General features: G+C 72.4%; 56 protein-coding genes and 1 riboswitch (2 of these 57 only partly in view). Of the genes, 23 read left to right on the top strand and 33 right to left on the bottom strand.

Annotated features, from left to right (window positions below):
• Positions 1-279, top strand: the 3' end of a protein-coding gene (locus EDF24_RS08765) for a TrkH family potassium uptake protein (RefSeq protein WP_123655516.1). It extends 1,155 nt beyond the left edge of the window; only the last 279 of its 1,434 coding nucleotides appear in the window; its start codon lies off the left edge, out of view; the stop codon is at positions 277-279.
• Complete coding sequence (locus EDF24_RS08760) at positions 272-967, top strand: TrkA family potassium uptake protein (RefSeq protein ID WP_185017394.1); 696 nt, start codon at positions 272-274, stop codon at positions 965-967. The genes EDF24_RS08765 and EDF24_RS08760 overlap by 8 nt, the downstream gene beginning before the upstream one ends.
• Positions 968-1,033: 66 nt before the next feature.
• Here the strand turns inward: EDF24_RS08760 and proC are convergent, their stop codons facing one another.
• Complete coding sequence (gene proC, locus EDF24_RS08755; RefSeq protein ID WP_123702278.1) at positions 1,034-1,864, bottom strand: pyrroline-5-carboxylate reductase; 831 nt, start codon at positions 1,862-1,864, stop codon at positions 1,034-1,036.
• Positions 1,865-1,928: 64 nt separating this feature from the next.
• On the opposite strand from proC, the gene EDF24_RS08750 reads away from it, so the two are divergent.
• Entirely contained in the window at positions 1,929-2,885 is a 957-nt protein-coding gene (locus tag EDF24_RS08750; RefSeq protein ID WP_123655518.1) for a cation diffusion facilitator family transporter, read from the top strand.
• A gap of 31 nt (positions 2,886-2,916) precedes the next feature.
• On the opposite strand, the gene EDF24_RS08745 is transcribed toward EDF24_RS08750, so the two are convergent.
• On the bottom strand, positions 2,917-3,348 hold the full coding sequence (locus EDF24_RS08745; protein WP_123702642.1) for a nucleoside deaminase: 432 nt from the start codon (positions 3,346-3,348) through the stop codon (positions 2,917-2,919).
• A 120-nt stretch (positions 3,349-3,468) separates the two neighbouring features.
• On the opposite strand from EDF24_RS08745, the gene upp reads away from it, so the two are divergent.
• From upp to EDF24_RS08720, 5 genes are all read left to right on the top strand, one after another.
• The gene (upp, locus tag EDF24_RS08740) at positions 3,469-4,104 is read left to right on the top strand and encodes a uracil phosphoribosyltransferase (RefSeq protein WP_123655519.1); all 636 of its coding nucleotides are present in this window, start codon (positions 3,469-3,471) and stop codon (positions 4,102-4,104) included.
• A gap of 445 nt (positions 4,105-4,549) precedes the next feature.
• A complete protein-coding gene (locus EDF24_RS08735) occupies positions 4,550-5,332 on the top strand; it encodes a winged helix-turn-helix domain-containing protein (protein WP_123655520.1) in 783 nt (260 codons plus the stop codon).
• A 290-nt stretch (positions 5,333-5,622) separates the two neighbouring features.
• Complete coding sequence (locus EDF24_RS08730; RefSeq protein WP_123702276.1) at positions 5,623-6,162, top strand: MarR family winged helix-turn-helix transcriptional regulator; 540 nt, start codon at positions 5,623-5,625, stop codon at positions 6,160-6,162.
• Complete coding sequence (locus tag EDF24_RS08725) at positions 6,159-7,508, top strand: deoxyribodipyrimidine photo-lyase (protein WP_123702274.1); 1,350 nt, start codon at positions 6,159-6,161, stop codon at positions 7,506-7,508. The genes EDF24_RS08730 and EDF24_RS08725 overlap by 4 nt, the downstream gene beginning before the upstream one ends.
• A complete protein-coding gene (locus tag EDF24_RS08720; protein WP_123702272.1) occupies positions 7,505-8,944 on the top strand; it encodes a serine hydrolase in 1,440 nt (479 codons plus the stop codon). Before EDF24_RS08725 ends, EDF24_RS08720 begins: the two co-directional genes overlap by 4 nt.
• Before the next feature lie 71 nt (positions 8,945-9,015).
• Here the strand turns inward: EDF24_RS08720 and EDF24_RS08715 are convergent, their stop codons facing one another.
• Positions 9,016-9,990, bottom strand: coding sequence for a carbohydrate kinase family protein (locus EDF24_RS08715; RefSeq protein WP_185021615.1), 975 nt, complete (start codon positions 9,988-9,990; stop codon positions 9,016-9,018).
• Between the two features lie 162 nt (positions 9,991-10,152).
• Here EDF24_RS08715 and EDF24_RS08710 point away from each other — a divergent pair, with 162 nt between their 5' ends.
• Positions 10,153-10,728: a TetR/AcrR family transcriptional regulator gene (locus EDF24_RS08710; protein ID WP_123702268.1), complete on the top strand. Its 576-nt coding sequence runs from the start codon at positions 10,153-10,155 to the stop codon at positions 10,726-10,728.
• Positions 10,729-10,854: 126 nt separating this feature from the next.
• On the opposite strand, the gene EDF24_RS08705 is transcribed toward EDF24_RS08710, so the two are convergent.
• The 5 genes from EDF24_RS08705 to EDF24_RS08685 form a co-directional block, all read right to left on the bottom strand.
• Positions 10,855-11,469 (bottom strand): superoxide dismutase, encoded by a 615-nt coding sequence (locus EDF24_RS08705; RefSeq protein WP_123655526.1) that lies wholly within the window; start codon positions 11,467-11,469, stop codon positions 10,855-10,857.
• A gap of 45 nt (positions 11,470-11,514) precedes the next feature.
• Positions 11,515-12,024 carry a flavin reductase family protein gene (locus tag EDF24_RS08700; RefSeq protein ID WP_123702266.1) on the bottom strand — a complete coding sequence of 170 codons (510 nt, stop codon included), beginning with the start codon at positions 12,022-12,024 and terminating at the stop codon, positions 11,515-11,517.
• A 180-nt stretch (positions 12,025-12,204) separates the two neighbouring features.
• Positions 12,205-13,728, bottom strand: a complete 1,524-nt coding sequence (locus tag EDF24_RS08695; protein ID WP_123655528.1) for an MFS transporter — start codon at positions 13,726-13,728, stop codon at positions 12,205-12,207.
• A 191-nt stretch (positions 13,729-13,919) separates the two neighbouring features.
• A complete protein-coding gene (locus tag EDF24_RS08690) occupies positions 13,920-14,990 on the bottom strand; it encodes a LacI family DNA-binding transcriptional regulator (RefSeq protein ID WP_123702264.1) in 1,071 nt (356 codons plus the stop codon).
• The gene (locus EDF24_RS08685) at positions 14,969-17,011 is read right to left on the bottom strand and encodes an aldo/keto reductase (RefSeq protein WP_123702640.1); all 2,043 of its coding nucleotides are present in this window, start codon (positions 17,009-17,011) and stop codon (positions 14,969-14,971) included. Before EDF24_RS08685 ends, EDF24_RS08690 begins: the two co-directional genes overlap by 22 nt.
• A 183-nt stretch (positions 17,012-17,194) precedes the next feature.
• Here EDF24_RS08685 and EDF24_RS08680 point away from each other — a divergent pair, with 183 nt between their 5' ends.
• The 5 genes from EDF24_RS08680 (at position 17,195) to EDF24_RS19145 (ending at position 21,293) form a co-directional block, all read left to right on the top strand.
• Positions 17,195-18,496 carry an extracellular solute-binding protein gene (locus tag EDF24_RS08680; RefSeq protein ID WP_243698240.1) on the top strand — a complete coding sequence of 434 codons (1,302 nt, stop codon included), beginning with the start codon at positions 17,195-17,197 and terminating at the stop codon, positions 18,494-18,496.
• Complete coding sequence (locus EDF24_RS08675; protein ID WP_123655534.1) at positions 18,493-19,536, top strand: carbohydrate ABC transporter permease; 1,044 nt, start codon at positions 18,493-18,495, stop codon at positions 19,534-19,536. Before EDF24_RS08680 ends, EDF24_RS08675 begins: the two co-directional genes overlap by 4 nt.
• Positions 19,533-20,450, top strand: coding sequence for a carbohydrate ABC transporter permease (locus EDF24_RS08670; RefSeq protein WP_260233394.1), 918 nt, complete (start codon positions 19,533-19,535; stop codon positions 20,448-20,450). The genes EDF24_RS08675 and EDF24_RS08670 overlap by 4 nt, the downstream gene beginning before the upstream one ends.
• A 56-nt stretch (positions 20,451-20,506) precedes the next feature.
• A complete protein-coding gene (locus EDF24_RS08665) occupies positions 20,507-21,055 on the top strand; it encodes a TetR/AcrR family transcriptional regulator (protein ID WP_123655535.1) in 549 nt (182 codons plus the stop codon).
• A gap of 67 nt (positions 21,056-21,122) precedes the next feature.
• Positions 21,123-21,293 carry a hypothetical protein gene (locus tag EDF24_RS19145; protein ID WP_165931383.1) on the top strand — a complete coding sequence of 57 codons (171 nt, stop codon included), beginning with the start codon at positions 21,123-21,125 and terminating at the stop codon, positions 21,291-21,293.
• A 264-nt stretch (positions 21,294-21,557) separates the two neighbouring features.
• On the opposite strand, the gene ribH is transcribed toward EDF24_RS19145, so the two are convergent.
• From ribH to EDF24_RS08625, 7 genes are all read right to left on the bottom strand, one after another.
• A complete protein-coding gene (ribH, locus tag EDF24_RS08660; protein WP_123655536.1) occupies positions 21,558-22,046 on the bottom strand; it encodes a 6,7-dimethyl-8-ribityllumazine synthase in 489 nt (162 codons plus the stop codon).
• On the bottom strand, positions 22,043-22,777 hold the full coding sequence (gene ribB, locus EDF24_RS08655; RefSeq protein ID WP_123655537.1) for a 3,4-dihydroxy-2-butanone-4-phosphate synthase: 735 nt from the start codon (positions 22,775-22,777) through the stop codon (positions 22,043-22,045). The genes ribH and ribB overlap by 4 nt, the downstream gene beginning before the upstream one ends.
• The gene (locus EDF24_RS08650; protein WP_123655538.1) at positions 22,777-23,427 is read right to left on the bottom strand and encodes a riboflavin synthase; all 651 of its coding nucleotides are present in this window, start codon (positions 23,425-23,427) and stop codon (positions 22,777-22,779) included. The genes ribB and EDF24_RS08650 overlap by 1 nt, the downstream gene beginning before the upstream one ends.
• A gap of 109 nt (positions 23,428-23,536) precedes the next feature.
• Positions 23,537-23,671: riboswitch (FMN riboswitch) on the bottom strand.
• A 57-nt stretch (positions 23,672-23,728) separates the two neighbouring features.
• Complete coding sequence (locus EDF24_RS08645) at positions 23,729-26,236, bottom strand: bifunctional lysylphosphatidylglycerol flippase/synthetase MprF (RefSeq protein ID WP_123702262.1); 2,508 nt, start codon at positions 26,234-26,236, stop codon at positions 23,729-23,731.
• A gap of 20 nt (positions 26,237-26,256) precedes the next feature.
• Entirely contained in the window at positions 26,257-27,690 is a 1,434-nt protein-coding gene (locus EDF24_RS08640) for an esterase family protein (RefSeq protein WP_123702260.1), read from the bottom strand.
• Between the two features lie 156 nt (positions 27,691-27,846).
• Complete coding sequence (locus EDF24_RS19515) at positions 27,847-29,895, bottom strand: hypothetical protein (RefSeq protein WP_185021614.1); 2,049 nt, start codon at positions 29,893-29,895, stop codon at positions 27,847-27,849.
• A gap of 83 nt (positions 29,896-29,978) precedes the next feature.
• The gene (locus tag EDF24_RS08625) at positions 29,979-31,364 is read right to left on the bottom strand and encodes a hypothetical protein (RefSeq protein ID WP_123702258.1); all 1,386 of its coding nucleotides are present in this window, start codon (positions 31,362-31,364) and stop codon (positions 29,979-29,981) included.
• Positions 31,365-31,473: 109 nt separating this feature from the next.
• On the opposite strand from EDF24_RS08625, the gene EDF24_RS08620 reads away from it, so the two are divergent.
• Entirely contained in the window at positions 31,474-31,905 is a 432-nt protein-coding gene (locus tag EDF24_RS08620) for a GNAT family N-acetyltransferase (RefSeq protein ID WP_123702256.1), read from the top strand.
• Between the two features lie 320 nt (positions 31,906-32,225).
• Here EDF24_RS08620 and EDF24_RS08615 read toward each other — a convergent pair whose 3' ends face one another.
• The 3 genes from EDF24_RS08615 to EDF24_RS08600 form a co-directional block, all read right to left on the bottom strand.
• On the bottom strand, positions 32,226-32,753 hold the full coding sequence (locus EDF24_RS08615) for an Lrp/AsnC family transcriptional regulator (RefSeq protein ID WP_123655543.1): 528 nt from the start codon (positions 32,751-32,753) through the stop codon (positions 32,226-32,228).
• Positions 32,754-32,988: 235 nt separating this feature from the next.
• Positions 32,989-33,495, bottom strand: a complete 507-nt coding sequence (locus tag EDF24_RS08605) for a hypothetical protein (protein WP_123655544.1) — start codon at positions 33,493-33,495, stop codon at positions 32,989-32,991.
• Positions 33,496-33,537: 42 nt separating this feature from the next.
• Positions 33,538-33,927, bottom strand: coding sequence for a DUF5997 family protein (locus EDF24_RS08600; RefSeq protein WP_123702254.1), 390 nt, complete (start codon positions 33,925-33,927; stop codon positions 33,538-33,540).
• 33 nt (positions 33,928-33,960) lie between these two features.
• Here EDF24_RS08600 and EDF24_RS08595 point away from each other — a divergent pair, with 33 nt between their 5' ends.
• Complete coding sequence (locus EDF24_RS08595) at positions 33,961-34,776, top strand: LysR family transcriptional regulator substrate-binding protein (RefSeq protein WP_185021613.1); 816 nt, start codon at positions 33,961-33,963, stop codon at positions 34,774-34,776.
• Complete coding sequence (locus EDF24_RS08590) at positions 34,773-35,243, top strand: GNAT family N-acetyltransferase (RefSeq protein WP_123702250.1); 471 nt, start codon at positions 34,773-34,775, stop codon at positions 35,241-35,243. The genes EDF24_RS08595 and EDF24_RS08590 overlap by 4 nt, the downstream gene beginning before the upstream one ends.
• A gap of 33 nt (positions 35,244-35,276) precedes the next feature.
• On the opposite strand, the gene EDF24_RS08585 is transcribed toward EDF24_RS08590, so the two are convergent.
• The 7 genes from EDF24_RS08585 to EDF24_RS08555 form a co-directional block, all read right to left on the bottom strand.
• Positions 35,277-36,107, bottom strand: a complete 831-nt coding sequence (locus tag EDF24_RS08585) for a DJ-1/PfpI family protein (RefSeq protein WP_185021612.1) — start codon at positions 36,105-36,107, stop codon at positions 35,277-35,279.
• A gap of 32 nt (positions 36,108-36,139) precedes the next feature.
• Positions 36,140-36,730, bottom strand: a complete 591-nt coding sequence (locus EDF24_RS08580) for a DNA-3-methyladenine glycosylase I (protein WP_123702248.1) — start codon at positions 36,728-36,730, stop codon at positions 36,140-36,142.
• A gap of 175 nt (positions 36,731-36,905) precedes the next feature.
• Entirely contained in the window at positions 36,906-39,080 is a 2,175-nt protein-coding gene (locus EDF24_RS08575) for a copper-translocating P-type ATPase (protein ID WP_395867678.1), read from the bottom strand.
• 47 nt (positions 39,081-39,127) lie between these two features.
• Complete coding sequence (locus tag EDF24_RS08570; protein WP_260233393.1) at positions 39,128-40,171, bottom strand: CPBP family intramembrane glutamic endopeptidase; 1,044 nt, start codon at positions 40,169-40,171, stop codon at positions 39,128-39,130.
• Between the two features lie 25 nt (positions 40,172-40,196).
• Positions 40,197-40,613 (bottom strand): VOC family protein, encoded by a 417-nt coding sequence (locus tag EDF24_RS08565; protein WP_123655549.1) that lies wholly within the window; start codon positions 40,611-40,613, stop codon positions 40,197-40,199.
• Between the two features lie 150 nt (positions 40,614-40,763).
• Positions 40,764-41,093 carry a hypothetical protein gene (locus EDF24_RS08560; protein ID WP_221181362.1) on the bottom strand — a complete coding sequence of 110 codons (330 nt, stop codon included), beginning with the start codon at positions 41,091-41,093 and terminating at the stop codon, positions 40,764-40,766.
• A 30-nt stretch (positions 41,094-41,123) separates the two neighbouring features.
• Complete coding sequence (locus EDF24_RS08555; protein ID WP_123702246.1) at positions 41,124-42,794, bottom strand: sodium:solute symporter family protein; 1,671 nt, start codon at positions 42,792-42,794, stop codon at positions 41,124-41,126.
• Positions 42,795-42,983: 189 nt separating this feature from the next.
• On the opposite strand from EDF24_RS08555, the gene aroQ reads away from it, so the two are divergent.
• Both aroQ and EDF24_RS08545 read left to right on the top strand, forming a co-directional pair.
• A complete protein-coding gene (gene aroQ, locus EDF24_RS08550) occupies positions 42,984-43,427 on the top strand; it encodes a type II 3-dehydroquinate dehydratase (RefSeq protein WP_123655551.1) in 444 nt (147 codons plus the stop codon).
• Positions 43,428-43,506: 79 nt separating this feature from the next.
• Complete coding sequence (locus tag EDF24_RS08545; protein ID WP_260233392.1) at positions 43,507-44,559, top strand: Gfo/Idh/MocA family protein; 1,053 nt, start codon at positions 43,507-43,509, stop codon at positions 44,557-44,559.
• Positions 44,560-44,583: 24 nt separating this feature from the next.
• Here EDF24_RS08545 and EDF24_RS08540 read toward each other — a convergent pair whose 3' ends face one another.
• Entirely contained in the window at positions 44,584-45,180 is a 597-nt protein-coding gene (locus EDF24_RS08540) for an NAD(P)H-dependent oxidoreductase (protein WP_123655552.1), read from the bottom strand.
• Positions 45,181-45,266: 86 nt separating this feature from the next.
• Between EDF24_RS08540 and EDF24_RS08535 the strand changes: the two genes are divergently transcribed.
• Positions 45,267-45,758, top strand: a complete 492-nt coding sequence (locus EDF24_RS08535) for an MSMEG_6728 family protein (protein ID WP_123702242.1) — start codon at positions 45,267-45,269, stop codon at positions 45,756-45,758.
• On the opposite strand, the gene EDF24_RS08530 is transcribed toward EDF24_RS08535, so the two are convergent.
• The 7 genes from EDF24_RS08530 to EDF24_RS08500 all read right to left on the bottom strand — a co-directional run bounded on the left by EDF24_RS08530 (position 45,718) and on the right by EDF24_RS08500 (position 52,339).
• Positions 45,718-46,008 (bottom strand): hypothetical protein, encoded by a 291-nt coding sequence (locus EDF24_RS08530; protein WP_260233391.1) that lies wholly within the window; start codon positions 46,006-46,008, stop codon positions 45,718-45,720. The two genes, EDF24_RS08535 and EDF24_RS08530, sit on opposite strands and share 41 nt — an antisense overlap.
• Before the next feature lie 260 nt (positions 46,009-46,268).
• Complete coding sequence (locus tag EDF24_RS08525) at positions 46,269-46,523, bottom strand: hypothetical protein (protein ID WP_123655554.1); 255 nt, start codon at positions 46,521-46,523, stop codon at positions 46,269-46,271.
• 103 nt (positions 46,524-46,626) lie between these two features.
• Positions 46,627-47,802, bottom strand: a complete 1,176-nt coding sequence (locus tag EDF24_RS08520; protein WP_123702240.1) for a cysteine desulfurase family protein — start codon at positions 47,800-47,802, stop codon at positions 46,627-46,629.
• 3 nt (positions 47,803-47,805) lie between these two features.
• The gene (nadC, locus tag EDF24_RS08515; RefSeq protein WP_123702238.1) at positions 47,806-48,723 is read right to left on the bottom strand and encodes a carboxylating nicotinate-nucleotide diphosphorylase; all 918 of its coding nucleotides are present in this window, start codon (positions 48,721-48,723) and stop codon (positions 47,806-47,808) included.
• Positions 48,720-50,360 carry an L-aspartate oxidase gene (locus EDF24_RS08510; RefSeq protein WP_123702236.1) on the bottom strand — a complete coding sequence of 547 codons (1,641 nt, stop codon included), beginning with the start codon at positions 50,358-50,360 and terminating at the stop codon, positions 48,720-48,722. The genes nadC and EDF24_RS08510 overlap by 4 nt, the downstream gene beginning before the upstream one ends.
• A gap of 2 nt (positions 50,361-50,362) precedes the next feature.
• A complete protein-coding gene (gene nadA / locus EDF24_RS08505; protein ID WP_123702234.1) occupies positions 50,363-51,634 on the bottom strand; it encodes a quinolinate synthase NadA in 1,272 nt (423 codons plus the stop codon).
• Between the two features lie 9 nt (positions 51,635-51,643).
• Positions 51,644-52,339: an NrtR DNA-binding winged helix domain-containing protein gene (locus tag EDF24_RS08500; RefSeq protein ID WP_123655559.1), complete on the bottom strand. Its 696-nt coding sequence runs from the start codon at positions 52,337-52,339 to the stop codon at positions 51,644-51,646.
• Between the two features lie 147 nt (positions 52,340-52,486).
• On the opposite strand from EDF24_RS08500, the gene EDF24_RS08495 reads away from it, so the two are divergent.
• The 3 genes from EDF24_RS08495 to EDF24_RS08485 form a co-directional block, all read left to right on the top strand.
• Entirely contained in the window at positions 52,487-52,768 is a 282-nt protein-coding gene (locus EDF24_RS08495) for an acylphosphatase (protein WP_123655560.1), read from the top strand.
• Between the two features lie 98 nt (positions 52,769-52,866).
• Entirely contained in the window at positions 52,867-54,420 is a 1,554-nt protein-coding gene (locus EDF24_RS08490) for an MDR family MFS transporter (protein ID WP_123702232.1), read from the top strand.
• Between the two features lie 534 nt (positions 54,421-54,954).
• Positions 54,955-54,995, top strand: partial view of a D-arabinono-1,4-lactone oxidase gene (locus EDF24_RS08485; RefSeq protein ID WP_123702230.1) — the start only. It continues 1,195 nt past the right edge of the window; 41 of the gene's 1,236 nt are visible here — the first part of the coding sequence; its start codon is at positions 54,955-54,957; the stop codon falls past the right edge of the window.

Here is a 54,995-nt window from a genome sequence, read left to right as displayed (position 1 = left end):
GTCCTCTGGGGCGCCACGATCGTCGCGGTCGCCACGATCGTCCTGCTGCAGATCACCCACGAGTCGCTCGACCGGGTGCTGTTCGAGGTGATCTCCGCCTTCGCCACGTGCGGCCTGTCCTCCGGCATCTCCGGGGAGCTGCCGGAGTCCGGCAAGTACGTCCTCGCCGCGACGATGTTCCTGGGTCGTGTCGGTACAGTGACCATCGCCGCAGCCCTGGCCGCCAGCCAGAGCCGGCAACTGTTCCGCCGTCCCGAGGAGAGGCCGATCGTTGGCTGACCGAACCCGCCCGCAGCACCCGTTCGGTGCCGTCAGCCACGACGCCCCGGTGCTCGTCATCGGCCTCGGCCGCTTCGGCGCCGCCACCGCCGGGCAGCTCGAGCGCCAGGACCGCGAGGTGCTCGTCGTCGACACGGACGCCGGCCTGGTCCAGAAGTGGTCCGACCGGGTCACGCACGCGGTGCAGGCCGATGCCACCGACATCGACGCGCTCAGGCAGATCGGCGCGCAGGACTTCCCGATCGCCGTGGTCGGCACCGGCAGCGACCTCGAGTCGAGCGTGCTCATCACCGCGAACCTCGTCGACCTCGGCATCCCGCAGATCTGGGCGAAGGCGATCAGCCGCTCGCACGGCACGATCCTGTCCCGGATCGGCGCGAACCACGTGGTCTACCCGGAGCGCGAGGCCGGTGAGCGCACGGCGCACCTGGTCTCCGGCCGGATGCTCGACTTCATCGAGTTCGACGACGACTTCGCGGTCGTCAAGATGTTCCCGCCACGGGCGGTCCGCGGCAAGGACCTCGGCACAACCGCGATCCGGACCCGCTTCGGCCTCACCGTGCTCGGCATCAAGCCCCCGGGCGAGGCCTTCGTCCCGGCCACGCCGGACAGCGTGATCGGTGAGCACGACGTGATCATCGTGTCCGGCTCGACGACGGCGCTGGAGCGCTTCGCCGCTCTGGAGTAGACCACAGGCCGCCGGGAGGCCCGGTGCCGGCTGGCACCGGGCCTCCCGTCCGGTCTGTGGTCTGGTCTAGAGCTTCGACAACTCCTCGGCACGCGCGATCGCCGCGTCGGCGGCACGCCGCAGGGTGTCGGCCAGGTCCGCCTCCTGCAGGACCGCGACCGCGCGCTCGGTCGTGCCCTTCGGGCTGGTCACGGCCTTCCGGAGGTCCGCCGGCTCCTTGCCGGAACGCTCGAGCAGCTCGACCGCACCCCGCACGGTGCCCTGCACCATCGTCTCGGCCTGCTCGTGGGTGAAGCCGAGCGCCTCGGCCGCGCGCTGCCACTCCTCCACGAAGAGGAAGACGTACGCCGGACCGGAGCCGGACACCGCGGAGAGGGCGTCGAGCTTGTCCTCGGGGACCTCGATCACTGCGCCGGACACGTCGAACAGGCTGGACGCGAGCGCGACCGCCTCGGTGTCCGCCGAGGCGCCGCCGCTGATGCCGGTGACGCCGTGGCCGACGCCGATCGGGGTGTTCGGCAGGGCTCGGACGACGCGGACGGAGTCCGGCACGCGGGCTTCCATCGCGGCCGTGGTGACCCCGACGGCGACGCTGACGACGACGGTGCCCGGTGCGAGGTCGCCGGCGATCTCGTCGAGGACGTCACCGATCGCGAACGGCTTCACCCCGAGCACGACGATGCCGGCACCACGGACCGCAGCGCGGTTCGCATCCGGTTCGGTGTCGCTCGCGTGGGCGTCGAGTCCGCGCTCGCGATGGGCGGCGGCGGACGATTCGGACTTCGTCGTGATGACCACGGTGTCGGGTGCCAGACCGGCGGCGAGGAGGCCGTCGAGGACCGCGCCGGACATGGATCCGACGCCGACGAGGGCGGTGCGGGGCAGTTCGATCGTCATGGCCCGACCCTACCGAGGGACCTGCCCGTAGGATCGGGCAGCAGATCAGGAGACAGGGGTCACAGTGAGCGCTTCCGGAGGCAACCGGGCCATCCTCGCCGCACTCGGCGCGAACGTCGGCATCGCGATCGTGAAGTTCATCGCCGCCGCGATCAGCGGCTCGGCATCGATGCTCGCGGAGGGTGTGCACTCCCTCGCGGACTCGGCGAACCAGCTCCTGCTGCTCCTCGGTGGACGGCGCGCCCGACGTGCCGCCGACGAGGAACACCCGTTCGGCTACGGGCGTGAGCGCTACGTGTACGCCTTCGTCGTCTCCATCGTGCTGTTCTCCGTCGGTGGCGTGTTCTCCCTGTACGAGGGCATCGAGAAGTTCGCGCACCCGCACCCCCTCGAGAACTGGTGGCTGCCGCTGCTCGTGCTCGTCATCGCGATCGGGCTCGAGGGCTTCTCACTCCGCACCGCACTGAAGGAAGCGGCACCGCACAAGGGCTCGCTGTCGTGGGTGCAGTACGTGCGCCGCGCCAAGGCCCCCGAGCTGCCCGTCGTCATGCTCGAGGACACCGCGGCGCTGACCGGCCTGGTCTTCGCGTTCTTCGGGGTCGGCCTCACCGCGCTGACCGGGAACGGGGTGTTCGACGCGATCGGCACCGTGCTCATCGCGGTGCTGCTCATCGCGGTCGCGCTGGTCCTCGGCATCGAGACCAAGAGCCTGCTCGTCGGGGAGGGCGCGACGGCGGCGGACGTGACGAAGATCAAGGCGGCCGTGCTCGACGGTCCCGAGGTCGAGTCGATCATCCACATCAAGACCCTCTACCTCGGCCCGGAAGAGCTGATGGTCGGCGTGAAGGTCGCCGTCGACGGGGACCGACGACTCGGCGACGTCGCCGCCGGGATCGACACCGTCGAGCAGCGCGTGCGTGCCGCCGTGCCGATCGCCCGGGTCATCTACGTCGAGCCGGACGTGCTCCGCACCGGACCGCGTCCGCCGACCGAGGCGATCGTGATCCGCGCGGCCGACTAGCGCCGTCCGGCGGAGCAGCAGGGAGCGGCGACTAGCGCCGTTCCGCGAAGAAGTCGTCGAGCAGGGCGGCGCACTCCGCCTCGAGCACACCCGCGACCACCTCGGACCGGTGCGGCAGACGACGGTCCCTGGCGATGTCGTAGACGCTGCCGGAGGCTCCCGCCTTCGGGTCCCACGCGCCGAACACGATCCGCGGGACCCGTGCGGCGAGGATCGCCCCCGCGCACATCGGGCACGGCTCGAGCGTGACGACGAGGGTGTGCCGGTCGAGGTGCCAGTCCCCCGTCGCGGCGGCCGCGGCACGGAGGGCGAGCACCTCGGCGTGCGCCGTGGGGTCCTGCGTGGCCTCGCGCTCGTTCCGGCCGGTGGCGACCACGCGGCCCTGTGCGTCGAGGACGACGGCCCCGACCGGCACGTCCCCGGTCGCGAGGCACGCCCGGGCCTCCTCGAGCGCCAGTGCCATCGCGGACACGTACGGACGCCCGGCCGGGTGCGTCGAGCGTGTTGCGTCCACGGGTCCTCCGGTCTGGTCGGGTACCGCCCGCGAGCGCTGGTGGGCACGCGGCACGGTACGCTCGACCCTATGCGAGTCCACGTCGCCGACCACCCGCTCATCACCCACAAGCTCTCGGTGCTCCGCGACCGGACCACACCCTCCCCCACGTTCCGGGCACTGACCGAGGAACTCGTCACGCTCCTCGCGTACGAAGCCACCCGGAACGTCCGGGTCACGGCGACCCCGATCTCCACGCCGGTCGCGCAGACCATGGGCGTCTCGATCGCGAAGCCGCGCCCGCTCGTCGTCCCGATCCTCCGCGCCGGCCTCGGCATGCTCGAGGGCATGGTCAAGCTCGTCCCCACGGCGGAAGTCGGGTTCCTCGGCATGGCGCGCAACGAGGAGACCCTCGAGCCGCAGACCTACGCGGAGCGCCTGCCGGACGACCTCTCGAACCGCCAGTGCTTCGTGCTCGACCCGATGCTCGCGACCGGGGGCACCCTCGCCGCCGCCATCGACTTCCTGTTCGACCGCGGCGCCGAGGACGTCACCTGCGTGTGCATCCTCGGGGCGCCCGAGGGCCTCAAGGCCGTCGAGGAAGCCGTGGGCGACCGCGACGTCACGATCGTGCTCGGCGCCCTCGACGAGCGCCTCGACGAGAACGGCTACATCGTGCCGGGCCTCGGCGACGCCGGCGACCGTCTGTACGGACTGGCCGAATAACACTCCTCCGCCCTCGACCGTCCGGGCGGACGGTTGACAGCGACTTGGTATACCGCGGATACTCGTCGTCATGACTGCAACCGTGTCCCGCGTCCTCTCCGAGGCGTGCTCCCTCTCGGGGGCAGTGGGGACCGCCGGCACGATGATGCCGGCGATGGCCGTCATGCGTTGTCGAATGTGTGCCTGATCGGCACCCGTTCCAGCCGGATCCCCCGCGACACCACCCCCGTCGCGAGCGCGTGATCCCCGGGTGACGACCACCGACGACGCGCACGTCACGTCACGAGGTCGTTCCCCGCACCCCCGGGTCAGCCCCGGTCCTCCCCAGCAGGACCGCAGGGCACATCGGCGCACCGCCGATGCGACGTCACCGTACCCGGGCCGACGCATTCGACACCGGCCGCACTGCGAGAGCAGCCGCGACCACATCGCCCGGAGAACCACCATGTCGCTCACCATCGCCCAGCCCCGCACCAGCCTCCGCACCGCTGCTCCCGCCCCGATCGACCTCGGCGCAGTCACCCCGATCCGGCCCCGCCGCGACGCGGCACCGTCGCGGGCCGTGCAGCCCGAGCGCACCGAGATCCCGACGAGCCCGGTCGTCGCACCGCAGCGGAACCGCGCACTGCCGGAAGGCACCGAGGCCCGCGGCTTCGCCCTCTACGTCGGCATCGACGAGGAGAAGGCCGCAGCGGCCGGCACGACCCTCGCCGCGGTGGTCGAGCAGCTGAAGGCGCTCACCGCGCAGCTCGTCCCCGCCGCCGAGACCTACGCCGCGGTCGCCGTGGCCGCCGAGGGCTCCGGTGGCCGTGACGTCGACGTCGTCCGGCTCGCGCTGCAGGACCGCTCCGCCGTCGCCGCACGCAAGCAGGCCGAGAAGCCCGAGCCCGAGGAGACCGGCGTCGTCATCGACATCTCCCGGAAGCGTGTGACGCTCGACGGTGAAGCCGCTCCCCTGACGTACAAGGAGTTCGAGCTCCTGCAGTTCCTCGTCCTCCGCGAGGGCCGCACGGTCGACCGCACCGCCATCATCGACGGTCTCTGGTCCGACGGTGAGGACGAGACCCCGAACGAGCGCACCATCGACGTGCACGTCCGCCGTCTGCGCTCCAAGCTCGGTGCGTTCGAGGAGATCGTCCGCACGGTCCGCGGGGTCGGCTACCGCTTCGACCGGCACGCGGACGTCGCCGTCCGCTACGCGTCGACCCCGTCGCCCGACCTGTTCTGAGCACCACAGGCCGCGCATACCGGCCTCTTGGTGAACTCGCAGCGAACGTCGGCGGTTCCGGCTAGCGCCCGTTATCCGTTCGTTATACAGTCGGTGGTGCAGACGGTGTTTGCTGTGGCACCGGCTGCGGAATGTGATTGCAGGACACTCTTGGTGCAAGGGAGAGGGCCGGTCGCTCGTTGAGCGGCCGGCCCTCGTCCGTGTCCGGGGTCCGGCAGGCGCGTTGCTCGGTCCGAGTGTCCGACGCCCTCGGTAGGGTGGAAGACCACCGGACCAGAGGGAGCTCCACCGTGAACGACGAGGCGCGCGGCACCGACGGTGCCCGGACCGACGCCCACCGCAGCGAGAAAGCGGTCGCAGTCGGTGCCTGGGAAGCCCTGTTCCGGGCACAGGTCACGGTGATGCGGAACCTCAACACCGAGTTCCCGGGCGGCGAGATCTCGTTCAACGAGTACGACGTCTGCTTCAACCTCTCCACGCAGCCCGGGCGGCGCTGCCGGATGCGTGACCTCACCGGCCACCTCCTGCTCACCCAGCCGAGCGTCAGCCGTCTGGTCGACCGACTGGCCGCACGCGGCATCGTCGAGAAACAGCCGGACCCGACCGACGCCCGCGGCGTGATCGTCGCGCTCACCGCGCACGGGTTCGACGTCTACCGCGCCGTCGCCGTCCAGCACGCCGCGAGCATCGCCGCGCAGGTCAGCGCCGGACTGAGCGACAGCGAGCTCCGGACCCTGACCGAGCTCTGCACGAAGCTCCGTGTCGCCGCTGCCGACGTCCCCCCGGTGCGCCGCACCGTCGCCGTCCAGACCGACCCGGCGCCCGTGTGACCGGCGCCCTCGTCTGGCTCCGCGACGACCTCCGGCTCGCGGACAACCCGGCACTCCGCGCGGGGATCGACCACGGCGGCGACCTCACGGTGGTCTACGTCCTCGACGACGACAGCGACGGCATCCGGCCGCTGGGCGCCGCTGCCCGGTGGTGGCTGCACCAGTCGCTGACCTCGCTCGACGCCGACCTGCGGGCCCGCGGGTCCCGGCTCGTCCTGCGCCGGGGCGCGGCCGCCGACGTCATCCCCCGGCTCGTCGCCGACACCGGCGCGGACGGCGTGTTCTGGAACCGCCGGTACGGACCGGTCGAGCGCGACATCGACGCGGGGATCAAGTCCGCGCTGACCGACGCCGGCACCGAGGCGCACAGCTTCGCGGCGACGCTGCTCTGGGAACCGTGGACGGTGCTCAACGGTTCCGGTGAGCCGTACAAGGTGTTCACCCCCTTCTGGCGCGCGGCGCAGGCGATGCCCGAGCCACGGCACCCGCTCCCGAAGCCACGGGAGCTGCCGTCACCCTCGTCCGCCGACAGCGACGACCTGGCCGACTGGGCGCTCGTCCCGACCGCCCCGGACTGGGCCGGCGGACTCCGTGACGCCTGGGATCCCGGCGAGCACGGTGCGGCGAAGCTCCTCGAGGAATTCGTCGAGAACGCCCTCGAGGACTACGACCAGCGCGACGAACCCGCGATGGCCGCCACGAGCGACCTCTCCCCGCACCTCCGCTGGGGCGAGATCAGCCCCTACCAGGTGTGGCACCGGCTGCACGGCAGGCTCGAGCCGCACCAGCGGCAGCAGGCGCCCGCGTTCCTCCGGCAGCTGGCGTGGCGCGAGTTCAACTGGAACGAGTACTTCCACTCGGAGCAGCTCGCCACCGTGAACGTCCGGCGGGAGTTCGACGCATTCCCCTGGCGCACCCCGTCCGACGACGAACTCCAGCGCTGGTACCAGGGGCGCACCGGGTTCGACCTGGTGGACGCCGGCATGCGCGAGCTCTGGAGCTCCGGCGCAATGCACAACCGCGTCCGCCTGGCCGCGGCGAGCTTCCTCGTGAAGAACCTGCTCGTGGACTGGCGCGTCGGGGAGCAGTGGTTCTGGGACACCCTGGTGGACGCCGACGCCGCGAACAACCCGGGCAACTGGCAGTGGGTCGCCGGCTCCGGGTTCGACGCGGCGCCCTACTTCCGCGTGTTCAACCCGGACCGCCAGCTCGAACGCTTCGACAAGCACCGCGAGTACGTCCGCCGCTGGGTGCCCGCCGACGAGGACCGCCCCGAACCGATGGTCGACCTCCGCGAGACCCGCCAACGAGCCCTCGACGCCTACGACAGGATGCGCCGCGCATGACGACCACCAGCCCGGAGACCATCGCGCGGATCGACGAGCTCTTCCGGGAGCGTGTCGAGCGCGGTGTCGCCCCGAGCACCGTGTGGGGCGTCTTCGACGCGGACGGCCTCGTCGCGTCTGGCGGCCACGGCGACCGCGGGGACGGCCGCGCACCAGACGCCGACACCGTCTACCGGATCGCCTCGTGCACGAAGAGCATCACCGCGGCCACGCTCCTGACGCTCGTCGCGGCAGGCCGGGTCTCCCTCGACGCCCCGATCACCGACTTCGTGCCGGCGTTCGCCGACGTGGCACTGCCGACGCCGGACGCACCGATCCCCACGCTCCGGATGCTCCTGACGATGTCGGCGGGCTTCCCCACCGACGACCCGTGGGGTGACCGCCAGGAGTCGATCTCCGACGACGAACTCGACGCCGTCCTGCGGGCCGGGCTGCTGTTCGACTCCGTCCCCGGCACCGGCTTCGCGTACTCCAACCTCGGCTACGCGCTGCTCGGACGTGCCGTCGCGGTCGTGGCCGGGCGCCCCTTCGTCGAGGTCGCCCACGACGTGGTCCTCGAGCCGCTCGGTCTCGACGACACGGTCTTCGCGGCGGCCGACGCCCGCGGGTACGTCGTGACCGGTGCCCGCCCCTTCGAGGGCACCTGGGAACCACTCCCCCTGAGCGGCCCCGGCGCGTTCTCCCCGATCGGCGGCCTGTTCTCCACCGTCACCGACCTGGCTCGCTGGGCGCGACACCTGTCCTCGGCGTTCGCGCCGCTCCGTGCGCCGGGGTCCGTGGCCGAGGACGGCCCGGTCTCCCCCGCGGACCGCCGCCTCATGCAGCAGGCGATGCGGGTCATCCCGACGACGGTCCCCGGTTCCGGCCGGCCGGTCGGCTACGGCTTCGGGCTCTTCGTCGAGCAGGACGCCATGTACGGGCCGATCGCCTCGCACTCCGGCGGCTACCCGGGCTTCTCGGCGCACATGCGGTGGTCCGTCCGCTCGGGCCTGGGTGTCGTCGCGTTCGAGAACGCCACGCAGGCGAAGGTCTCCGTCGCGACCGAGGCCGCGCACGACCTGCTGCTCGCGGCCGACGTGCGGACCCGGCCGGCGCCCGTGAGCGTCCTCCCCGAGACGCGAGCCGCGCAGGCGGCCGTGTCGCGCCTCCTGGCCGGGTGGAGCGACGACCTGGCGGACGCGATCTGCACACCGAACGTGGCCATGGACGTGCCGTACGACCGGCGACGCGCCGCGATCGCCGCGGCGGCCGCCGCCGTCGGCGCCGACCTCGGTGCCGCGCCCGTCGCGGAGGCGTCGACGACGCCGACGCACCTGCGCTGGTGGCTGCCCGGCACCGCTGGACGGCTCCGGGTCGAGATCCGACTCGCTCCGCTCGCATCGGGGCGCGTCCAGACCCTGATCTGCACCGCGGAGCCCGTCGAAGCCGAAGGCTGACGCGCCGCGGGACCGCGCCGCGGGACCGCCCCGCGACCGCCGCACGACCGGCGCACGACCGCCGCACGACCTCAGACCGGCGGCCGCCCGCCGACGAACCCGAGCGCGCGAGCGGCGACCCGCGTGCCCTCCCGCGCGGCGGCCCCGACCCGCACCGGGTCGGTGGCCCAGGCACGGATGAAACCCGCCGCGAACGCGTCGCCGGCGCCGATCGTGTCGACGACCGTGGCCGCCGTGGCGGGCACGCGTTGCGGGGTCCGCCCCGGCCGTCCGACGAGGACACCGTCGTGCCCGAGCGTGACGACCACGAGCGGCACGGCCCGGGTCAGGATGCGGGCGGCCTCGACGACGTCGGGCGCTCCCGTGAGTGCGAGCGCCTCGGCCGCGCCGGGGACGAGCAGGTCGACCCCGGCGATCGCGTCGAGGAACGCGGGGCCGCCTACGGCTCGGACCACCGCCGCCGACGACGGGTCGAAGGACACGCGGGCCGGCCCCGAGCGAGCGCGGGCGACGAGGGCCGCCAGGCGTTCCACCCCGCCGGCGCCGAGCATCGCCTCCCCCGTGAGGTGCACGATGTCCGCACGGGCGACGAGCTCGTCCGGCACGTCGTCGGCGGTGATCAGCGAGCTCGCCGCGCCGTCGGACATCGACGTCCGGGCGCGCGCGTTCCGGACCGACACGACGACGCCGGTGGAGGTGCCGGCGTCGTGGTGGATGTGCGGCCGGACGCCCGCGTCCTCGAGCGCGCGGGCGTGCCGGTAGACGTCGTCCACTCCGACGCGCCCGACCAGGTCGACCTCGGCGCCGAGCCAGCCGAGCCAGGTCGCCGTGTTCCCCGCGGCCCCTGCGGGGCGGTGCCGGATGGACGCGGCCGGGTCGTGGTCGCCCGGCCCGGTGGCCCGGGTCTGCACGAGCACGCCGTCCAGCACGTCGCCGATCACCAGGAAGCGCTTCCCGACGCCGCGGCGACGGCCCGCGACCGCCCGTCCGCCGGCCGCCTCCGCGGGACGTGACGGGGGCACGGAACGCTCGGACGGCAGGGACATCCTCGGCAGTCTACGTGAACCCGAGGAAATCTCCACTTTGCGGGGCGAGCCTGCACCCCTCTTCAGATCACGGATGCGATGCGGACTCCCAGCCCGGCGCCGGACTCTGCCGGTAACATGTTTCATGATTGTGTTCTGATCCACCGCACGGCCGGAGACCCCATGCCCCGCAAGCCCGATCCGACCCTGAAGCCGGCGATCGTCGCCAAGGTCGCCCAGCACCTGCAGGACACCAAGCTCGAAGACGTCTCGGTCCGCAGCCTCGGCCGCGTCCTCGGCACCAGCGCGTACCCGATCGTTTACCACTTCGGCACCCGTGAAGCCCTCATCGACGCCGTGGTCGAGCACCTGGCGGAGCGCACCGCGACCGTCGCACTCGACCCTGACGCCGACGACCTCGGCCTCGCCGCCTACCTCGTCGCCGTCTTCGGCGGCCTCGACGACCCGGAGCGCTCCCTCGCGGCGCGGCTCACCTTCGAGCTCGGGTCGGTGGAGTCCCTCGACGGGCGCGACCGCGAACACGTCTTCCACCGCGCGCAGGTGGCCGCCATCGCGGCCTGGTGCACCACCCACGGCTACGGCGCCCGCGACGGGGAACGAGCGGCCCGCGGCGCGGTCCTCGCCGCCCGTGGCGCGCAGTGGGGCACCATCGTCGACCGCGAGCACACGGACATCGACGCCGTCCTGCGGGCGGTGGCCGACCGGCTCGTCTCCGGCGCGCGGTTCGCCACGGCCTGATGTGACGGACCGGGCGCCCGGTTCGCACGGCCTGACGGTGACGGACGTGCGGTGGGCGCGACCACGAACGGACGGGAGGCCCGGTGCCAGCTGGCACCGGGCCTCCCGTCCGTCAGGTCAGAGCGTTCAGAGCGTGACGAACGACTGCGACTTGGCGTTCGCGAAGCGAGCCGCGACGTTCTCCCAGTCGACGATGTTCCACACGGCCTTGACGTAGTCCGCCTTGACGTTGAGGTAGTCGAGGTAGAAGGCGTGCTCCCACATGTCGAGCATGAAGATCGGCACCAGGCCGAACGGCACGTTCGCCTGCTGGTCGAACAGCTGGAAGGTGGTGAGCTTCTGGCCGACGGTGTCCCAGGCGAGGACGGACCAGCCGGAGCCCTGGATGCCCGTGGCGACGGCGGTGAACTGGGCCTGGAACTTCTCGAACGAACCGAAGAACTCGTCGATCGCGGCGGCGAGCTCGCCCTCCGGGACCTTCGTGTCCGGGCCGAGGTTGGTCCAGAAGATCGAGTGGTTGACGTGACCGCCGAGGTTGAACGCGAGGTCCTTCTCGAGCTTGTTCACGTTCGCCAGGTTGCCCGACTCACGGGCCTCGGCGAGCTGCTGGAGCGCGGTGTTCGCACCCGTCACGTAGGTCTGGTGGTGCTTGTCGTGGTGCAGCTGCATGATCTTGCCGCTGATGTGCGGCTCGAGTGCGGCGTAGTCGTACGGCAGCTCCGGCAGGGTGTACTCAGCCATGTGAGTTCCTTTCGATCAGTGGATTGGCGGATGGTGCTCCGCGGCTCACGAGAGCCGGGAACGATCGGTGAGGGAGTGGAATTCCCGGTTGTGGTAGACCAGCGGCTCGCCCCGTTCGGAGCCGAGCACGATGTCCAGGACCTCGGCGACGACCACGGTCGAACTGCCGATCGGCGTCGTGGAGAGCGGACGGCAGCGGAGGGCGGACGCGGCGGACGGCAGGTAGCGGTCACCGGAGGGCAGCGTGCCCCAGATCGGGTCGTCGGCCGCCGGGCTGCCGGTGGACGCGAAGCGCTTGGCCAGGGCGACGCCGTGCGAGTCCATCAGGTGCACGACGAACAGCGGCGCTCCGAGGACGATGCCGGCCGACCCGGACTGGGTGGACAGCGAGAAGACCAGGACGGGCGGGTCGATCGCGACGCTCGCCACGCTCGAGGCGGTGAGCCCCGTCGGGCCGTCTGGCCCCTCGGCGGTGATGACGGCGACGCCGGCGGGGTGACCGCGGAACGCCGACTTGTACGCGTCCGCGATGGTGGCCGGTGCTGCTTCGGGCATGGGAGTCGTGGTCGTTCCTCGTTCGGGAGTGGGTGACCCGCTGTCCTGGCGGGCATCTCCCAACGTATGACCTCAACCTATGTTGAGGTCAACGATTCCCAGGTTCGCCTCATCCCGGGCGTGCCGGATGACGCCGTGTGACGCGGAGCGGCGGCGTCGCACGGTGCGGGGTGCGGCACCTCAGCGCCGCCGGAGCATCACGACGGCGCCGGCAGCGGCGACGACCATGAGCACCGCGGCGACGCCGGACGTGATCGTCACGCCGGAGTCGAACGCCGCCCGCGCCGAGTCGAGCAGCGCCTGACCGGCCGACCCGCCGAGCGAGGTCGCCGCGGACACCGCACCACCGAGCGTCTCCTGCGCCGCCGTGTGGGCCGAGGACGACAGCCCGCTCGGCACCGACACGTGCGCCCGGTACGCGGTCGCGAGGATCGTCCCGAGCACGGCCGTCCCGAGCACCGCACCGATCTCGTACGCCGTCTCGGAGACGGCCGAGGCCGCGCCGGCCTTGTCCGCCGGGGCGGTCGAGATGATGAGGTCGTTCGTGACGGTCTCGGACGCGCCGATCCCGATGCCGAGCAGCACGAACGCGAACGCCAGCGCCACGATCGACGCGTGGTGGCCGAGCACCGCGACCATCCCGTACGCGGCCGCCGAGAACAGCAGCGCGACGGCGACGACCCAGCGCGGTGCGACCCGGGCCACGATCGGCACGACGACGAGTCCGGCGACGATGGTCAGCACCGACCCGGGGACCAGCACGACGCCCGAGGTGAAGGGGTCGAGCCCGGCGACGAGCTGCAGGTGCTGGGCGATGAAGAACAGGAACCCGGTCAGCGAGAACATCGCCGCCATGTTCATCAGGACGCTGCCCGTGAACGCGGTGCTGCGGAACAGCCGGAGGTCGAGCATCGGGGTGCGGGTGCGGAGCTGCCGCCGCACGAAGGCGACGCCGCAGAGCACGCCGACGGCGACCATCGCGATCGCGAGGCCACGCTCCTCCGGGTGCACGATCGACTTGATCGCCCAGGCGATCGGCGCGAGGGTGCCGAGCGAGAGCAGCATGCTCGGGACGTCGACCGGCCCGGGGTTCCGGTCGCGGGACTCCGGCACGCAGAACGGCACGCCGACGAGCATGAGCACGAGGATCGGCACCGCGACGAGGAACACGCTCCCCCAGTGGAAGTGCGCGAGCAGCACGCCGCCGACGAGCGGGCCGAGGGCGTTGCCTGCGGCGAACATGGTCGACCAGACCGCGAGTGCCATCCGACGCTCCCCCGCGTGCGGGAACACGTTCCGGATGATCGACAGCGTCGCGGGCATGAGCATCGCGCCGAACACGCCCATGGCGATGCGGGCGGCGACGAGCATCCAGGCGTCGGTGGCGAAGGCCGCGGCGACCGAGAGCAGCGCGAACCCGGTGGCACCGATGACCAGGATCTTCCGGCGCCCGATGCGGTCGCCGATGCTGCCCATCACGACGAGGAGCCCGGCGAGCACGAGCGGGTACGCGTCCACGATCCAGAGCTGGGTGGTGGCGTCCGGGTCGAGGGCGCGGGAGATCGAGGGCAGCGCGAAGCTCAGGATCGTGTTGTCGATCGAGATGAGGAGGACGGGCAGCATCAGCACGGCGAGCGCCAGGAACCGTCGCGCCCGACTCGTGGTGACACGGGTGGCGATCGGGCTGGTGAGGAGTGCGGACATGGTGGTGCTCCACGGACTTCGAGGGTGTTGCTCCGGGCGCGGAAGTCGTCACGCCGCCCGGCAGGACCCGTCTACTGTACCGTCTGGACGGGTAACGTTGCAAACGCAACAAGGAGACGGTCTGGAGGCTCGTGACGACGCCGCCACGAGCCTCCAGGCCGTCTCCTGGCCCCCTCCAGGGCCCGCGGTCGCTAGGCGGACTCGCGCAGCAGCAGACGGTGGCGCACCGTGCGCTGCACGGTCGGACCGTTGCGCGGCAGCTCGCCCGCGAGCATGCCGAGGGCGAGGTCGAGCGCCTCGCGGGCGACCTCGTCGAGGTCCACCGCCAGCGTCGTGAGCTGCGGCGAGACGAGCGCGCCGAGCGGCAGCCCGTCGACGCCGACGACCCGCACGTCACCGGGGACGTCGACGCCGGCGCGACGGCAGGCCTGCAGCACGCCGAGCGCCATCACGTCGTTGAAGGCCAGGATCGCGTCGAGCCGACGCTTCCGGCCGAGGATGCGGACCGTCTCCTCGGCCCCGCACTCGGCGGTGCCGTGCGGTGCGTGCACGACGTCGGGCAGGTAGCCACGGCGGCGGAGCGCATCCGTCATGAGGACTCCGCGCACGCTCGTGTGCTCCGGCGAGGAGTTGTCGAGGACGACCGGGTGACGCACGCCGGTGGCGACGAGGTGGTCGGCGAGGACCTCGATCCCGTCGCTCGGGTCGATCCAGACCGCGGCGGTCGGCGGGTCCGAGGAGGGGTCGAGCTCGACCATCGGGACCGTGCCGAGCAGGTCGTTCCAGCGCTCACGGCGGTCCCCGAAGTACCCGATCACGACGTCCGTCTGCGCACCGAGCGCGGCGACCATCCGGTCCGGATCGCTCGCCAGGTCGACGTCCGCGAGCATCACGTTCCAGCCCTGCTCGGCGGCGAGCTGGAACACCGAGGCCGCGAGCTGCGGGGTGTACGGGTTCCTGAGGTCGTTGACCACGAGCCCGAGTTGGTGATCGCCGCCGGTGACCAGGCCGCGGCCGAACCGCGACGGCCGGTAGCGGAGCTGCTCCGCGACCGCGAGCACCCGTTCCTTCGTCGCGGCGCTGATGCCGGTCATCCCGTTCATCGCACGGGTGACGGTCTGCCGGGACACCCCGGCGGCCGTGGCGACGTCGATGATCGTCGCCCGGCCGCCGGGGGTGTGGTCGCTGACCTGGCCGACGCTGCCGGCGCCGGTGGCGTCGGTTGCGCCTGTGGCGTCGGTCAGTCGCGGAGGTCCAGCCATGCCACCTGTTCCGGAGTGAGTTCGACGGAGAGCCCCGTCATGGAGGAACGGGCTTCCGCGATCGTACGCGGTCCGAAGAGCGGGAACGTCGGGAACGGCTGGTTGAGGACGTACGCCAGGGCGATCGCCGTCGCCGGGACGCCGAACTGCGCGCCGAGCTCGGACGCCCGGCGCAGTCGCTCGAAGTTCTCGTCGGAGTAGTAGCAGCGGACGAGCTCGGCGTCGCTGGTGTCCTCTGGCGTCGCACGGCCGGTGAAGAAGCCGCGGGCCTGCGACGACCACGGCAGCAGCGGCACCTGACGCTCCTCGAGCCACGCCTTCGACGCCGCGTCCGTGACGTGGCGGCAGCCGGCCCACGGCACGTCGTACGCCTCGGCCAGGCCGAAGTGGTTGCTCAGGACCTCGAACTCGTGCTTCCCGTTGGCGCGGGCGTACGCGTTCGCCTCGTCGAACCGGGCGAGGCTCCAGTTCGAGCCGCCGTAGACACGGATCCGGCCGGCGCGACGGTGCTCGTCGAGGACGTCGACGAACTCCCCGACGGGGATGTCCTCGTTGTCGCGGTGCATCATGTAGATGTCCGCGTAGTCGGTGCCCTGGCGGTCGAGGCTCTCCAGGAGCTGGCGGCTGAGGGACTCCGGGTCGCAGTACGGGGTGTGTGCGCCCTTGGTGATGACGACCACGTCCTCACGGATGCCGCGGTTCTGGATCCACTTGCCGAGCCGCCCTTCGAGCACCCCGCCGCCGTAGATGTAGCCGGTGTCGAAGACGTTGCCGCCCTGCTCGACGAACAGGTCGAAGATGGCGCTGGCGTGCGCCAGGTCCGGCTGGTTGTCGACGCCCATCACCAGACGGGACATCCGCTTGCCGACGCCGGGGATCTCCCCGAACCGCATCGGGTTGCCGTCCTGCACGGCCAGCGGGCGGCCGCTCACCGTGGGGATGTCCGCGGTCTCGGCCTCGAACGGGTAGCGCAGGTCGATCGCGGCGCGCCACTTGTCGAGCGTGCGGGCGGTGGCGAGCGACTCGTCGAGCGTGTACTCGGGCACGTCCACGCGACCCGCAGCGAGGGCCGCGGTCGTGGCGTCGGCTTCGAGCGCGTACGGCTTCGCACCGGCGAAGGACAGCGTGCGCGGGTCCTCGTCGACGGTGCGGATCTCGATCGTCGGGTCGTCGCCGAGGGTCCACGGGTCGGTGAGCGTGATCTTGCCGGTGGTGCCGTGCACCGTGACGGCGTTGTCGTCCTGCACGCGGACGCCGGTGCGGACGTCGGCGGTGATGCCGCCCTTGTACGTCAGCGTCGCGGTGGTCCACTCGTCGACGCCGGTCGGCCCGAGGGTCCCCGCGGCGGTGAGCTCGGTCGGCTCGGCGACGGCGACACCGGTCGCGGCCTGGACGATCGCGGCCGCCATCGTCACCGGGTAGCCGCCGACGTCGAGGATGCCGCCACCCGCGGTGTCGACGTCGAACAGTCGACCGGTCCGGGACCCGGCGCGGAACGCGAACGACGCGTCGATGTGGGTCACGTCGCCGATCGCGCCCTGGCGGACGAGGTCGAGGAGCGCGGCGGTCTGCGGGTGGAAGCGGTACATGTACGCCTCGACGAGCGGGAGCCCCGCCTGCCTGGCGGCGTCCGCGAGTGCCATCGAGGTGCCGTGGTTCGGCGACAGCGGCTTCTCGCAGAGGACGGCCTTGCCCGCGGCGAGCGCGGCGAGCACGAGGTGCGCGTGCCCGGTGTGCACGGTCGAGACGTAGACGGCGTCGACGTCCGGGTCGGCCAGGACCTCGTCGTAGGTGCGGGCGGCGACGTCCGCGAAGCCGTGGTCGACGGCGTCGTCCGCGAAGGCCTGCGCCCGCTCGGTCGAGGAGCTGCCGGCGGCGACGAGGGTGGCCCCGGCAGCGCTCGCGGGCAGCTGGGAGAGGAAGCGGCGGGCGATGCTGCCCGGCCCGAGGACGGCCCATCCCGGGGTGTCGTGGGTGGCCCCGGTCGGGGTGCCTGCGGTGGTCGCGGTCTGCGCTGACATGCGGATCCTGTTCGTCTCGTGAACCTTCACGGTCACGACGACGGTAACGCGCCCGCCCCGGTGCCGCAACGCAATCGTTGCTTGACACGGCGTGTCGGTCAGAGCATGCTCTGATCCACTTCGTGAGCGTTCACGGTCGAGCGTTCACGGCAACCGATCTCAACGACGAGAGCAGGTCCAGAAGTGACAGCAACGCCATCGATCAGTCTCAGCCGGCGGGGGTTCCTCGCCGGCGCAGGTGCCCTCGGCGCCGCCGCCCTCCTTGCCGGGTGTTCGACCGGCACGTCCATCTCGAAGGACCCCGACGAACTCGTCCTCTGGTACTGGAACCGGTCGCTCGACCCGAAGTTCCTCAAGCGGGCCGCTGCCGGGATCGACGGGCACCGGCCGATGCGCCTCCGCCCCGACCTCATCGGCGGGGCGTCGTACGACACGAAGTTCCGGACCGCGCTCGCCGGCAACGCGTTCATCCCCGACGTGCTCATGGTCAACTCGAACTGCTGGCTGTACTTCCCCGACGAGGACCTCTTCACCGACTTCGACGAGCACGGGGGCACCGCGAAGAAGAGCGAGTACTACGACTGGAAGCGCGCCCTCGGCACCACTCCGAGCGGCCGGCAGTGCTTCTGGCCGGTCGACACCGGGCCAACCGGGTTCTTCTACCGGCAGGACGTCCTCGCGAAGGCCGGACTGCCGACGGACCCGGACGAGGTGTCCGCCTCGATCACCACCTGGGACGACTTCCGGAAGCTCGGCGCGACGCTCCGCAAGAAGGCCGACGTCGCGACGGTGATCACGGCGAACCAGCTCTTCAACCAGTACGTGTACGCCAGTCCCACCCGGTACTTCGACCGCGACGACCAGCCCGTGTTCGAGCGGGACGACAGCAGCATCCGCAAGGCGTGGGAGAACGCCGTCGCGTGTGCGAAGTCCGGCGTGACCGGCAACCTGCAGTCCGGCACCGACCAGAACGCCGGGTGGGTGTCGGGCCGCGTGGCGGGGCAGATCGAGGGCGCCTGGTGGACGCAGGTGATCCACGACACCGCGCCGGACTCGTCCGGGCAGTGGCGCATCGCACGCCAGCCGGAGCGTCCGGGCAACAGCGGCGGCTCGTTCCTCGCCGTCCCGAAGACGTCGAAGAACCCCGCGGCCGCCGTGGCCTTCGCGCAGTGGATCACCTCCCCCGAGGTGCAATCGCACACCTACAACGACATCCAGCTGTTCCCGTCGACGCCGTCGTCGTTCGAGAACGGCCTGATGCAGAACCCCGGTGACTTCTTCGGTGACCAGGACCCGCTCGGGTTCTTCAGCGACACCGCGATGGACGTCCCCGTCACCTACATCTCGAACAACGAACGGTTCATCGGCGCCTTCGCGACCGAGATCACCAACGTCGAGGCCGCCGGCAAGGACCCGGACCGGGCCTGGCAGGACGCCGTCGACCAGACCAACCGTGTCCTCGAGAAGCGCGGGGTCGCCGCATGAGCACCAAGCAGGCCCCGCCCACGACGAGCATCCCCGCCGTCGTCGGGACGCCCACCTCCTCCATCACGACCGCTGCCACCGGGAAGCGGTTCGGTCTCCGGCGGTTCTGGCCGCAATATGTGGCGATCGCGCCGTTCTACGTCCTGTTCCTCGTCTTCGGGCTCTTCCCGATCGTGTTCTCGATCGTGCTGTCCTTCACCGACTGGGACGGCATCGGCGCGCCCGCGTGGGTCGGGTTCGCGCAGTACGAGTACCTGCTCGGCGACCCGCGCTTCTGGAACGCCGTCGCGAACACCTTCCTCATCTGGATCATGTCGACGATCCCGATGCTCTTCCTGGCGCTCGTGCTGGCGTTCCTGCTGCACGGGAACATCCGCGCGAAGGGCTTCTACCGGGTGGCGTTCTTCATCCCGAACGTCACGAGCATGGTCGCGATGGCGATCGTGTTCGGCTCGGTCTTCTCCGACGGCTTCGGCCTGGTGAACGCCGCGCTCCGGACGCTCGGCGCCGACCCGGTCGGGTGGCTGTCGTCGTACTGGGGCATCAAGGTCACGATCTCGGTGATGGTGATCTGGCGCTGGACCGGCTACAACGCGATCATCTACCTGGCCGGGCTGCAGTCGATCCCGACGGAGCTGTACGACGCCGCGAAGGTCGACGGCGCGAACACCTGGCAGATCTTCTCCCGCATCACCGTCCCGCTCCTCCGGCCGGTGATCCTGTTCACGCTCATCACGTCCACGATCGGCGGGCTGGGGCTCTTCACCGAGCCACAGATCCTGTTCAACGGCGGTTCGGTCGGTGGCCCGGACGAGGCCGGCATGACGATCGTGCTCTACCAGTACGAGCAGGCGTTCAACCAGTTCGACTTCGGCTACGGGTCGGCGATCGCCTGGGTGCTGTTCCTCTTCTCGGTGGTCTTCGCGATCATCAACTGGCGCCTGCTCAGCGAACGCGACGGCCTGAAGACACCGAGGCGTCTGCGCACCGCGCGCACCGTCCGTCCCGTCCGCTCGACCACGAAGGGGGTCGACGCATGACCGCGACACAGCCCACCACCACGACCACGAACACCGCCGCCGCCCTCGGGCGCCCCGGTGCCGCCGGAGACGACCGGCGCCACGGCTTCCGCCGCGGCTGGGTCGGGACGCTCGTCACCCACGTCTGCCTGGTGGTCGGGGTGGTGCTCTCGATCTTCCCGTTCTACTGGCTCCTCGTGATGTCCACGTCGACGAACGCGGAGATCTTCGGGTACCCGCCATCGATGTGGTTCGGCAGCAACGCGATGGCGAACGTCGCGTCGGTGTTCGCGAACGTGGACATGCTCCGGGCGCTGCTGAACACCGTGATCGTCGCCGGCAGCACCGCGGTCCTCGTGATGGTGTTCGACTCGCTCGCGGCGTTCGCGTTCGCGAAGTACGAGTTCCCGTTCAAGCGGTCGCTCTTCACCGTGATGCTCGCCACGTTCCTCGTCCCCGGCAGCCTGTCCCTGGTGCCGAGCTTCGTGCTGATGTCGCACCTCGGGTGGATCGGCGGGCTGCAGGCGCTCATCGTCCCGGGAGCCGCGAACGCGTTCGGGATCTTCCTCCTCCGGCAGTTCGCGACCGGGTCGATCCCGAACGAGATCATCGACTCCGCCCGGGTCGACGGCGCCGGGTTCTTCCGGACCTGGTGGTCGATCGCGGTGCCGATGCTCCGCGGTGGCCTCGCGTTCCTCGGGATCTTCACGTTCATCACCGCCTGGAACGACTACGTCTGGCCGTTGATCGTGCTGATCGACCCGAAGGGGCAGACGCTCCAGGTGGCCCTCGCCGGGCTGAGCTCGGTGAACGCCACCGACCTCGGCGCGGTGATGGCCGGTGCGGTGATCAGCGTCTTCCCGCTGATCGGGGTGTTCATCATCGGGTCGCGGCACTTCATCGCGAACATCGCGGCCGGTGCGCTGAAGGGCTGACGGTGCGGGCGGCGGGGCAGTGCGTCCCGCCGCCCGGCACTCCCTAGACTCCCCCTATGGCAAGTGCTCGCGACCGCGTCCTCGACAGCTTCGTCGCCATCGTCTGCGAAGAGGGCGAGCGCACCGCCACCCTCGACGCCGTCGCCGCGCGGGCGGGGGTGTCAAAGGGCGGCCTGCTCTACCACTTCGGCTCGAAGGCGGCCCTGGTCGAGGGACTCTGCGACCGGCTCGCCGACCTCTCCGCGATCGACGTCGACCGGATGCGGGACGCCGAGGACGGCCCCGCCCGCTACTTCGTCCGCAACTGCCAGTTCGTCGGCAGCGAGCTCGACCTGGCGCTCCTCGCCGCCAGCCGGCTGCAGCAGGCCGGGTACGAAGAGGCCGGCCGCACCCTCGACGAGACCGAGAACGCCTGGCTCGCGACCCTCGTCGACGCGCTCGGCGACGCGCCGACCGCGCAGGCGATCAAGCTGATGGGCGACGGTCTGTACCACGCCGCCTCGCTCGGAGCGGCGAGCGACGTCCGGCCCGACCGCGCGACCGTCGACATGGAGTCGCTCCTGGTCGTGGTGGACCGACTCGTGTCCACGAAGCCCGCTGCGTGAACCAGCACGCCCCTGCCTGGGGATAGACTGGGGACGATCCACCCGCCTGATCTCCGGAGGTACCACTGTGGGCCGCGTCATCGCCGCTGTTTTCTCGATCCTGCTCCTGCTGGTGTCGATGTACCTGTTCGGCGTCGCGTTCCAGGTGAGCTCGGGCCAGGCATTCGTCTTCCTGGGCGGCGTGCTGCTCATGTCGCTCTCGTTCTTCCTGCCGATCCACGTGTTCGGCAAGCGCTGAGTCAGCGCACCTGAACGGGCCCCGCACCTCTCGGTGCGGGGCCCGTTCTGCGTCCGGGCGCCGTCGTTGCCCCTGCGGAACCGCGTTCCGGACATGCGCCCTGGTCGCGGTCGCGCCCCGATACGCACATCGCGCCCCGTTGTGACGGGGCGCGATGTCTGCGCGGGGGCGCGAAGGCCGCGTGCGTGACGACCGGCGCGGAGCGCGGGTGTCGCCGCGGAGCGCGGGTGTCGCCGCGGAGCGCGGGTGTCGGCGCGGGGTGGGTCAGGCCGGGACGGAGGCGCCGCGCAGGGTGCGGAGCGTGACCGCGGTCGCGATGGCGGCGTGCGCGGCCTCGGCGCCCTTGTCCTCCTTCGAGCCGGGCAGGCCGGCGCGGTCGATGCCCTGCTGCTCGTCGTCGAGGGTGAGCACCCCGAAGCCGACGGGCTTCCCGGTCTCGATCGCCACGCGGGTGAGCCCACTCGTCGCCGCGTCGGACACGTACTCGAAGTGCGGGGTGCCCCCGCGGATGATCACGCCGAGGGCGACCGCGGCGTCGAAGCCGTTCTCGAGCGCCGTCTTCGCCACGACCGGCAGTTCGAAGCTGCCGGGGACCGGGAGCACGGTGGCCTCGGCGCCGAGGCGCTCGACCTCTCGCTGGGCTCCGGCGAGGAGCCCCGCCGCGATCGTGTCGTGCCACTGCCCGGCGACGATCGCCACCCGGATGCCGCTGCCGTCGACCTGGTCGCGGTCTGCCGCGCCTGCTCCGCTCATCGTGCTGTTCCTTCCGTGGGGGCGACGTCCGTCGCCGCCCGGTCTGCCGCGTCGAGCCACTCGACGAGTGCGGCGATGGTGATGACGGGCACGCCGGCGCGTGCCCCGAGTTCGACGAGGCGCGGCAGACGCATCATGCTGCCGTCCTCGTCGACGATCTCGCAGATCGCGGCGGCCGGACGGAGCCCGGCTGCCGTGACGAGCTCGATCGCGGCTTCGGTGTGGCCCGCGCGTTCGCGGACGCCGCCGGGGCGCGCCCGCAGCGGGACGACGTGCCCGGGACGGTGCAGGTCGGCGCGGACCGACGTCGGGTCGGCGAGGACCCGGAGCGTCCGGGCACGGTCGTGCGCGCTGATGCCCGTCGTGATCCCGGCCGCGGCGTCGACCGTGACGGTGTAGGCGGTGCCGCGGGGGTCCTCGTTGGTCTCGACCATCGGCGGGAGGTCCAGCGCGTCGGCGATCGCCGCGCTCACCGGGGCGCAGATGAACCCGGACGAGTGCGCGACGGTCCAGGCGATCCACTCCGGGGAGGCGAGCTCGGCCGAGAGGATCACGTCGCCCTCGTTCTCACGGTCCTCGTCGTCGGCGACGATCACGGGACGCCCGGCGGCGATGGCGGCGACGGCGTCGTCGATGCTCGCCAGACCCTGGACGCGTGCCGGGGCGTACTCGTGGCCGACACCGGGCACCGGAGTCGCCACGTCGTCGACGTGCCGTGTCTCGGCGACCATCACCGGGCCTCCAGGCTGTCTTCCAGGACCTGCGCGGCGGCGTCGAGCCGCAGCATCCGCCGGACGTGCCGGGCGAGGACGTCGGTCTCGACGTTGACCCGGTCGCCCGGGACGCGGTCGCCGAGCGTCGTCGCCGCGAGGGTCTCCGGGATCAGGTTGACCTCGAACCAGGCGTCCGACGGGGCGGTCGTCTCGGTGGAGACGGCGCTCACCGTGAGCGAGACGCCGTCGAGCGCGATCGAGCCCTTGTCGACGACGAGGGGGCTGAGCTCCGGCGTGAGCGCGAACCGGACCCGGCGCCACCCGTCGCCGTCCGCGGTCTCGAGCACCGTCGCGGTGCCGTCGACGTGCCCCTGGACGATGTGGCCACCGAGTCGGTCGCCGACGGAGGCTGCGCGCTCGAGGTTGACCGGGTCCCCCACGCGGAGGGAGCCGTGCGCGCTCATGTCGAGCGTCTGCTTCATCACGAACGCCGTGAAGGTGTCCGGGGTCTGCTCGACGACGGTGAGGCAGACGCCGCTCGTCGCGATCGAGTCGCCGTGCTGCGCGTCCGCGACCACGAGCGGGCCACGGATGGTGAGCGCGACGGAGTCGCCGCGCTGGTCGACGGCGGTGACGGTGCCGAGTTCCTCGATGATGCCGGTGAACACTGGTGTCCTCTCAACGGGACTCCGGGTGTGCACGACGGTCGTCGGCAGAGCGGCAGGAACGCCCGGTCCGGGATCCGTGATGGACCTCCGGGTTCGGTCGTGCCTTCCGCCAGCGCGCCTCCCATCCGGACTCTCACCGTCGGTCCCGGAGTTTCACCGAGTCAGCACCGGCCGGGAGTTCACCCGTCCGACGCTCGTGGACTGTCACCACCGGTTCGGAATTACACCGACCCCGGAGCGCTTGCGTACCCGGAACGATACCCCAGGCGTGCGACGGCGGCGCTGCCGGGGTCACGAACCGTCATGCGTTCCGGCCGCGCGCCAGGGCCACCGCCTGTCGGAGGGACAGGTCGGGGAGGTACGCGCGGACGACCGCGACGCCGATCGCCGGGAGCGCGACCGGATCCGGGTACGCGAGCACCAGCGGGTGCAGCTCCGGGCCGAACTTCAGCTTGAACCGGAGGAGCGAGCGGAACCCGTAGACCGGCTCGAGCACACCGCCCACGAGGTCGAGGAGGGTCTGCACGCCATCGGTCGCCTGCGCCTGCGCCTGCGCCTGGGGCGCCGGCGCGGGGGGTGCCTGCGCGAGGGGTGCCGCGGAGAGGCTGAGCCGTTCGATCCCGTCGGTGCGCATCCGGTCGGCGGCGCTCGCGACGAGGAACTCCATGACGCCGTTCGGTGCCGCGCCCGTCCGCCGCATCACGTCGAGGGTCCAGCCGACCACCCGTCCCTGGCGGTACGAGGGCAGCCAGCTCGTGACGGCGAGGACCGTGCCACCGGAGTCCTGCGCCACCAGCGTGCGGACCGCGGGGTCCCGCATCTCGTCGACCCCGCCGAGGGTGAAGCCCATCTCCGGGAGCTCGCGGTCCGCGACCCACTCCTCCGAGATCGCCTCGATCTGCCGCGTCGTCGCCGCCGGCAGGTCCTGCCAGCTCGCCCACGTCGCGGTGGTCCCCTCGCGCGCGGCGCGGTTCACCGAGGTGCGGACGTCCTGCTTCTTCTTGCCGCTGGTCGTCCAGTCGCGGGGGTCGAAGTCGGCGTCCTCCGCGACGGGCAGCGTTCCCCAGCCGAGTGCGCGCAGCGGCGAGGCGACCGCCTCGTCGACGCCGTAGAACACCGGCGTCCAGCCGTTGTCGTCGCAGTGACGGGCGAAGGCGGCGAGCGCCGGGACCCGCGCGTCGTCGTAGCCGAAGGGACCACCGAGCGTCACGGCGACGGTGCCGTTCCGTCGGTACGCGACCCCCGCCCGGCCGTCCTCGGCGAACCAGTACGCGTTGCCGCGCCACGTCGTCATCCACCCGAAGGTGTCGCCACCGCCTGCGGTCAGGAGGGCACGGGCGCGGTCGCGCGCCGCGCGGGTGCCGTCGGCGTCCGTGTCCTGCGGCGCCGCTCCGGTGGGCCGGATCGCGGCGATGGCGACGACGAGCCAGAGCAGCGGGCCGGCGATCCCGAGGGTGAACCGCAGGCCGGGGTCGAGCGCCGGCACCTGCTCCCAGAACGTGACCGGTGCGACGGGGCCGAGCGCGGCGACGACGATCCGCCAGGGGTCTTCGACACGGGTCGGCGAGGCGTCCGCGACGACCAGCATCGCGGCGACGAGGACGCCGGCCGCGACGAGGACGACCACCGCGAACCCGGCGACCCGGCGCCGGGTCGGGAGCACGGTGAACGACCGCCGCAGGACGACCAGCACGACGGCGGTCGCGAGGGGGACGACGACGGACGCGGCGATCGAGAGCGTGACGAGGAACCGGTCCTCGACGCCCTGCAGCCGCCCCTGCACCGCACCGTACGTGACGGCGGCAGCGACGGCCGTGACCGTGTCGACGACCACCACGAGCCAGACGGCGAACCGGCTGCCGCGGAAGAGCCCGAGCCCACCGACGACGAGGACGAGGAGCGGGGGGACCGCGAGGAGCAGCGTCCACGGGTCCGTCGCGCGGTACGCGAGGAGGCCGCGCAGGCACTCCCCCGAGGTCCTCGCCACCGCGCCGGCGGTGTCGGACGTGCAGCCGGAGACCGGCGTCACCGGGCCGGAGCCGACGACCGCCGCGATCGGCGCGAGGATCCCGACCCGGGCCCGGGACACCAGGGCGATCACCGGGCCGATCGCCGACACCAGCACGACGGTGCCGAGGAGCACCCGCGTCTCCCGGTGGGAGCTCCGCGTCCACCCGGTGCGCTTCGGCGTCCGGCGGAGCAGCTCGCCGAGCGCCCACCCGGCCCCCGCCGCGAGCACCGCGTACAGGTCGGACGCGTGCCCGGCGTAGAGGAAGAGCGCTGCGACGACCGCCAGGGTGTTCACCCGGATCCGGCGGCGCCACAGCGGACCGGCGAAGGCGCTCGCGGTGGCGACGGTCCCGACGACCGCCGTCCACGGGTCGAAGCTCGTCGCCCGTCCGAGGAGCAGCGCTCCGACGTCCCGGCCGTCCAGGTCGACGAACGCGCTCAGCGCACCGAGCCCGGTGCCGACGACGGTCGTCAGGACGAACGCGACCGCCGTCCGCCACGACCCCATCAGGCGCTCGGACGCACCGACGAGCACGACGACCCCGGCGAGGGTGAGGAGGAGCGCGGCGGCACCCGTCGAGACCGCGAAGACCCGGAGCGGGCCGAAGGACTCCGTGGTGCTCGTCGCGTGCGACACCCGCATCACGATGCCCACGGCGGAGGTGGCGACCACGAGGGCGACGATCACGGCGGTGACGGGGTACCGACGGAGGGTGCGGGTGACCGTGGCGCCGGCGGAGCTGCGCGTCGCTGCGCGGCGCTCGTCGCGGGTCACCGGGGGCCCGCCGTCGCGGGTCACCGGGCGTCCGCCGTCGCGGGTCACCGGGGGCCCGCCGTCGCGGGGAGGCCGAGGTGCGCGAGGACCGGCGGCAGCCCGTGCGCGAGCACGTACCGCACGGTGTTCCAGTCGTGCGCCGACCCCGGGGACACGACGAGCGCCGTCTGCATGCCCGCGCGCACGGCTGCGGCGCGGAGCGCGGTCGTCGACGCCCGGTACGGCGCGTCGTCCTGCCCGAACCCGAACACGGTGAGGTGGTCGCGGTAGGGGCCGTGCCGGTGCATGGTGGCGATCGGTGCCGCCGCACGGTACGCGTCCTCGGATCCGTTGAACCCCACCTGCACAGTGTGGTGCTCCGAGCCGTTCCGTGGTGCGAGCTCGCTCGAGATCGCCAGTGCCGTGCCGAAGACCTCGGGGTGTCCGGTCGAGAACTGCATCGCGCAGGTGGCCCCCTCGGAGAACCCGGCGATCCCCCACCCGGCCGGCGTCGACGCCACGTCGAGGTGTGTCCTGATCCAGTGCACCGTGTCGGTCATCACGTAGGTCGCGCTGCGCCCGAGACCCCGTGAGTCCACGCACATCGGGTTCCGCCCCGGTGCGCCGAGCTGGTCGGGTGCGACGACGATCGGCGCGAGACCCCGGTGCGCGCTGGCGTACGCGCCGAGGGTGCGGCCGAGATCGCCCGACTGGAACATGTCCGCAGGCTGCCCGGGCTGCCCGGACAGCGCGATCAGCACCGGGAGCGTCGGCGGGTCCGTGGTCAGCGCCGCGGGCGGCAACCACACCACCGCCCTCCGTGCGCGGAAGTGCGACACCGTGCCGGGGATCCGCACCGACAGGGTCCTACCGCGACGGGGCATCCCGGCGGGCGCCCTCCACGCTGCGGTGTCCACGGTCTGCGGGGTGGCCGACACGGCGTGTTCGTGCCCGAGGGTCCCTGCCGGGTACGGGTTCGTGGTCACGACCTGCCCGATCGTCCGGTAGGCGCCGAAGTCGACGTTCACGCCCAGCCCGGCGGCGAGCGCGACGACCGCGGTGGCTCCGATCGCGGTGGACAGGCGGCGTCGGACCGCGCGGCGGGGCTCCGGTGCGTCGGACAGGAAGCCGCGGCCACGCACGCTCTGCGCGCTCTGCGCACTCTGCGCGCTCTGCGCGCTCTGCGCACTCTGCGCGCTCTGCGCGCTCCGCAGCGTCTGCACGGCGACGACGGCGCAGAGCCCCAGCGCTCCGCTGGCGAACGTCAGCCACATCCGGGTCACCGGCGTGAAGTCGACGCCGAACTCGTCCCGGACGTCGCCGAGCCACCAGATCACGACGAGGCCGAGCGCCGCCCCCGCCAGGAGGCCCGTGGCACGGGCGAGGACGCCGCGACGACGACCGACGAGCACCCAGAGCACGAGGAGTCCCGCGACCACGTCGACGGGGACCAGCACGGCCGGGGAGACGATCGGCAGGCGGAGGAGCGCGGTGAACACGGTTCATCGTCCTGCTCCGCGGCTCCCGGGCGCCTGCCGGAGCGCTTCCGCTGTTCACAGCATCACCATCACCGTCACCCAGACACTGTCCTGCTCCTTCCCAGGCGTGGGTCTGAGGGGCACCGGCGGACCGGTGCCCCTCAGCGTGGACCGTGCTCAGCGGCGGTGTCGGAGGACGAGCGTCCCGGCGCCGGCGAGGAGCAGCAGCAGTGCGAACACCGCGGGCAGGACCGGCGAGGTCGCCCCGGTGTACGCGAGACCGGCGGGCGTGCTGGTCGCTGCGGTCGCCGCTGCACGAGCGGCCAGGGTCGACACCTGTGCGGCGACAGCGGTCGTCGCGGTGACGCCCGTCGTGCCGGCGGTGGTCACGACGTCCGCCGTGACGATCGAGCCGGAGCCGCCATCACCGACCGGGGTGGTCGTGTCACCGGGGGTCGAGCCACCGTCACCGGGGGTCGTGCCGTCACCGGGGTCGGTGCCGTCACCAGGGGTCGTACCGTCACCGGGGTCGGTGCCGTCACCAGGCGTCGTGCCGTCACCGGGCGTCGTGGTCGTCCCGGTGCTGGTCCCGTCACCGATGATGCCGATGCCGTTCCCACCGATGGTGATCGGCAGCCCGATCACGGGCACGATCTGCGTCCCGGAGAGGAGACCACCGTCACCGGAGGTGCTACCCGCCGTACCCGTGCCCGTCACCGGGACCGTCGTGGCCGAACCCGAGCTGGACCCGTCACCGACGAGACCGATCCCGTTCCCACCGATCGTCACCGGCAGCGAGACCACCGGCGACACCTGCGTGCCAGCAGCGACACCATCCGAACCATCCGTCGAACCAGCGGTGCCGGCCGACGTGCCCGTACCCGTGCCGGTACCCGTCACCGGGACCGTCGTGGCCGAGCCCGAGCTGGTCCCGTCACCGACGAGACCGATCCCGTTCCCACCGATCGTCACCGGCAGCGAGACCACCGGCGACACCTGCGTGCCAGCAGCGACACCATCCGAACCATCCGTCGAACCAGCGGTGCCGGCCGACGTGCCCGTACCCGTGCCGGTACCCGTCACCGGGACCGTCGTGGCCGAGCCCGAGCTGGTCCCGTCACCGACGAGACCGATCCCGTTCCCCGAGACCGTCACCGGCAGGGAGACGGCCGGCGTCAGCTGGGTGCCCGAAGCGATCCCGTCCGACCCGGAGGTCGTCGAGGAGTCACCCACGGAGGGAGCGGCAGGAGCGCTGGCGGACGACGAGCCGGTGGAGCTCGCATCGCCGAGGAGACCGATCCCGTTGCCGGAGATCGTCACCGGGATCGAGACGAGCGGCGACACCTGGGTGCCGGACGCCGTGCCGTCAGCGCCCGACGTGGAACCGCCCGACGTGGATCCGCCCGACGCAGCCGCCGGAGCGGCCGGAGCCGCCGTGGAGGTCCCAGTCGAGGTCCCGTCCCCGAGCAGCGCGATCCCGTTGCCGGCGATCGTCACCGGGACCGACACCGTGGGGACGACCTGCGTCCCCGAGGCGGTGCCGTCCGACCCGGACGTCGTCGGTGCAGCAGCAGCCGGAGCTGCGGGAGCGTCAGCGGCAGGCGCAGTGGCAGCCGGTGCCGGCGACGCCGCGACGGCGTCACCACCGACCGACACCGCGTTGCCGGAGACGTCGACCGGCGCGGCCACATCGCCGGCGACCTGGGTCCCGGAAGCGACCCCGTCCGCACCGGACGTGGCCGGGGCCGCAGGCGCAGCAGCCGGAGCGGCAGGCGCCGCAGCAGCAGGCGCCGCAGCAGCAGGCGCGGCAGCCGCAGGCGCCGACGAGGTCGACGCCGCGTCACCACCCACCGCGACGGCGTTGCCCCCGACGGCCACGGGCGCACTCACGGAAGGGACCGCCTGGGTCCCCGACGCGACACCGTCCGCCCCCGAGGTGGTCGGAGCAGCGGGAGCGGCAGCAGCGGGTGCAGCAGCGGGAGCAGCAGCCGGAGCAGCAGCCGGAGCAGCCGGCGCCGACACCGCCGACGACACCGCGTCGCCGAGCAGGCCGAGCGCGTTCCCGGCGACGGACACGGGTGCGTCGACAGACGGCGCCACCTGGGTCCCGGACACGGTGCCGTCAGCCCCGGAGGTCGTCGCCGCGTTCGCCGCAGCAGCACCTCCGAGCGTCAGGCCACCGACGAAGAGGGCGAACCACAGCCCTCTGGAGACGTACTTGTTCATGGTCATCACTCCTGATCGAGATGTTCCCGACCGCGGTCGCGGCCGGTGGTGCGCTTCCTGCCGTGGGGGCAGGTGCACCGATCTCAGTCAGGAGCGACGTCGTGGTCGCCGGTTGCGGACGCCGGGACGGCGTCGTCGGCGATGGTGCCGCGTGTCCCCGCGGCGAGGGGGTCCTGGTCGGCGCTGACGCCGACGGTGCCGATGACACCCGCGCCGGCCGAGCCGGAGGTCGAGGTGCTGCCGGTGAGTCCGGAACCGGAGCCGCCACCGAGCGGCGAGTCTCCGGGGGTACGGCCGTCCGGCAGCAGCAGGGCTGCACCGCCGAGCGACGCCGACTCCGGCGCTGCCGACGACGACGTGGCGCGCACGGCGGACGCCGAGACGACGGGCGCCGGGTGGTTGCCCGCGATCGTCGCCGCAGCGCTCGGATGAGCCGCAGCGACGGTCGTCGGAGTCTCCGCCACGCCGGACGCCACGGCACCGAGCGTCACGGACGCACCCGGACCGGCCACGGCGGCGGACCCGCCACCCACCGTGGGCAGGGGTGTCTGTGGGAGGGGTGCCGAGCCTCCAGGCAGGGTCACGAGCGGCGGCGGCGACGAGCCGTCGACGATCCCCGGAACCGTCCCCACCACGGTCCCGACGCCGCCGAGGGTGTCGTCGAACAGCCCGGTGACGGGTGCCGTCACGGTGCCGAGGGTGTCGTCCCCGAGCACGGTCCCGACGACCGGCAGCGCCCCGACCACGTGGTCGAGCGTGCTGACGACGGTCGTGACCGGACGTGCGCCGGTGAGCCCCTGGACCGTCCCGGTGACGGGGCGGAGCACGGTTGCGACGGTGCCGAGCAGCGGACTGGAGGCCGTGCTCGCCGCCGTCTCGCCGGAGGCCGTCGCAGGGGTGGTCGGGGCCGTCGCCGTGGCCGGTTCCGTCGGCTGGGCGGCGGTCGCGGGGGCCGAGGTGGTCGGGGCTGCGGGGGTCGTGGACACCGGGGTCGTCGCGGGCGTCGTGCTCGACGGCTGCGGTGCCGGAGCGGGCGATGCCGGGGCGGGGCGCGTGGGCGCGGCAGCCGCTGGCGCAGGCGCTGCCGGAGCGGGCGTGTGTGCAGCCGGCGCAGCGGGGGCGGCGGGAGCGGGCACGTGTGCAGCGGGCGCTGCCGGGGCCGGCGCTGCCTGAGCGGGGGCGGGGGCCGCCGGACGGACGGCGTCGCGCACCGGGTCGACGACTCCGCCGACGACCTGTCCGACTCCTCCGGCGACTCCGTGGACGGTGTCCCCGAGACCGCGGGCGATCCCGCCGACGAGGCCGGACGAGTGCGACGACTGCGACGTGGACGATGCCGGCGCCTCGGCTGCGGAGGCGGCGTGCACGCCGAACGTGAGCGAGAGCAGCACACCGGCGGCGCTCACCCCGGTGCCCAGCAAGGCGTACCGGATCGCAGCGCGCCAGGGTGCGCGCAACGGCTTGTCCATGCGCTCACCTCCTGGTCTGGCTGCGCACGTAGAGTGGTTGATCGGCACGGTACGCCCCTCGCGGCGATCGCGCACCAGCTCTCCCACGAAACCGTCAGGAACCAGCGGCATGCCCTCGATCTTCAGCGCCCCAACTCGCAACCTCGACGTCGTCACCCTGCACGAGGTCCTCCGGCTGCGTCAGGACGTCTTCGTCGTCGAGCAGGGGTGCGCGTACCCGGACATCGACGGCCGTGACCTGGAGCCGGGCACCGTCCAGTTCTGGGCCGGCGAGGGCTCGGTCGACGCGACGCTCCGGCTCCTCCGCGAGCCCGACGGCAGCGAGCGCATCGGCCGGGTCGCGACCGCCGCGCACGCCCGCGGCGCCGGACTGGCGGCGAGCCTGATGGAGGCCGCGATCGCCGAGACCCGCTCCCCCGTCGTGCACATCGACGCGCAGGCGCACCTCGAGCAGTGGTACGGCCGGTTCGGGTTCGTGCGTTCGGGCGACGACTTCCTCGAGGACGGGATCCCGCACCTCCCGATGACCCGGACGCGCTGAGCGGCGGGCGCGGGCAGGGGCTCGGGGCTGCGCCGCGGGCGGTGGCTCGGGGCTGCGTGCGGGCGGGGCCGAGCCGAGCGCCGGGCGCGGGCCGCGGGGCGGAGCGGAGCCGAGCCTCCCGTCCGCGCTGCTCGTTCCGAGCCGGCATGCGCGTTCCTTCCCATCACGCTCGCGCTGGGAAGTGGTTTCCCGCGTACCTGCTCGAAAGAAACAGCCGACTACGCACGAAATCACCACCCACGGGCGGGGCTGCGGGCAGGGCTGCGGGAAGGCCGCGGGCGGGGCAACGGCAGGCTGCGGGCGGGGCTCCGCGCGGAGCGTCAGGCGCGCCAGCGCCGGAGTTCGTCGTAGGAGCGCGCCTGCCGCTCCCGGTCCGCCACGAGCCGCTCGAACACGATGTTCGTCTGCGTCGTCGCGACGGACGGGTCCCCGCTGAGCTCGTCGGCGACGAAGTCCCGGAGCTGCTCGGTCGACGTGCACGCGATGTGCACGAGGAAGTCCTTGTCCCCCGCCAGGAACGACACGTCGAGCACGACGGGAACGCGGAGCAGCCGCTTGGCGAACTCCCGGAGCTCGTGCCGGGCGGCGGCGTGCACGCGGACGGACACCATCGCCTCGATCGAGAACCCGAGCCGGGCGACGTCGACGTCCGCGCGGTAGCCCCGGATCACGCCGGCGTCCTCGAGTGCCCGCACCCGCGCCAGGCACGTCGACGGGGCGATCCCGACCGCGGCGGCCAGCCGGTTGTTCGGCATCCGGGCGTCAGCCGCGAGGGTCCAGAGGATCCGCTCGTCGACCTCGTCGAGGCGCGGGGCCGGATCGGGACGGCGGACGGGGCGGTCGGTCACGCGACCACCGTAGCGCGCGGGTCGGGCGCCGGGCCCGCCGGGGCCGCCGGGCCGCCGGGCCGCCGTGGCCCGCCGGGCCAGCCGGGGCCGCCGGGGCCGCCGGGGCCGCCGGGGCCGTCGAGTGCGCAGAAGTGGTGCCGCTCCGTGGAGGAACACCGCCACTACTGCGCACTCGACGCTCAGCGCACGGCGCCCGACCCGCACCGCCGACCCGCGCCGCAGCCCCGCACCTGTCCTACATCGCGAGCGTCATCCCGATCACGGCGACCGTCATCGCGAACACCTCGCCGCTCCGGACCGCCCGCCGGTCCTCGCGCGCCCACTCGTACCGGAGCAGCCACCCGCTGAACGCGCAGTACCCGATCACGCCGCCGCCGAGCACCGCGGTCAACGCGATCCCGTGTCCGGCGTGCCCGTCGGCGAGCCCGGTCGCGTGTCCCATCAGGAGCATCCCGGCCATCACGACCGACGAGAGCGCCCGGTGCACGTCCATCGGCTCGGCACGACGACCGTCGGCGCGACGACGGCGCATCACGGGCAGCGGGGCGAGGAGCAGCAGCACCGTCGCCGCCAGCAGCGTCCACGACGCGCCGGCGTGCACCACCGGCATGACCATCGCGACGAGCATCACCGCGGCGGGGACGATCACCCCGGGGCGCGGGCGGTACCGGTCGCCGACGATGCAGCACACGGACGCGAACTGCGGCACGACGAGCATGGCGTCGGCGACGGTCTCGTGCACGGGCGGTCCTCGGTGCGTCCGGGGTGGATGGGTCGGGGCGGGTCAGCCCTCGGCGCGGGCAGCGGCCTTCGCGGCGCGTTCCTGCTTCACGCGGGCGTTCTCCGCGTGCACGGCGGCCTGCGTGGCGCGCTCCTGCACGAGCCACTCGGGCTTCTCGACGAGCAGGTCCTTGATCTGGGCCGTGGTCAGGGCTTCTTCGATCCCGGAACGGCTCAGGCCGGAGATGGACACGCCGAGCTTCTGCGCGACGACGGGTCGCGGGTGCGGGCCGTCGCGACGGAGGTCCTCGAGCCATGCCGGCGGCTGGGTCCGCAGTTCCTCGAACGCGGTCCGCGTGACGGGCGCGTCGCGGAAGGACTCCGGAGCGGCCGACAGGAGGATCCCGAGCTTCTTCGCGGCCGTCTCGGGCTTCATCGTCTGTTCCTGCGCCATGGTGACCAGAGTACGGCCCCTATGCTCGGTTGCATGACCGCGGCACTGACCATCGCCTTCGTGCCCGGGGTGTCCCCGGCCAAGTGGGCTCGGGTGTGGCGTGACCGCTTCCCCTCCGTCGAGCTCCTGCTCCGTCCGATCGGCCAGGGTGACGTCGACGATGCCCTCGCCGGCGACGTCGACATGGTCTTCGCGCGGGTCCCCGTCTCCGAGGACCACAACGCGATCCCGCTCTGGACCGAGACCGCGGTCGTGGCGACCCCGAAGGACTCGGCGCTGGCGAAGTCGTCCGAGCTGACCGCGACGGACCTCGCGGACGTGCACGTCATCGACGCGGGCCCCGTCCCGGCAGACGTCGACGGTGCGCTGGACCTCGTCGAGGCGAACGTCGGCGTGGTCGTCCTCCCCCAGTCACTGTTCCGGAAGGCCAGCCGCAAGGACCTGGTGGCCCGTCCGCTCGCCGACTCCCCCGGCACGCGCGTTGCGCTGGTCTGGCGGGACGAGGACGCGTCCGAGCTCACCGAGGAGTTCATCGGCGTGGTGCGTGGCAGGACCGCCAACAGTTCACGGCAGACGGGAGGCCCGGATCGCGACCCCGACGACGGCTCGCCGTCGGCACGTGGCGGGTCCACGGCCGGTGCCGGGTCGAAGGGCGCGTCCGGGTCGAAGGGCGCGTCCGGCTCGAAGGGCACCGGCAAGGGCGATGCCGCCGGGGGCAAGGCCAAGGCGAAGTCCCCCGGGGGCGCGAAGTCCGGTTCGGGCAAGGGCTCCAAGAGCAGCAAGAGCCCCAAGCCCGGGCGCGGGAAGATGCGCGGGAAGCCGAGCCGCGGGTCGAAGGGGAACCGGTGACGGCGACCCGTCTCGTCACGATGCCGGCCGACCGGCTGCCGGCCTGGCTCGACACGACGATGGCCGAGTACGTGGAGTCCCGGATGGTCGCGGGTGAGACCCGCGAGCAGGCCGAGGCCAACAAGCAGCAGTCCCTCGACACGTGGTTCCCGGGCGGTACGCCGCTCGACGGGCACCACGTGTGGGACGTCGTCGACGGCGCGGACACCGTGGTCGGGTACCTCTGGATCGGGCCGTTCACGCCGGGCAGCGCCGACTGGTGGGTGTTCAACGTGGAGATCGACGCGGCACACCGTCGGCAGGGACACGCGCGGCGGGCGCTCGAGGCCGGGCACCGGATCGCGAAGGACGAGGGCGCGACGAGCATCGGGCTGAACGTCTTCGGCTACAACGCCGGTGCGCAGGAGCTCTACGAGCGCCTCGGCTACGGCGTCACGGCCGTGCAGATGAAGCTGCCGCTGGCCTGAGCTCCCCTGCGCGGTGCCGTGCTGCCCGAGCGGTCAGCGCATGATCGCGGCCGCTGCCCGTGCGACCCGGTCGCCCCGGGCGTCCTCGGCGGCTGCACGTGCCTCCGCGACGCCCCTGGCGTCCGCGCGGTCGGCGGACCCGGCGTCGAACGGCGGCTGCGGGTCGTACTCGATGTACAGCTGGATGCGCTCCGCCGCGGGCTGACCGGCGAGCTCGGCAGCGAACCAGAGCGCCATGTCGATGCCGGCGCTCACCCCGGCCGCGGTGACGATCGACCCGTCGTCGACGATCCGCTCGTCCACGGTCGTCGCACCGAAGGCGGCCAGCATCGGCTTCGAGGCCCAGTGCGTCGTCGCACGCTTGCCCGCGAGGAGACCCGCGGCACCGAGCACGAACGCCCCCGTGCACACCGACGTGACCCAGGTCGCACGCTCGGCTTCCCGCCGGACGAAGTCGATCACCACGGGGTCGAGCATCGCGTCGAAGGCCCCGTCCCCACCCGGCACGACGAGGACGTCCGCGGGGTCGGCGTCTGCGAAGGTCGCCGTCGGCACGATCGAGAACCCGCAGTCGGTCGGCACCGGGTCGAGCGTCGCGGCGACGTACTGCACGCGTGCTCCCGGGACGCGGCTGAGCACCTGCGCCGGACCGGTCAGGTCGAGCTGGGTGACGTCCGGGAAGAGCAGGAACGCGATCCGGACCTCGGCCGGGTCGTGCTCCGGGACGGTGGCGTCCTCGGCGAGGGCGTCGGGCGCCGGGACGTCGACGTCGATCGGGACGTCCACGTGCTCGGCGTCGACCGGGGTGACCGGTGTCACACGCGGGTTCGGGGTGGTCCGCGGGTCCTGGTGCTCGTTGGTCATGGGCGCGACGCTACGCCCAGACGCCCGAGGTGCTACGCCCAGACACCCGACGTGCCTCGGCGGTGACTGCCGACCAGGTGGGTGTCGACGATGCCGAGCGCTTCCATCAGCGCGTACATCGTGGTCGGCCCGACGAAGGCGAACCCGCGCTTCCGGAGCGCCTTCGACAGCGCGACCGACTCGTCGCTCTTGGTCGGGACGTCGGCGTACGTGACGGGCTCCGGGGTCGTCGCCGGCCGGAACGACCACACGAACTCCGACAGTCCGCCGTCGTCCCGCAGGGCGACGGTCGCGTTGGCGTTCGTGATCGTCGCGAGGATCTTCGCCCGGTTGCGGACGATGCCGGCGTCGGCCATCAGCCGGGCGACGTCGTCCTCACCGAAGCCGGCGACGGTGTCCGCGTCGAAGTCCGCGAAGGCGAGCCGGAACGCGGGGCGCTTGGCGAGGATCGTCCGCCAGGACAGCCCGGACTGGAACGCCTCGAGCGAGAGCCGTTCGAACACACCACGCTCGTCACGCACCGGCATGCCCCACTCGGTGTCGTAGTACTCGCGGAGCATCGGGTCCGTCGACGCCCACACGGGTCGGGCGAGGCCGTCGTCCCCGGTCACCAATTCACTCACGCCCCCATCCTGCCGCCCCGCACCGACACCGCGCCCCACGCGGCGACGCCGGCCACGGGCACACCTCGGTGAGATCGCATTTCGTGTCGGTTCGTCGTGATCGATCCGACACGAAGTGCGATCTCACGCCCGCCTGGGGCACCCGCGGGCGCGCCCGGGCGCGCGCGCGCCCGCGTCAGGCGCGGAAGCGGCGGAGCAGCTGGGCGTTCAGGCTGACGATCACCGTCGACAGGCTCATCAGGACCGCGCCGACGGCGGGCGACAGCACGAACCCGACCCCGGCGAGCACCCCGGCCGCGAGGGGCACCGACAGCACGTTGTACCCGGTCGCCCAGACGAGGTTCTGCACCATCTTCCGGTAGGTCGCGCGGGACAGGTCGATCACGGTCAGCACCCGGCGCGGGTCGTTCGACGCGAGCACGACGCCCGCGCTCTGCACCGCGACGTCCGTCCCGGCGCCGATCGCGATGCCGACGTCGGCCCGGGCGAGCGCCGGCGCGTCGTTCACGCCGTCGCCGACCATCGCCACGACGGCACCCGACTCCTGCAGCCGAGCGACCTCACCGTCCTTGTCCTCGGGGAGCACCTCGGCGCGGACCTCGTCGATGCCGAGTTCCCGGGCGACGGCGTCGGCGACCTGCTGCGCGTCGCCGGTGACCATCGCGACCCGGATCCCGCGGTCGTGCAGGGCACGGACGGCCTCCGCCGACTCCGGGCGCACGGCGTCGCGCACGGCGAACGCCGCACGGACCGTGCCGTCCACCACGGCGACGATGACCGCGGCGCCGTCAGCACGCCAGCCGTCGACCCGCTCGGCGAAGTCGTCCGGCATCACGGCGCCGCTCTCCCGGAGCATCGCGGGCCCGCCGACCTCGATCCGCTGGCCGGCGACGGTCGCGCTGACGCCACGACCGGGCACCGATCCGGTGTCGTCGACGTCGGACGGCACCGCGATCCCACGGTCAGCAGCCGCGGCGACGACCGCCCTGGCGACCGGGTGTTCGCTGTCCCGCTCGGCAGCGGCCGCGAGCCCGAGGACCGCGTCGTCGCCGATCGTGTCCACGACCTCGGGCGAGCCGGTCGTCAGGGTGCCGGTCTTGTCGAACACGACGGTGTCGATGCCGCGCATCCGCTCGAGGGCGAGCCGGTCCTTCACGAGGATCCCGGCCTTGGCGGCACGCTCGGTCGAGATCGCCACGACGAGCGGGATCGCGAGCCCGAGGGCGTGCGGGCAGGCGATGATCAGCACCGTGACCGTGCGGGTGATCGCCTCGGTGGGGCTGCCGAGGAGGATCCACACCACGAACGTGATGATCGCCGCCCCGGTGGCGAAGTAGAAGAGGAGTGCCGCGGCCCGGTCGGCGAGCACCTGCGTCCGCGACGACGATGCCTGCGCCTCGGCCACCATCCGCTGGATCCCGGAGAGCGCGGTGTCGTCCCCGGTCGCGGTGATCCGGACGCGGATCGAGCTGTCGGTCGCGACGGTGCCCGCGACGACGCGGTCGCCCGCGGCTCGCTCGACGGCGACGGACTCCCCCGTGATCATCGACTCGTCGACCTGCGCGCGGCCGTCGACGACCTCGCCGTCAGCGGGGACACGTCCGCCGGGTCGGATCACGACGGTCTGTCCGACCTGGAGGCTCGACACCGGCACCCGGGACACGTCACCGCCGTCGTCGATCACCTCGGCCTCGTCGGGCAGCAGCGCCGCCAGCGCGTCCAGGGCACTCGAGGCGACGCCCATGGCACGCATCTCGATCCAGTGCCCGAGCAGCATGATCACGATGAGGAGTGCGAGCTCCCACCAGAAGTCGAGATCGAGCCCGAAGAGCCCGAGGCTGGTGATCCACGAGGCGACGAACGCCACGACGATCGCCATCCCGATGAGGAGCATCATCCCGGGGTGCTTCGTGCGGGCCTCGGACCAACCGCCGGTCAGGAACGGCCAGCCGCCGTAGAGGAACAGCACCGTGCCGAGCACCGGCGAGACCCAGCCGGCCCAGGCGGCGTCGGGCAGCGGGTAGTGCAGGATGTCGGCGAACATCGTGCTGAACGCGACGACCGGGACGGCGAGCACGAGGCTCCACCAGAACCGGTCGCGGAACATCGCGGCGTGGTCGCCGTGCCCGCCGTGCCCGTGGTGCATGTGGCCGTGGCCGCCGTGCTCGGCGTGCGCATCGTGCCCGGCGTGGTCGTGCCCCGCCATGTCGTGCCCGGCGTGGTCGTGCCCCGCCATGTCGTGCCCGGCGTGGTCGTGGTGCGCGTGTTCGCCGCCGTCGACGTGCCCGGGTTGGTCCGACGCGTCCTGGACGATCGTCTTCCGGTCCTCGTGGTCGTCGCGCTGGTCCATGCCACCCACCATACCCCCTAGGGGTACCCAAGGAACGGACGGAACGGTCAGGACACCGCGTGATCGGCCGGAGTGGACGGTGTCGTCGGCGGCGGCGCGAGGTCGCCCCGGCGCCGGATCGCCCCGGTGAGGACGAGCACGAGGACCACGACGGCGAGCACGATCCACCCCGCCACACCGAGGGGACTCCGGAGGACACTCGAGACGTCCACGCCCGAGGCCGCCACCACCGCCCCGACCCCGGCGGCACCGTTCACCCCGGCATGCGCGAACACCGCGGGCCACACCGAGCCCGTCCGGAGCCGCAGCCACCCGAGCACGATCCCGAGCAGCACGCACGCGATCACCATGAACAGCACGCCGAGCCAGTCGGTCCGGCCGAAGTTGTAGCCGAGCAGGATGATCGGCGCGTGCCAGAGCCCCCACACGACACCGGAGCCGACGAGCGCGGGCCAGGTGCCGAACCGTGCCAGCGCCGGGACGAGGAACCCGCGCCAGCCGATCTCCTCCCCGATGGTGACGAACGCGTTGAAGCAGGCGACGAACGGCAGCTGCGCGAGCTGCAGCGTCACGAGCACCCCGATCGGCATCGGGAGGCTCCGGAGACCCTGCGCCTGCAGCACGTCGTGGAAGCCGCCGAACCCGACCAGGTCGACGGGGAACCACCCGGCGAGCGCGGCGACGACCAGCGCCGCCACCGGGAGGAGCAGTCCGCCGAGGTAGGCGGCAACCGTCGTCCAGATCGTCCGGCCCACCGGTCGGAGGGGCCAGACCCCGAGGAAGCGGAGCACCGGGCGGGGTCGACGGTGTCCGAGCAGGAAGAGCACGAGCGCGGCGGACACGAGCGGGGTGAACATCATCCCGACGATGAACAGCGTGGCGAACGGCGTGCCGAGCCCACGCCCCGAGAGCCAGAGCGGCAACGCGACCGCCCACGCCCCCGCGAGCGCGATCAGGACGAAGGCGACGATCGCCCACGTCGGCACGGACTGCATCCGCGCGGACTGCACCGGCCCGGTCGGCATCGGCCCGGTCGGCACCGGCCCGGTCGGCATCGGCCCGGACGGCTGTGGTTCCCCCTGGTGGTTCATGCCGAAATGCTACCGGCCACCACCGTCACTCGGCAGGCGGGCCGTCCTGCGCCGCCTGCATGTCCATCCACACGTGCTCCCAGCGGTGCCCGTCCGGGTCGAGGTAGCTCCGCTGGTACATGAACCCGAGGTCCATCTCCGGCCGGTCCTCGGTCCCGCCGGCCGCGACAGCCGCGTCGACGATGCGGTGGACGTCGTCCTTCGAGTCCGCCGTGAGGGAGTTGATCACCTCGATCGTCGAGCCGTCCGAGATCGGCTTGTCGGTGAAGTCCGTGAACCTCGCGTGCGTGATCGCCATCACGTACACGGTGTCGCTGATCACCACGCACGCGGCCGTCTCGTCGCTGAACTGCGGGTTGATCGAGTACCCGAGCGCCTCGTAGAACGCGGTCGAGCGCTCCAGGTCGGCGACGGGGAGGTTGATGAAGACCATGGTCGGCATGTGATCAACCTGGCCCGACCGCGAGCGGACCGCAACCGTTTCGCAAGAACGACGAGGTCGCTGTCGTACGACAGCGACCTCGTCGTTCGGGGTCAGGCAGCCAAGCGCAGCCCGCGGCGGGTCAGGCAGCCAAGCGCAGCCCGCGGCGGCTCAGGCCAGCTCGCGGCCCTCGCCGGCGGCCTTCTGATGCTCCTCCGCCTCGGCCTGGCCGATGATGTCCTCCGCCGGGACGGGCGCGAGCCGGTCCCAGAGGAAGAAGAGCAGCCCGCCGGCGAGCATCGACAGCCCGACCCAGAGGTTGATGTGGATGCCGCCGGTCTTCACCGGGTCGGAGTCCCAGTTGACGATGCCGACGATGGTCGTGATGACGCCGTAGAGCACGAACAGTCCGCCGAGGATGCGGCGCAGGTCGAGGCGGCGGGTGGAACGGACGAGTGCGGCCTTCTGCTCGTCCGTCATGGTGGTGGTGGTGTCACTCATGGGGTGTGGTCTCCTTCGCAGGACAGCGGATCAGAGGAACGGCAGGTAGAGAACGACGCAGAGCACGAGGGCGACCGTGCCGAGGAGCGCCGGCGACCGGTACCAGGCGGTGTCGGTCGCGACCGAGTCGCCGTGCAGGTCGATCTTGCCGACGCCGTAGACCAGACCGCTGAGGTCCTTCTCGGCCTTCGGCTTCGTGAACATCGACACGACGAACCCGACGATGAGCACCGTCACGAAGGAGATGATCGCGCCGTAGAGCGTCTCGGCGGTCCCGGTCGCGAACAGCTTCGGGTTCACCAGGTAGGCGATCCACGTGATCGTCGGCGTCACGATGCCGAGGATGTAGCCCCAGAGCGCGCCCTGGGTGGTCATCCGCTTCCACAGCAGACCGAGGATGAACACGGCGAACAGCGGCGCGTTGAAGAAGGAGAACAGCGTCTGCATGTACGTCATGATGTTCTGCGCCTGGGCGGCGATGAACGCGGTCGCGATGCCGACGACGACCCCGACGACGGTGACCCAGCGGCCGGTCTGCAGGTAGTGCGCGTCGGGCATGTTCGGCTTCACGTAGCGCTGCCAGATGTCGTACGTGAACACCGTGTTGAACGAGGACACGTTGGCGGCCATGCCGGCCATGAACGAGGCGAGGAGCCCGGTCACCGCGACGCCGAGCACGCCGGTCGGCAGGTACATCTGGATGAGCTTCGGGATCGCGTCGTTGTACGTCAGCGTGCCGTCCGCGAACTGGTTGCCGACGACGGCGGCCGCGATGAGGCCCGGGATGACGACGATCGCCGGGATGAAGAGCTTCGGGATCGCGGCGATGAGCGGGGTGCGGCGGGCCGCGGACATGTTCTTCGCGGAGAAGGCGCGCTGCACCTCGGTGAAGTTCGTCGTCCAGTAGCCGAAGCCGAGCACGAAACCGAGGCCGAGCACGATCGCGAGCCAGTTCGCACCGATCGGGTTCGTGACGTTGCCGAACCCGGTGCCGGCCCACGCCTGCAGGTGCTGCACGCCCTGCGTCTCGACGATCGCGGACTTCAGGCCGCTCCAGCCGCCGACGCGGTGCAGACCCACGATCGTCAGCGGGACGAGGCCGGCGATGATCACGAAGAACTGCATGACCTCGTTGTAGATCGCGCTGGAGAGCCCGCCGAGGGTGATGTAGACGAGGACGAAGCCCGCGGAGACGATGATCGCGAGCCACTCCGGCCAGCCGAGCATGGCCTCGATGACGATCGCCATCGCGTAGAGGTTGATGCCGGCGATGAGGACGTTCGACACCGCGAACGCGATCGAGTTCACCAGGTGCGGCGCCTTGCCGAAGCGGCGCAGCATGAACTCCGGCACGGAACGCACCTTGGAGCCGTAGTAGAAGGGCATCATCACGAGCCCGAGGAACACCATCGCCGGCACCGCGCCGACGAGGTAGTAGTGCAGGGTCGCCATGCCGATCTGGGCACCGTTGGCGGCCATGCCGAGGATCTCGGTCGCGCCGAGGTTCGCGGACACGAACGCCAGGCCCGTGATCCAGGCGGGCATGGACCGGCCCGAGAGGAAGAAGTCCATGCTCGTCCGGACCTGCTTCCGGGCGGTGAACCCGATCCCGATGACCACCGCGAAGTACACGATGATCATGAGGTAGTCGACCCAGCCCAGGTTGAGCTGGATCCCGTTGTTCGCTGCAGCGAGAACCATGTAGTGACTCCACGTCGAGGTGATCAGGACCGGCGTCTGCGCCGATCCAACGGGGGACACTACCCGAGTAGTACCGTTTTGTAACTTTTGCTCCGATCCGCGCGGTGGCCTATTGTGACCGTTCACATAGCCATGACATGTGTCATGCGAACCGGGGGACGCCACAAACCCCGCCGGTAGGCTCTGGACATGACCGAGCAGCCGCGCATCCTCGTCCTCAACGGCCCGAACCTCGACATCCTCGGCCGCCGCGACCCGGAGCAGTACGGCACGGTGACGCTCGCCGAGATCGAGGCGGTCGTCCACACCGAGGCGGCGGTGCACGGACTCGACGCAGACTTCCGGCAGACCAACCGCGAGGGCGAGCTCGTCGAGTGGCTGCACGAGGCGCTCGACGACTTCGTCGGCGTGGTGATCAACCCCGCCGCCTACGCCCACACCTCCGTCGCGCTGCACGACGCCGTGGAGGCACTGTCCGTCCCGGTCGTCGAGGTGCACCTCTCGAACACGTGGAAGCGCGAGCCGTTCCGGCACGTCGACCACGTCGCGACGGCGGCGACCGCCGTCATCGCGGGAGCCGGCGCCGACGGCTACCGTCTGGCGGTCGCGCACGTGGCGGCCCTGCAGGGCTGACGCGACCGAGCGGCGGACGGGAGGCTCGTGGCGGTGCCGCCACGGGCCTCCCTCCCGGTTCTGGGCTATGTTCGCATGTATGGACATGGTGCGGATCGGACTCGTCGGCTACGGCATCGGAGGGCGCGCCTTCCACCGGCCCTTCATCCTCGACGCCTCCGGCGTCGAACTGGTGGGCGTCGTCGCCCGCTCCGCGGACAAGCGCGCGCAGCTCGCGACCGACCTGCCGGACGTCCCGGTGTTCGACTCGCTCACCGCGCTCATCGCGGCGGGTGTCGACGCCGTCGTCATCACCACGCCGCCGTCCACCCGTCGTGACCTCGTGCTCGAGGCCGTCGATGCCGGGATCGCCGTCGTCGCGGACAAGCCCTTCGCGCCGGACCCCGCGACCGCGCGTGAGATCCGGGCGGCTGCGCTCGAGGCGGGCGTCCCGGTCGCGCCGTTCCACAACCGGCGGTGGGACACCGACCTCGTGACGCTCAGGGGCGTGCTGGACGGCGGCGCGCTCGGCGAGGTGCTGCGGTTCGAGTCGCGCTTCGACCTGGTCGAGCGAGCGGGCATCGCGACCGGGGTCGGCGGCGGCGTGCTCTCCGACATCGGCTCGCACCTGGTCGACCAGGCGGTGTCGCTGTTCGGGCCGATCGCGTCGGTGTGGGCCTCGCTCGACATGCGCGACGCGCGCTCGCTCGGCCGCGACCAGGACGGGCAGATCGACGCGGGCTTCACGCTCGAGGCGACGCACCGTTCGGGCGTGGTCTCACGGCTCACGTCGAACAAGGCCGGGTTCCTCGCCGCTCGCCGCCTGCGGGTGGACGGGGTCGACGGGACCTACGAGGCATCGAGCACCGACGTGCAGGCGCAGGCAGCCGTCGCCGGGCGCTCCCCCGCTGACGACCGCGCCGGGTGGGGCGTCGAGCCGGCCGGCGGCACGCTGACCACGGAGTCCGGCACCGCGTCGGTGCCGTCGGCGCAGAGCTCGTACACCGACTACTACGAGCGGTTCGCCCGGGCGGTCCGGGGCGAGGGCACGGTGCCGGTGTCCGTCGACGACGCCGTGCACGTGGTCGAGGTGCTCGATGCGGCACGGCGCGCGGCGGAGTCCGGCCAGGTGGTCGAGGTCCCGGCGGCCTGACGGCTGCGCGTGGCGAGCGCGTGGCTAGAAGTCGGCGGGGCGGGGGACGTCCGTCGTGGCGGCCGTGACGAAACCGCCGCGGATGATCGGCAGCGCGCGGCGGACGGCCTGGTCGATCCGGAGCTCGAGGTCGATGTTCGTGATGTCGTAACCACCCTCGCGCTTGGTGAAGTCGCGCTCGTTGCCGAAGACCCCGATCGGCAGCGTGGTGGACTGGAAGAAGCCGAAGAGCGGGCGCATCTGGTGCTCGACGAGGAGCGCGTGCCGGTCGCTGCCGCCCGTCGCCGTCAGGAGCACCGGGGTGTCGACGAGGTCGTACTGCCCGACCCAGTCGAAGAAGAGCTTGAACGCGCCCGAGTACGCGGCACGGAACGCCGGGCTGCCCACGACGAGCACGTCGGCGGCCTCGACGGCCTCGAGCGCGGCGACCGTGGTCGGCGACATGGTCGAGCGGTCCGACGCCGCGCCGAGGTCGGCCAGCAGCGGACCGATCTCCACGGTCAGGGTGCGCGCGTCCTCGATCTCCTCACCGAGTCGCGCAACGGTCGCGGCCACGAGGGTCGAGGTGCGCGACGGGTCCGATGGGCTGCCGCTGACGCCGACGACGAGTTCTCCGCTCATGCGTTCGATGCTCACACGCCCCCGGAGCCCCCGCTCGGTTGTGACGACATGTGTCGCCTCAGCCGCGCCCGCGTACCGTTCGCCGCATGCAGACGTTCCTGCCGTACGCCGACTTCCGCGCATCCGCCGAGTCTCTCGACGACCGCCGGCTCGGGAAGCAGCGCGTCGAGACCCTGCAGGTGATGCGCGCGCTGACGCTGCCGGACTACGGGTGGCAGCACCACCCGGTCGTGGCGATGTGGCGCGGGTACCGGCCGGCACTGATGGCGTACCAGGACGCCACGTGCGGGGTGTGGCTCGAGCGCGGACACGTCGACACGTGCCTGGCGAAGACCCTCGCGGACCTCGGCCGCTCCCCCGAGGACCTGGCGGCGTACGAGCGCGGCGACTACCCGGTCCCGGCGTGGAACGCGGACGAGGCCGTGCACCGGTCGCACCGGTCCAAGCTCGTGCAGAAGGACCGGGAGCACTACCTCCCGCTCTTCCCGGACGTGCCGGACGACCTGGACTACGTCTGGCCGGTGCCGAGCGCTGCGGTCAGGCGATCGGCGCCCACCGCGCCCCGTCGCGCCGGGTGACCCGGTCGGAGCGGACCTCGACGGTGCCGGCGAGGCCGTCGACGGCGTGCCGGGCGACGGCCACGGCGAGCTCGTCCTCCGCGGCTTCGTAGCGGACGACCGCGCACGGCACACCGCGGAGCAGGCGGACGTCCTGCGCCTCGACGACGGCGAGCTCGGCGACGAGCCGGGCGGCGGCGGGCAGGACGGCGTCGGGAGCGACCCCGGGTGCGAGCGCACCAATGGCGAGCGTGACGCGGTAGGAGGGCACGCCCACACGGTACCGGCGCGCGCTGCTCGGCCGCGCGGTACCGGCAGGCAGAAAGGTGCACCCGGACCCGCCGTGGGTTCGAGGGGGAACGGGACGCCGCTCAGGGAAACGGCGCCCTTGACCCACGGCGGGTCACGGGGTGCAGCAGACTGCGACGACAGGGATCGTCGCGGCCCGCTCCGGACGCTGGTTCAGGGGTGCGTCCGGTTCATCGCGCCGACCGGCTCCCGCAGGGGAACGGAGCCGGGCGGCGCGGGTCCTCAGAGGTGTTCGGTGTCCTCTCGGTACCGCTCCGACTCGGTCGGAGCTGGCATGGATCGTCGTGCAGCGGCCGGGCAGATCATCGGGAGCAGGGCACTCCCGATGGTCGCGAGCGCGCCCACCACGGCGATGAGACCGAGGGGCGCCGAGCCGACGTCGTGTCCGGCTGCCACGGCGAGCGCGAGGACGGTCGCGGGTGCCGGCAGGAGCTGTACCGCCCGGAAACGGTCCTCCCGGGGGACTCGAGTCGTCATCGCGTTTGCCATGTGAACACTCTGACGCAGAACGGGTGTCCGCAAAAGGGGGGACACGTACCCAGAGATGGAGTAGAACGTCTAGTACACCCCTGAACGCGGCTCAGCCCAGCGAGCGGACCGCCGCCACCGCATCGACCACCGCGGCGACGACGAGCGGGACGTCCTCCCCCGTCAGGGTCCCGTCGAACGTCAGCCGGACGGCACTCCGCGCGACCTCGTCGGACAGCCCGAGCGCGGTGAGGACGTGCGACGCCTCGGTGCTGCCGGCGGCGCAGGCGCTCCCCGAGGACGACACGACGTCCCGCTGCTCCAGCTCGAGCAGCACGGTCTCCCCGTTGACGGCGGGGACCCGCGCGGCGCCGGCGGCACCGGGTACCTCGGGGAAGCAGAACGACGCGTGCCCGGGCAGCCGGTGCACAGCGGACCCGGTGAGCACCGCGCCGGGGACCCCGGCGAGGACCCCGGCGACCACCGCGTCCCGAGTGGCGGTCGCCGTCGCGGCGGCGACTGCGCGCCCGGCCGCCGACAGCGCCACCGCGGTCGACACCGCGACCGCACCGGCGACGTCCTCGGTGCCCGACCGCCGTCCGCGCTCCTGGCCCCCGCCGTGCACGAGCGGCTCCATCGGCACACCGGACCGGATCGCGAGCACCCCGGTGCCCTTCGGCGCGCCGAGCTTGTGTCCGGAGAACGTCAGCGCGTCGACGCCGAGCAGGTCGAGGCCGATCGGCAACCACGGCGCGGACTGCACCGCGTCGGTGTGGAAGCGGGCGCCGACCCCGTGGGCGAGCGTCGCGAGGGCGGGGATGTCCTGCACCGTGCCGATCTCGTTGTCGGCGTGCGCGATCGACACGAGCGTGGTGTCCGGCCGGAGCGCCGCGGCGAGCACCGACGGGTCGACGCGGCCGTCCGGCGACACCGGCAGCACGGTCACCTCGAACCCGTGGAAGCGCTCCAGGTACGCGCAGCTCGCCAGGACCGCCTCGTGCTCGATGGCGCTCGTGACGACGTGGCGGCCCCGCGGTGCGGCGAGCGCGATGCCCTTCACCGCCGTGTTCGCGCCCTCGGTGCCGCCCGCGGTGAACACGATCTCGGCCGGACGGCACCCGAGGACCGACGCCACCTGTCCACGCGCGGCCGCGAGCCCGCGGGACGCCTGGTCCCCGATCCCGTGCGTGGACGACGGGTTCCCGAAGCCGCCCGTCAGCCACGGCCACATCGCCTCGAGCACCTCGCGGCGGACGGGCGTGGTGGCGGCACGGTCCAGGTAGAACACCGGTCAGGCCGACGGCGCGGACGGGACGGCGACGTCGATGTCGAGCCCGAGGTCGAGGGCACGCGCCGAGTGCGTCAGCGCACCCACCGAGATGACGTCGACGCCGGTGGCGGCGATCGCGGCGACGGTCTCCAGCGAGACCCCGCCGGACGCCTCGACGAGCGCACGGCCGCCGACGATCGCCACGCCCTCGGTCAGCATCGCCGGCGTGAAGTTGTCGAGCATGATCGTGTCGACCCCGGCGCCGACGACCGGCTCGATCTGGTCGATGCGGTCCACCTCGACCTCGAGGTGCACCGTGTGCCCGAGCCGCTCCCGGGCGCCGTGGATCGCCTCGCCGATGCCGATCCCGCTCGCGAGCAGCACCGCGAGGTGGTTGTCCTTCGCGAGGACCGCGTCGGACAGCGACGTCCGGTGGTTGTGCCCGCCGCCGCACCGCACGGCGTAGCGCTCGAGCGCGCGGAGCCCTGGCGTGGTCTTCCGGGTGTCGACGATGCGCGCGCGGGTGCCGGCGACGGCGGCGACGTACCGGGCGGTCGCGGTCGCGATGCCGGACATCCGCTGCACGAGGTTGAGCGCGACCCGCTCGGCGCGGAGCACCGCCCGGGCCGACCCGGTCACGGTCGCGAGGACGTCCCCCGGCGCGAACGGGTCCCCGTCGGCGACGTGCACGACCGCCTCGATCGTGGGGTCCACGGCGTGCATCACGGCCACGAAGACCGCGCCGCCGCTGAGGACACCGGGCTCACGGGCGCCCAGCGTCGCGGTGGCGGTCGCGTCCGCCGGGATGAGCGTCTCGCTGGTGACGTCGCCCCACGGCGCGTCCTCCTCGAGCGCGGTCTCGATGACGCGGCGGAGCGCGTGCGGCGGGATGGAGCCGACGTGGGTGGTGGGCACGGTGGTGGGCACGGTGATGGTCATGCGAGTGCTTCCTCGGGGACGGGAACGGGTGCGGTCGCCGGTGCGGCGACCCACGCGAGCGACGCGGGGGCGTCCGGGTCGGTGTCGGGGTGGTCGGTGCGGGCGTGTGCGCCGCGGGACTCGGTACGGGCCTCGGCCGCACGGGCGACGAGCCGGGCGAGGTCGAGGAGCGCGCGGTCCTCGTGCGCCCGGACGGTCGCGGGGGCGTCGACGGCCAGCGCGTCGAGCTCGCGACGCGCGGTCGCCAACCCACCCGCGTCGCGGAGCAGGCCGACGCGTTCGGTCATCACCCGCTGGACCGTCTGCCGGACGTCGGCCGACCCGTCGAGGCGAGCCGGGCCTCCCGTCCGGCGGTCCGTACCGATCGTCGGACGGGAGGCAGTGGTCGGCCCCACGACGCCCGGCACCGTGGTGACGGGGAGCGTCGCGGTGCCGCGGAGACGGAGCAGGCCGGGTCGCGGTGCGCCGAGCGCGTCCGCTGCGCGGACCGCGAAGACCAGTCCCTCGAGGAGGGAGTTGGAGGCGAGGCGGTTCGCACCGTGCACACCGGTGCACGCCGCTTCACCGATGGTGGCGAGACCCGGGATGCTCGTGCGTCCTTCGGCGTCGGTGGCGATGCCGCCCATGAAGTAGTGCGCTGCCGGAGCGACCGGGACGCCGTCGCGGGTCCAGTCGAAGCCGGCGGCACGGGTGGCGCGGGTGAGGCCGGGGAAGCGGGCGACGAGGAAGCCGGGGTCGAGTGCCGTGGCGTCGAGGACGACCTCCCCGGAGTCGCGGATCGCGGCGGCGATGCCCCGGGCGACGACGTCACGCGGGGCGAGTTCGGCGTCCGGGTGCACGGCGGTCATGAAGCGGCGACCGCGGGCGTCGCGGAGGACGGCGCCCTCGCCGCGGACGGCCTCGGAGACGAGCCCGCCGCCGGGCACCGCGAGGCGTGTCGGGTGGAACTGCATGAACTCGAGGTCGGCCAGGACGGCTCCGGCACGCCAGGCCGCGGCCGCCCCGTCGCCCGTCGCGACGAGCGGGTTCGTCGTCGCGCGGTACAGGTGCCCGGCGCCCCCTGATGCGAGGACGACCGCGTCGGCGTCGATCCGCCGCGGCTCGCCGAGGAGATCGAGGACGTCGATGCCGACCACCGCCCCGTCACGGAGCACGAGGTCGGTGAGGCAGGTGCGCTCCAGGATCGTCACGTGCTGCCGGTGCAGCGCCGCGATGAGCGTCTGCTCGATCGCCGCGCCGGTGGCGTCGCCGGCCGCGTGCACGACCCGCCAGCGTCCGTGCGCCGCCTCACGCCCGCGGGCGAGGTCGTCGCCGTACCGGTCGAGGCTCGCCGGGTCGGCGGTGCGGTCGAACGGCACGCCGAGCGCCAGGAGGTCGCGGACGCGGGCCGGGCCGTCGGTGCAGAGGACCTCGACCGCGCGCCCATCCGCGCTGCCGGCCGCCGCGACGTGCGTGTCCGCCTGGTGCAGCGCCGCGGTGTCGTCGGCGCCGAGGGCGACGGCGATGCCGCCCTGGGCGTGGCTCGTCGCCGCGTCCGCCAGCGCGCCCTTCGTCACGAGGGTGACGTCGTGGTGGGCGCTCGCGCGGATCGCGGCGGTGAGCCCGGCGATGCCGGAGCCGACGATGACGACGTGCACGCTCAGTCCTTCGGACGGGCCGCGAGCATCCGCTCGAGCGCGACCTTGGCGTCGGCCTTGACGTCGTCCGGGACGACGATCTCGTTGAGGACCTCGCCGTTCACGAGGGCCTCGAGCACCCAGGCGAGGTAGCCGGGGTGGATCCGGTACATCGTCGAACACGGGCAGACGACCGGGTCGAGGCAGAAGATCGTGTGCTGCGGGTACTCCGCGGCGAGCCGGTTCACCATGTTGATCTCGGTGCCGATCGCGAACGTGGTCGGCTCGGTCGCCGCGGCCACGGTCTTCCGGATCAGGTCCGTGCTGCCGGCGGCGTCCGCGGCGTCGACGACGGCCATCGGGCACTCCGGGTGGACGATGACCTGGACGCCGGGGTGGTCCACGCGGGCCTGCTCGATCTGGTCCACCGTGAAGCGACGGTGCACGGAGCAGAAGCCGTGCCAGAGGACGACCTTCGCGGCGAGCAGCTCGGCCGCGGTGTTGCCGCCGCCGGGCAGTCGGGGGTTCCACATCGGCATCAGGTCCGTGCTGATGCCCATCGCCTTCGCGGTGTTCCGACCGAGGTGCTGGTCCGGGAAGAAGAGGACCCGCTGCCCGCGCTCGAACGCCCACTCGAGGACGGTCGCCGCGTTCGAGCTGGTGCACACGATGCCGCCGTGGCGGCCGCAGAAGGCCTTGAGGTCGGCAGCGGAGTTCATGTACGTGACGGGGATGACCGGCACGCGGCCGTCGGCGTCCGGCTCGGTGCCGTAGACCGCTTCGAGCTCGGCCCACGCGGCCTCGACGCTGTCGATGTCGGCCATGTCCGCCATCGAGCAGCCGGCCGCCAGGTTCGGCAGGATCACGCGCTGGTCGTCGCGCGCGAGGATGTCGGCCGTCTCGGCCATGAAGTGCACGCCGCAGAACACGATCGCCTCGGCGTCGGGCTTCGTCAGCGCGGCGTTCGCGAGCTGGAACGAGTCGCCGAGGAAGTCCGCGTGCCGGACCACCTCGTCGCGCTGGTAGAAGTGCCCGAGGACGACGACGCGGTCCCCGAGGGTCGCCTTCGCCCGTTCGATGCGCTCGTGGAGCTCGTCGACGGGGGCGTGCTTGTACTCGTCCGGCAGGACGCCCTGGCGCGGGGCGGTGGTCGGGATGACGTCGGACATCGACGAGCCGGGCCCGTACCCGGGGCGGGCGTCGAAGTCCCAGGTCGGCATCGCGAGGTCCGGCGTGCAGGTGCTGCCGTCGGCCTTGCCGTTGGAGATGAGTTCGATGGTGGTTGCGATGGACACCGGGGGTTCCTATCGGTTCTGCGGTTTCGTGCCCTGCTGCAGCGGGCCGTTGTCCGCGTAGGCCAGGTCGGGGTTCGAGCGGTACAGCCGGGCCGGGCGGTGCCGGTCCCCGCTCGTGGTCTCGTCGGTGGCGATCACCGCGTCGGACTGCGCGACCTGCCGGCGGAAGTTCGCCGGGTCGAGGGTGCGGCCGAGGACGGCTTCGTACACCGCCCGGAGCTCGGCGAGGGTGAACCGCTCGCCGAGGAACGCCTGCGCGATCCGGGAGTACGACATCTTGTTGCGGAGCCGCCAGAGCGCGTACTCGGCGATCCGGTCGTGGTCGAACGCCAGGGGCGGGTGCTCGTCGGCGAGGAACCAGCGGACGTTCCAGTCCTCCGGCACCGAGCTCGCCTCGTCCGGGCGGACGAGAGCCCAGTACACGATCGAGACGACCCGGGTCGGGGAGCGGTCGACGTCGCCGAACGCGTAGAGCTGCTCGAGGTACCGCGGCTGCACGTTCGTGGTCTCGCGGAGGCGCGCCGCCGCGGAGTCCTCGAGCCCTTCGTCCGGACGCACCCAGCCGCCGGGGAGCGCCCATGATCCCTCGTGCGGTTCGGTCGTGCGGCGGACGAGCGGCATCCACAGCGCGGGCGCCCCGGTGTCGGGGTGCGGGCGCAGCGCGACGATCACGGTGGAGACCGCGACGCGGATGTCGTCTGCCATGTTCTGGTCTTTCTGACTGTAAGTGTTCGGGTTGAGCCGACTCTATCACCGGGACCGGCCGACGCTGACACGTTGCCGAAACAAACCGTCTCCACACCGAAAAACTCCGGTGACCGCCCAGAAACCCGCCAGGCATACGGTGGCGACATGACAACGGTGACCAGGGTGCACGCCGTCGTGACGGGGACCGTCCAGGGGGTCGGGTTCCGCTACTGGACGGCACGCAAGGCCGACGGGCTCGAACTCGCGGGCTACGCTCGGAACCTCTTCGACGGAACGGTCGAGGTCGAGGCGGAGGGGCCCTCGCCGGCGGTCGACGCGCTCATCGAGATGCTGCGCAGCGGACCGCCGACGGCGACCGTCACCGAGGTGACGACCAGGGCGGTCGTGCCGCACGGGGACGTGGAGACGTTCGACATCCTGCACTGAGCGTCCATCCGGCGATGTCGGTGCGGCGCGGAATAATCGAGTTCGTTCAGGTGCTGCACCGTTCGTCCTCGCCCACTCCCCTCTCGTTCGGAGCCTCCATGACCGACCACGCCACCGACGCCGCGCCGCGGACGGGCGCCGTCCCGCAGCAGGGCTCGCGCCAGCAGGGCTCGCGCCAGGAGGGCTCGCGCCAGCAGGGCGGTGGGTCGCAGCCGGTGCGGTCCGCAGCTGACGACCGGCTGGTGATCGGCCTGCTGCTGGTCTCCGCCTTCGTCGTGATCCTCAACGAGACGATCATGGGCGTCGCGCTCCCGCGGCTCATGGACGACCTCGACATCAGCGCCGCGACCGGGCAGTGGCTCACCACCGGGTTCCTGCTCACGATGGCCGTCGTCATCCCGATCACCGGGTTCCTGCTGCAGCGCTTCAACACGCGGCCGGTGTTCGTCTGGGCGATGAGCCTGTTCTCCGCCGGCACGCTCATCGCGCTGCTCGCACCCGGGTTCACGATGCTGCTCGTCGGCCGTGTCGTGCAGGCCAGCGGCACCGCGATCATGATGCCGCTCCTCATGACGACGGTCCTCACCCTGATCGAGCCCGCACACCGCGGCCGCGTGATGGGCAACATCTCGATCGTCATCTCGGTCGCGCCCGCCATCGGCCCGACGATCTCGGGGCTGATCCTCAACGCGTTCTCGTGGCGCTGGCTCTTCGGCTTCGTGCTGCCGATCGCGATCGCGGCGCTGATCCTCGGCATGGTGAAGGTCCGAAACGTCGGCACCCCGCGGACGGCTCCGCTCGACGTGTTCTCCGTGGTCCTGTCGGCCTTCGCGTTCGGCGGGGTCGTCTACGGCCTGTCGAGCATCGGCGAGATCGCCACCACCGGCCCGGTCGTCCCGATCACGGCCCTGGTCGTCGGAGCCGTCGCGCTGACGCTGTTCATCCTCCGGCAGACCCGGCTGCAGCGGAGCGACCGCGCACTGCTCGACCTCCGGACGTTCCAGACGAAGGGCTTCACCGTCCCGATCGTGGGGATGGGCCTGAGCTTCCTGGTGATGCTCGGCACGCTGATCCTGCTGCCGATCTACCTGGAGCGCGTTCTCGGGCTCGACGTCCTGAACGTCGGACTGCTGCTGCTCCCCGGTGGCCTGCTGATGGGGCTGCTCTCCCCGATCGTCGGCCGGATCTACGACCGTCGTGGTCCGCGGGTGCTGCTCATCCCGGGCACGATCATCATCAGCCTCGTGATGTGGGCGCTGTCCACCGTCGGCACCGACACCAGCGTGTGGTTCGTCCTCGGCGCACACGTCGTCCTGAGCATCGGCCTGGCGCTGACCTTCACGCCGCTGTTCACCGCGGCGCTCGGCGGCCTGCCCCCGAAGCTCTACTCGCACGGCAGCGCGGTGCTCGGTACGGCGCAGCAGCTCGCCGGTGCTGCGGGCACCGCACTGTTCGTCACGCTGCTGACCATCGGCGCCGCGACGGCCACGGCGGGCTCCGGCGCGGACGGGCTCGCCGCGGCGACGGCGTCCGGCGTGAAGACGGCGTTCCTCGTCGGCGGGATCATCTCCCTGTTCGGGATCCTGACGGCCGTCTTCGTGCGGAAGCCCGTCACGCCCGAGGGCGCGCCGACGCCCCCGGCCGCGCACTAGCGCGGCCGGCGCGCGCCGCGGCGCGGCGCGCGCTCCGCTCGGCGGTGTCGCGCTCGCACGACCGAAACCACCGCGAACCACGGACTTCCGTGGTTCGCGGTGGTTTCCGTTGTGCGGACGCACAACGCACCGCATGCGCGGTGCGCGGTGCGCGGTGCGTTTTGCGGTGCGCGGTGCGCGGTGCGCGGTGCGCGGTGCGTTTTGCGGTGCGCGGTCGGCGCGGTCGGCGCACGCCCGCCGCGGCGCCGCCGAGGCGGCCGCGGCCGCGGCGCGCGGCCTCGGCGCTCGGCGCTCGGCGCTCGGCGCTCGGCGCTCGGCGCTCGGCGCTCGGCGCTCGGCGCTCGCATAACGGAAACCGCGCCGAACCACGGACTTCCGTGGTTCGGCGCGGTTTCCGTTGTGCGGAGGCATTCCGCACCACGGTGCGCGGCGCGGCTGCCGCGCCGGCCGCCGCTGCTGCCGCGCCGCGCCGCGCCGGCCGCGCCGCCGCGCCGGCCGCGCCGCGCGCACGGGGGCGCGTGGCATCGTGGGCGCATGCGGTCGACGACGAGCGAGCTGAACTGGTCCGGCACGGT

Source organism: Curtobacterium sp. PhB130 (assembly GCF_003755165.1).
Taxonomy (GTDB): domain Bacteria; phylum Actinomycetota; class Actinomycetes; order Actinomycetales; family Microbacteriaceae; genus Curtobacterium.
This window is presented reverse-complemented; position numbering and strand designations above follow the sequence as displayed.

Excerpts from the sequence above, each read along its gene's own strand:
- EDF24_RS08585 (WP_185021612.1), bottom strand. The coding sequence starts at position 36,107 with ATGACCAACGAGCACCAGGACCCGCGGACCACCCCGAACCCGCGTGTG.
- ribH (WP_123655536.1), bottom strand. The coding sequence starts at position 22,046 with ATGAGCGGAGCAGGCGCGGCAGACCGCGACCAGGTCGACGGCAGCGGC.
- proC (WP_123702278.1), bottom strand. The coding sequence starts at position 1,864 with ATGACGATCGAACTGCCCCGCACCGCCCTCGTCGGCGTCGGATCCATG.
- EDF24_RS08555 (WP_123702246.1), bottom strand. The coding sequence starts at position 42,794 with ATGGTTCTCGCTGCAGCGAACAACGGGATCCAGCTCAACCTGGGCTGG.
- EDF24_RS08705 (WP_123655526.1), bottom strand. The coding sequence starts at position 11,469 with ATGGCTGAGTACACCCTGCCGGAGCTGCCGTACGACTACGCCGCACTC.
- EDF24_RS08700 (WP_123702266.1), bottom strand. The coding sequence starts at position 12,024 with ATGCCCGAAGCAGCACCGGCCACCATCGCGGACGCGTACAAGTCGGCG.
- EDF24_RS08540 (WP_123655552.1), bottom strand. The coding sequence starts at position 45,180 with ATGAGCGGAGAACTCGTCGTCGGCGTCAGCGGCAGCCCATCGGACCCG.
- EDF24_RS08695 (WP_123655528.1), bottom strand. The coding sequence starts at position 13,728 with ATGTCCGCACTCCTCACCAGCCCGATCGCCACCCGTGTCACCACGAGT.
- ribB (WP_123655537.1), bottom strand. The coding sequence starts at position 22,777 with ATGGTCGCCGAGACACGGCACGTCGACGACGTGGCGACTCCGGTGCCC.
- nadC (WP_123702238.1), bottom strand. The coding sequence starts at position 48,723 with ATGACCATCACCGTGCCCACCACCGTGCCCACCACCCACGTCGGCTCC.
- EDF24_RS08685 (WP_123702640.1), bottom strand. The coding sequence starts at position 17,011 with ATGTCAGCGCAGACCGCGACCACCGCAGGCACCCCGACCGGGGCCACC.
- EDF24_RS19515 (WP_185021614.1), bottom strand. The coding sequence starts at position 29,895 with ATGAACAAGTACGTCTCCAGAGGGCTGTGGTTCGCCCTCTTCGTCGGT.
- EDF24_RS08625 (WP_123702258.1), bottom strand. The coding sequence starts at position 31,364 with ATGGACAAGCCGTTGCGCGCACCCTGGCGCGCTGCGATCCGGTACGCC.
- EDF24_RS08525 (WP_123655554.1), bottom strand. The coding sequence starts at position 46,523 with ATGACGACTCGAGTCCCCCGGGAGGACCGTTTCCGGGCGGTACAGCTC.
- EDF24_RS08710 (WP_123702268.1), top strand. The coding sequence starts at position 10,153 with ATGCCCCGCAAGCCCGATCCGACCCTGAAGCCGGCGATCGTCGCCAAG.
- EDF24_RS08735 (WP_123655520.1), top strand. The coding sequence starts at position 4,550 with ATGTCGCTCACCATCGCCCAGCCCCGCACCAGCCTCCGCACCGCTGCT.
- EDF24_RS08490 (WP_123702232.1), top strand. The coding sequence starts at position 52,867 with ATGACCGACCACGCCACCGACGCCGCGCCGCGGACGGGCGCCGTCCCG.
- upp (WP_123655519.1), top strand. The coding sequence starts at position 3,469 with ATGCGAGTCCACGTCGCCGACCACCCGCTCATCACCCACAAGCTCTCG.
- EDF24_RS08620 (WP_123702256.1), top strand. The coding sequence starts at position 31,474 with ATGCCCTCGATCTTCAGCGCCCCAACTCGCAACCTCGACGTCGTCACC.
- EDF24_RS08570 (WP_260233393.1), bottom strand. The coding sequence starts at position 40,171 with ATGAACCACCAGGGGGAACCACAGCCGTCCGGGCCGATGCCGACCGGG.
- EDF24_RS08545 (WP_260233392.1), top strand. The coding sequence starts at position 43,507 with ATGGACATGGTGCGGATCGGACTCGTCGGCTACGGCATCGGAGGGCGC.
- EDF24_RS08495 (WP_123655560.1), top strand. The coding sequence starts at position 52,487 with ATGACAACGGTGACCAGGGTGCACGCCGTCGTGACGGGGACCGTCCAG.
- EDF24_RS08720 (WP_123702272.1), top strand. The coding sequence starts at position 7,505 with ATGACGACCACCAGCCCGGAGACCATCGCGCGGATCGACGAGCTCTTC.
- EDF24_RS08595 (WP_185021613.1), top strand. The coding sequence starts at position 33,961 with ATGACCGCGGCACTGACCATCGCCTTCGTGCCCGGGGTGTCCCCGGCC.
- EDF24_RS08745 (WP_123702642.1), bottom strand. The coding sequence starts at position 3,348 with ATGGCACTGGCGCTCGAGGAGGCCCGGGCGTGCCTCGCGACCGGGGAC.
- EDF24_RS08715 (WP_185021615.1), bottom strand. The coding sequence starts at position 9,990 with ATGTCCCTGCCGTCCGAGCGTTCCGTGCCCCCGTCACGTCCCGCGGAG.
- EDF24_RS08600 (WP_123702254.1), bottom strand. The coding sequence starts at position 33,927 with ATGGCGCAGGAACAGACGATGAAGCCCGAGACGGCCGCGAAGAAGCTC.
- EDF24_RS08665 (WP_123655535.1), top strand. The coding sequence starts at position 20,507 with ATGGCAAGTGCTCGCGACCGCGTCCTCGACAGCTTCGTCGCCATCGTC.
- EDF24_RS08500 (WP_123655559.1), bottom strand. The coding sequence starts at position 52,339 with ATGGCAGACGACATCCGCGTCGCGGTCTCCACCGTGATCGTCGCGCTG.
- EDF24_RS08565 (WP_123655549.1), bottom strand. The coding sequence starts at position 40,613 with ATGCCGACCATGGTCTTCATCAACCTCCCCGTCGCCGACCTGGAGCGC.
- EDF24_RS08670 (WP_260233394.1), top strand. The coding sequence starts at position 19,533 with ATGACCGCGACACAGCCCACCACCACGACCACGAACACCGCCGCCGCC.
- EDF24_RS08690 (WP_123702264.1), bottom strand. The coding sequence starts at position 14,990 with ATGGCTGGACCTCCGCGACTGACCGACGCCACAGGCGCAACCGACGCC.
- EDF24_RS08575 (WP_395867678.1), bottom strand. The coding sequence starts at position 39,080 with ATGGACCAGCGCGACGACCACGAGGACCGGAAGACGATCGTCCAGGAC.
- aroQ (WP_123655551.1), top strand. The coding sequence starts at position 42,984 with ATGACCGAGCAGCCGCGCATCCTCGTCCTCAACGGCCCGAACCTCGAC.
- EDF24_RS08560 (WP_221181362.1), bottom strand. The coding sequence starts at position 41,093 with ATGAGTGACACCACCACCACCATGACGGACGAGCAGAAGGCCGCACTC.
- EDF24_RS08535 (WP_123702242.1), top strand. The coding sequence starts at position 45,267 with ATGCAGACGTTCCTGCCGTACGCCGACTTCCGCGCATCCGCCGAGTCT.
- EDF24_RS08675 (WP_123655534.1), top strand. The coding sequence starts at position 18,493 with ATGAGCACCAAGCAGGCCCCGCCCACGACGAGCATCCCCGCCGTCGTC.